The organism is Mycobacterium sp. E183, from assembly GCF_001667735.1.
Classification (GTDB): domain Bacteria; phylum Actinomycetota; class Actinomycetes; order Mycobacteriales; family Mycobacteriaceae; genus Mycobacterium.
This window is the reverse complement of record NZ_LZJN01000026.1, coordinates 1-57,028: the sequence shown is the minus strand read 5'-3', so window position 1 is coordinate 57,028 and position 57,028 is coordinate 1. Positions and strand designations below refer to the sequence as shown.

The window sequence follows — 57,028 nt, the reverse complement described above, 5'->3', positions numbered from 1 at the left end:
GCCCTGGGCACGCCGGCCAGCAGGGCGCCGGCCGCATCCTCGGTGCCGCCGCCGGCCAACAGCGCACCTGCGGCGGCCACCAGCGAGGCGTTGGCGGCTTGGTCGGCGTACTCCTCCACCGGCCCGGCCATCGATCCCTTCGCGGTGTCGATGGCGGCGTCGATGGCACCGCCCACCACCACGTGGGACGCTTCCCCCGCGGCGGCCGCCGCCGAATTATGCCGGGGCGCTTGCGATTTCGGCCCGGCCGACGATATGACGGGGACCACCGGCGCCTGCGGGCGACTGGGCGAGGCCAGCTGCGGTTCGCGTTCCCGCCAGCGCTGGCGATGCGCCGCCGCCTCGGATACCTGCAGGCTGCGTTGCGCCAGATCCAGCAACGGTGTGCCGACCGCCTGCGTCAGCCCGTTGGCCAGCGCGGTGGAGGCGCTGAGCGCGATGTCGGTGCCGACGCGACCCAGCCGCGACTCGAGCACGGCGACGACGCGCGGTTGGTGGTTCAGCAGCGCGGCGGCGGCGCGGGCACTGCGCGGCGCGACCGGGAGCCGGCCCAACCAGCCGGTCACCGCGGCGCCGACGGCCGCCACGTCCATCGCCGCGGCGCTGAACGGGACCAGGATCGCCAACGGGTTTCCCGGATCGGCGAACGGCGCGGTGCGCGGCGCGTCCTTGGACGTGACCAGCCTCAGGTCCGCCGCTACGCCGCAGACCGTGTCCCGGACCCGGTCCAGGACGGCGTCGCCGTCGGCCTCGTTGTCGAATTCGATCACCAACCGACCGAGGGCGCCCTCGACGTGGGCGGAGGCCACTCCCGGAATCCGGCGGACGGGTTCCTCCACCGCCGGCGCGTGCTCATGCCAGCCCGGGAACGGCAGCAACGGATCCAGGTCCAGATGCACCCGCCGCCCGCTCTGCCAGCGAATCGGCGGCGTGACGGCGGGACCGGAACCGTTGGTGGGACCGGTCAATCCGATTGCCCGGCCGGTCGTTTGGGCCATCGACTGCACCACCGGGACGGCCAGTTCGGCGACCGGGCTGGCCAACGTCTGCAGCGCACCCGCGGCGCCCGCCGCGGTGGACACGCCGGCTCGCACCACCTGCGCCGCCCCGTCGGTCATGCCGGCGACGACGCTGGCAACGCCCGGAATCCTCACTCGGTCACCCTTCGATTGCGTCTACCGCGCCTAATGATCCTGGGGCGCAGGGGACCTGTCCACATTTGCCATGGTGGACCCTGCGACCACACCGAGGACTCCGGGGGTTTGGGCCTTCTTTCTCCTGACCGGCGGTGCAGTCGCGTCCCTGCGGACAGGTTACCGGCTGGGCGGAAAACCAAACCTGCTGAACAGGCCGGGGTCCAGGAAGACGGTGATGGTGGCGACCCCGCTGGCGCCGGTTGTGAGGACGTGAATGGAGTGGGCACGCAACGTCCCGTCGGCGCCGCGGCGGTACTCGGCGACGGCGGGTTGCGTGTTGGCGGCCGTCGGGATCATCGCGATCTCGCCGGGCTTGGCGAACGCGCGCGCGGCGAGGAATCTCAACACCGGGTCACGGCCGGTGAACCAGACAGGGAGAGGTGGCATTTCGAGCTTCACGTCCGCTTGCAGCAGCGCGGTGAGGGCGGCCATGTCCGCGTTCTCGAATGCCGCGCAGTAGCGGTCGAGCAGCGCTCGGCGCTCCGCGTCGTCGGGTTCCGAGAGGTTCTCCTCGGTGGGGGAGAGCTCGGCGAGGTGGGCCCGCGCCCGCTGCAGCGAGCTGTTGACCGCGGCGGGTGTCGTTTCGAGGAGCTCGGCAACCTCCGCGGCGCTGAACTGCACCACGTCGCGCAGGATGAGCACCGCCCGTTGGCGGGCGGGCAGCTCTTGCAGCGCGGTCATCACGGCCAGTCGCAGGCTCTGTCGCGCGGCCACGTTGTCCTCGGGGGTGGGGAACATCAGCGAATCGGGGATGGGTTCCAGCCACTCGTGCACGCCGGTCGAGTCGAGTCCGGCGTCGGGGTCGATCGATCCGTCGCCGAGCCCGGCCGGCAGCACCCGGCGCGCGCGGTTCTGCAGCGCCCGCAGGCACGCGGTCGTCGCGATCCGGTAAAGCCAGGTCCGCAGCGCCGCGCGTTCCTCGAATGCCTGGTAGCCACGCCAGCCGTTGAGATAGGTCTCCTGGACGAGGTCCTCGGCGTCATGCACGGACCCGAGCATGCGGTAACAGTGCGCGATCAGCTCGGCGCGAAAGGGCGCCGCCTGCGCGATGAAGTCCTCCTGGGCCGGCACGGCCCCTCCTGTCTCGGCTGGGTTCGAACGCTACTCCAGTACAGAGACACCGGCCGGCTCGAATTCATCGGCGCACCGGCGATGAATTCGGGCGGCGCGCCGCATCTCAATTGGTGAATGCACCTTCCGTTGAGAGCGAGGACGAACATGAACGAGCCCCTGACATTCCCATCGGGTGGCCTGGCCGGCACCACGGCGATCGTGACCGGAGCGAGCCGCGGATTCGGCCGCGCCATCGCGGGCGCCCTGGCGGCGGCCGGCGCCGAGGTGATCGGCGTCGCGCGCGGCGTTTCCGGTCTCGAGGACGCGCGCCGCGAGCTCGGCGACGCCTTCATCCCGGTGGCCGCCGACGCCGCCGATCCCGCGACGGCGCAGCGGCTCATCGACGAATACCGGCCGCGCACACTGGTTCTCTGCGCCGGGGCCGCGCCTCACATGAGCCCGCTGCAGGAGCAGAGCTGGGACAGCTTCAGCCAGAACTGGAATGTCGATGTCGCGCAGGCGTTTCACTGGACCCGATACGCGCTGCGGCACCCGCTCGCACCCGGCAGCTCGGTGATCGTCATGTCCAGCGGCGCCGCCCTCGCCGGGTCACCACTGAGCGGAGGCTACGCGGGGGCGAAGGCGGCGGTCAGGTTCATCGCCGGCTACGCCGCCATCGAGTCGCAGTTGGCCGGCCTGGGCATCCGCTTCGTGTCCGTGCTGCCGCGGTTGACGCCGGCGACCGACCTCGGCGCCAAGGCAGTCGCGGCGTACGCCGATCGGCAAGGGGTCGACGTCGAGTCGTTCGTGCGGGCCGCCGGGCCGGCGCTCACCGCCGAGCAGGTGGGCCGCTCGGTCCTGGCCATCGCGACCGAGGACTCCGGGACGCAGGATGCGTACCTGCTCTCTTCTGCAGGCCTGTCGGCGGTGGCATGAGGGCACGAAACTTCAAGGAGGACAACGACATGCATACACCCGCTATCGTATCGGCCCGGGATTGGGCCGCGGCGCGCGAAGAGCTGCTGGCGAAAGAGAAGGAAGTGATGCGGGCCCGCGACGCCCTGGCGGCGGCGCGCCGGCGGATGCCGTGGCTGGCCGTCGAGCGGGAGTACGCGTTCGACGGACCCGACGGCCGGGTCGACCTGCTGGGCTTGTTCGCTGGACGGCGCCAGCTGATCGTGTACCGCGCGTTCTTCGAGCCGGGCGTGGACGGCTGGCCCGGCCACGCGTGCCGCGGCTGCTCGATGATCGCCGACCACGTGGGGCACCTCGCCCACCTGAACGCCCGCGACACCACCCTGGTGTTCGCTTCCCGGGCGCCACAAGTCGACATCGCGCGGCTGAAGGCCCGGATGGGATGGCAGATGCCGTGGTACACGATCACCGACGGCTTCGACGCCGACTTCGGCGTGGACGAATGGCACGGCACGAACGCGTTCATCCACGACGGGGGCCGCGTGTTCCGTACCTACTTCATCAACAACCGCGGTGATGAGGCGCTGGGCAACACCTGGAGCTACCTCGACATGACCGCGCTCGGGCGCCAGGAGAACTGGGAGGACTCGCCCCCCGGGTATCCGCAGACGGCGCCCTACGAGTGGTGGGAATGGCACGACGCCTACGGCGAGCGCGCGCCGGCGCGGTGGTTCGGCGATCCCGATCCGGACAATCCCAGCGACCCGCGTCCGGCGCGCGGCCGCTAAATGCGGCCGACCGCTATTTGCGTTTCTCGCCCGAATAAACACGAATGCGCGGTAGCCGTCCAACGGCTACTCGCGCAATATTCGGCTGGGTAAATTAGGGCTATAAGATTCGGTGGTTCGCCCTGTTGACGTGGTATCCGGCCGGGAAGGACTTCTCGATGACCTGCAGCTGGTGGTCCACCCTGGATTCAAGCTCGAGGACCACGCAGCTGTCGCCGACGGCCTTCGATTCGAGGACTATGTACCGCTGGCCGCAATCCATGATCGGATCACCTGAGTGCAATGTTTCGACGGGCACCAATTCCGGGGTTCCGTTTGATTCCACCCATCACACGGTAGGTCAAATTCGCGAGTGAGGGAATAGTTTGCTCGCCGCACGGGCGATTCACTGCGCGCCGGGCTGCTTGAAGAACACGCTGACATGAGAGATCAGCCCGTCATCGCCGCGCTCGAAGAGTAGGCATTCGGGCCACCGCTTGGCGGCGCCGTCGATGACGAACGACTCCGTCAACTCCACGTACGACAGGCGACTGTCGACATGCGAGACCCGCTGCACCTCCAGCCGATGGCCGTCCAGGTCGGTCAGCACCTTGCGCAGGTAGGCGACGTAGTGCTGCTTGCCCTCGACGACATCGCAGAACGGCCCCTCGCGGATCAGCCCCTCGTCGGCGATCGTTGCGGCGAGCCCGTCCCAGTCGTGTGCGGCCAGGCACTCCAGGTAGCGTTCGACCACTCCGGTGCTCATGTCGACTCCACGCAGAAAACATTAGGCGCAATGGGGTGGGCGGAAAACAGCTTTGCTAAAGCGCTGCGCCCGGCCCGCCGGCGCGGGCGAGAATAGGGCGATGAGCGCACCCAGCCCACCGGATTCGCCGCCCGCGGCGCCGAGTTGCTATCGGCATCCGGGACGCCCGACGTACGTCCGTTGCAACCGCTGCGAGCGCTACATCTGCGGCGACTGCATGCGCAGCGCCGCCGTCGGTCAGCAGTGCGTGGAGTGCGTCCGGGCCGGGGCGCGGACGGTCCGGCAGCCCCGCACCCGATTCGGCGGACGGCAGCGCTCGGCCCCGGTGCTCACCTATGCCCTGATCGGGATCAACGTGGCGGCCTTCGTGCTGCAGATGGCGTCGGGGAACTTGGAGAAGCAGCTCGCGCTGTGGCCGCCGGCCGTCGCCGACGGCCAGTTCTACCGCCTGGTCACATCGGCGTTCCTGCACTACGGCGCCACGCACCTGCTGTTCAACATGTGGGCGCTGTATGTGGTGGGCCCGCCGCTCGAAATGTGGCTGGGCCGACTGCGTTTCGGCGCGCTGTACGCGCTGAGCGGGCTGGGCGGCTCGGTGCTGGTCTATTTGGTGTCACCGCTCGACACGGCGACGGCGGGCGCCTCGGGTGCGATCTTCGGCCTGTTCGGCGCCACCTTCGTGGTGGGTAAGCGGTTGGCCTTCGACGTCCGCTGGGTGGTGGCGGTGATCGCGATCAACCTCGTCTTCACGTTCCTGGTGCCGTTGTTCAGCGCGCAACGCATCAGCTGGCAGGCGCACGTGGGCGGGCTGGTCACCGGTGCGCTGGTCGCCGCGGCCTACGTCTACCCGCCACGGGAGCGGCGCAACACGATTCAGGCCGCGGTCACCCTCGTCGTGCTGGTGGCATTCGCCGTGCTGATCTGGTGGCGCACGGGTCAGCTCCTCTTGGAGTTCTCCGCATGAGCTGGTGGGTTGCCCACTCCGAGCACACGCTGACGGAGGAAGTGCCCGCGCCCCCGGGCGAGGTTCGCGACTTCTATGTGGATTTGAACAACATCAAGCTGGTGCACCCGCTGATCGTGTCCGTGGAGATATTGTCGCGCAGCGAAACCCCGGCCGGGGTCGCGCTCAGCTACCGGGTGCGGGACCGGATTCCGTTGGGGCCGTTCACGATGACCATCACCTACCGGGCACGTTTGCAGGTGCCGGAGGAGGGCGACGTGCTGACCGAGGCGGACCAGTCGCCGGGGGTGCGGCTGCGCGGCCGGGTGAGTTTCGAGCCCACCGCGTCGGGCACACGCGTCACCGAGCGGATACGGATCGCCGCGCCCCGGCCGCTGGCCGCGATGACCGCCCGCGAAGCCGTGCAGGCGCATATCGCGATGCTGGCCGGTATCCGTCGCCGCTTCGAGACAGGCTGATCGGCGCGCTACTGGCCGCCCTTCTCGGGCGCGTAGCCCAAGATGCTCTTGATCTCCAGGTACTCGTGGAACCCGAACTCGCTCCACTCCCGCCCGTTCCCGCTGTGCTTGTAGCCGCCGAATGGCGCACTCATGTCGAACGCGTGGTTGATGGTCACCCAACCGGCCCGGATTCGGCGCGCCACCGCGCGGGCCTTGTCGAGATCGGCCGCCGAAACATAGCCCGCGAGGCCGTAATCGGTGTCGTTGGCGATATCGACGGCCTGGTCCAGGTCTTCGTAGCCGAGCACGCACAGCACCGGCCCGAAGATCTCCTCCCGTGCGATCGCCATGTCGTTGGTGACGTTCGCGAAGACGGTCGGCCGGACGTAGTAGCCGGTGGTCAGCCCGTCGGGTCGGCCCGGCCCGCCGGCGACGACGGTCGCGCCCCCGTCGATGCCGCTCTGGATGAGGCGTTGCACTTTGTCGAACTGCGCCTTGGATGCCACGGGCCCGATCGCGGTCTTGTCGCCGGGGTCGCCCACCTTCACCCGCCCGGCGGTCTCGCGCGCGATGCCGATGGCCTCGTCCATGCGTGAGTTCGGAACGAGCATGCGCGAGGGCGCATTACAACTCTGTCCGGAGTTCGGCATCATGTTGGCGACGCCGGCCCGCACGCTGTCGGCGAAGCCCGCGTCGTCGAGGACGATGTTCGGGCTCTTGCCGCCCAACTCCTGGGTCACCCGCTTGACCGTCGGGGCGGCGGTCTTCGCCACCTCGATCCCCGCGCGGGTCGACCCGGTGAACGACACCATGTCGATGCCCGGATGGCCCGCAATCGCCATGCCCACGCCGGGGCCGTCACCGTTCACCAGGTTGAACACCCCGGCCGGCACGCCTGCGGCATCGAGGATCTCGGCGAAGATGTAGGCCGAAAACGGCGCCACCTCAGAGGGTTTCAGGATCATGGTGCAGCCTGTCGCCAACGCCGGATATACCTTGACGGCGATCTGATTGAGCGGCCAGTTCCAGGGCGTGATCAGCCCGCAGACGCCGATCGGCTCCCTGGCGATCAGCGCCGCCCCGTGCTGTTCTTCGAAGGGGAAGTTCTTCAACACGTCGATCGCCGTGACCAAGTGACCGATCCCGAGTTGCACTTGTGGGCCCGCGGCCAACGACGGCGGCGCGCCGATTTCCTCGGTCACCGCGTCGGCGAGCTCGCCCGCGCGCCGCTGGTATTCGGCGAGGATGCCCTCCAGCAGCTCCAGCCGCTGCTCGCGGCTGCTCTGCGACCAGTCGGCGAAGGCTCGCCGGGCCGCGCTCACCGCCGCGTCCACATCCGCGGACGACCCGAGTGAGATCCTTCCACACACGTCTTCGGTCGCCGGGTTCTCGACGTCAAAGGTGTTGGGCTGGACCGGGTCGACCCAATGGCCGTCGATGTAGAACTTCAGGTAATCGCGCATGGCTCCTCCTTCGGGATCCTTGAACTATTGGGTGCCTTCGGCGTACCAGGTACGGAACTCGTCGTACTTGGGCATCTCCTCGGAGTTCGCCTTCGGGTCGATGCAGACGTGGACGACTGCGGTCTTGCCGCTCGCGTACGCTCGCTCGATCGCCGGCCCGATCTCCTCTTCCTTCTCGACGTACTCGCCGTGGCAACCGAAGCCCTCGGCGACCTTGTCGAGACGGACGTCCTTGCTCCAGTGCACCCCGGGCTGCGGCGACGGCTGGGCGAAGGTGCGCTTGTAGACGCCGACTTCGAGGCCCCACTGGTGGTCGACACCGACCACGCACACGAGTGGGAGCCGTAGCCGCGCGGCCGTTTCCAACTCCGCGATGTGGAAAAGGAACGCCGAATCGCTGGTCACCAGCATCACCGGGCGCTTGCCGCCCTCGGCGACCGAGGCCCCGACCGCGTACGGCAAACCGGTGCCGAGATGGCCGAAGTTCTGGTTCCAGATGACGTCTCGCGGTTTGGCCTGCGAGTAGGTCCAGCCGAAAATGACTGTCGCCCCGCCGTCGCGGACCATGATGCCGTCCTTCGGGAACGCCCGGGTGGCCTCGACGACGAAGCGTGCCGGGTGCACCGGCGTCCGTCCCGTCGGCGCGTTCTCCGCGAGCTGCGCCAGCTCCGCCGCGTCCTCGGCGATCCAGCGGTCGAGGTCGGCGGACGCCCTTCTCGGTGTGCCGCGAAGTGCCTCCACCAGCTGAGGCACCACGCCGCGAAGGTCGCCGACCAGGGGGACGTCGATCGGACGGTTGACCCCGATGGCCACCGGGTCCTGTTCGACCAGAACCCATTTGCGGTTTGCGTCGTTGGGCGCCCAGTGGCGGGTCCTGCCGTAATGACTCGGCTCACCGAGCTCCGTGCCGAGCGCGACGCACAGATCGGAATTCACCACCGCCTCGACGGCCGCCGGCGAGAATCCGTACGCGAACGTGCGGTCCTCGAGCCCGTCGATGAACGACGTGCCACCGGAGGTCTGGATCACCGGGCAGGCCATGAGGTCGGCCAGCTCCCGGACCGCCGCACCCGTGCGCGACGTGTGGACCCCGTGCCCCACCAACAAGATCGGGCTCTGGGCCGCCCGGATCAGCTTGGCCGCTTCGGCCACCTCGCGCTCACCCGCGGTCTGGTTGACGAGTCGATACCGGTGGGGCGGCAGTGGATCCGCCGCGTCGAGCTCGGAGAGGATGACGTGCGACGGGTACTCGATGTAGGCCGGGCCGGGCGTGCCGGACATGGCCCGGCGGATCGCCTCGTGGATGATCTCGTCGGTCTGGTCGGCGTACTCGATGGAGGCGCTGTACTTGACCGAGGGCGCGAAGAGCGGTTCCTGCCGGACGAACTGGATGCGGCCGCGCCGGACCCGGCGCTCGGTGATGCGGGCTCGCTGGCCGCCGATGAAGATCACCGGGGAGTTTTCCACCTTCGCGCACTGGATCGCCCCCGCGATGTTGGCCATGCCCGGTCCGAGCGTGCCGATGCACAGGCCGGGATTGCCCGTCATCCGCGACGCCGCCTCGGCCATGAATCCCGCGCTGAGTTCGTGATGCGGTGCGACCACCGACCAGCCACGGGCATCCGCCTCCGCGAACATGTGCACGAAGTTCGGGTCGGGGATGCCGAACAAGGTATTGACACCCTCGGCCTCGAACAGGTCCAGAATGCGCTTGTAGACGGGCACACCCATCTAGGACTCCTTTCCCTCGCGAGCAGACACAGACTCGCACTGTGGCGGGGCATCTCGTGCGATTCCGCGTCTGCTCGCGCCGATTTCGGCGAGCACTTCGGTGGTGTCGGCGCCGAGCTCGGGGGCGGGCCCCGCGACCCGCCCCGGCGTCCGTGAGAACCAGGTGGGCACGCCCGGGAAGCGCACCGGGCCGTGCGGGGTGTCCACGGTCTCGAACATGCCGACGGCGTTGAGATGCGGGTCATCGAACAGCGCGCCCGGTGTATTGAGCGGTGCGGCCGGTATCTCGAGGTCGCGGAACAAGGCCAGCCATTCCTCGGTAGAGCGCTGCTTCATCGTTTCGGCCAATAAGCCGTAGACGGCGTCGATCTGGCGGGCGCGCTGTTCCAGCGTCGAATGCGACCCATCGGCCCACGGCGGCTGCACGGCATCGATGAACGCGTTCCAGTGCTTGTCGTTGTAGATCAACGCGGCGATGTAGCCGTCGCTGGTGCGGTACGGGCGGCGGTTGGGCGCCACGGTGCGCGGATAGACCGCCGGCCCCAACGGGGGATCGAACAGTGCACCGTTGGCGTGTTCGACGAGCATGAACGAGGCCATGGTTTCGAACATCGCGACCTCGACCTCTTGTCCCTCACCGGTGCGCTCGCGGTGGAACAGCGCCATCGTCGTCGCGTAGAGCGCCGTCAGACCGGCGACCTTATCGGCCATGATGGTCCCGACGTAGTCGGCCTCGCCCGTCAGCTGTTGTTGCACCGCGGGCAGGCCGCATTCGGCCTGAATGGTGTCGTCGTATGCGGGACGGTCGCGTTCGGGTCCACGCCTGCCGTAGCCGTAGCAATTGGTGTAGATGATCCGCGGGTTGATCGCGGCGACCTCGGGGTAGCCGAACCCCAGCTTGGCGATCGCCTTGGCGCGCATCGAGTGGATGAACACGTCCGCCGTTTCGAGCAGCCCGCGCAGTGCGGCCGCGCCCGTTTCGGTTCGGAGGTCCAGCACGACGCTGCGCTTGCCGCGGTTGACGTTGACGAACACGCCACTCATGCCTGGTGCCGGGCCCACCGAGATGTAGCGGGTGTTATCCCCTTCCGGCGGTTCGACTTTGATCACGTCGGCGCCCATGTCGGCCATGATCTGCGTGCAGTACGGTCCCATCACCATGGCGGTCAGGTCGATCACTCGCACGCCGGCGAGCGGACCGGTCGCGTCAGCCATGCAGCGCTCCTTGATCGCTTGAGCGGTGCGACAATTCGAAGCTGTAGCGAATGTGCCGGTCGTGCCCGTCGGGCAGGACCGGGAAGATCAACGGCGCCTCCACGTATCGGATCGCCTCCAGGTGGCGGCCGACGTCTTCGATCGTCCAGGAGGGCCGGTAGACCCCCGGGCTTTCGGCGACGACCACCCGCGCCACCCGACCCGCCAGCGCGATGAACATCTCCCCGTTCACCGAGCAGGATTCGTGGGCGAGCCAAGCCGCGACGGGTGCAACGAGTTCCGGACCCATCGGCGGGTAGGCGGAGATGTCGATGCCGTCGGCCATCCTGGTCACCGCGGCCGGGACGATGACGTTGCACGCGACGCCGTCGGCGGCGCCTTCGAGCGCCGCGACGTTGGCCAGTCCGATGACGCCGGCCTTCGCGGCCGCGTAGTTGGCCACCCCGTGGTTGCCGTACAGGCCGCCGATCGACGACGTCAACACGATGCGCCCGTAGCCCGCCCGGCACATGAGCGGAAACGCCGGCCGCACAACGTGGAACGCACCGCGCAGGTGGACGTCGAGGACCGCGTCGAAATCCTCGTAGCTCATCTCCTTGAGCGACGCGCGACGGACGTTGCCGGCGTTGTGGATGAGGATGTCGATGCCGCCGTAACGTTCCACGGCGGTCTGGATGATCGCTTCACCGCCTTCGCGGGTCGCGACCGACGCGGTACACGCGACCGCGTCCCCGCCCGCCGCCGTGATCTCGGCTGCGACGTGCTCGGCCGGTCCGGGATCGCAACCCTCGCCGGTCAGGCCGCCGCCCGGATCGTTCACCACGACCTTCGCGCCACGCGCCGCGAGTAGCAGGGCATAGGAGCGGCCCAATCCGCGGCCGGCGCCGGTCACCACGGCGACGCGGCCGTCGAATCTCAGCTCTGTGGAAGGGGTCTCGTTCACGTGCCCAGGACCAGACCTTCCAGGTCGCCCCTGGCCCGCCAGACGCGCAGCAGGTCTTCGAAGGCGTAGAAGCCGGGGCCGTAGGGCTCACCGAGGTGGGACCGGATTCCCTCGCCGCCCCCGCCGCCTTCGTTGTTGTAGTAACCGGGCGTGCACTGAGCATCGAACGCCGAGTTGTCGACCGCCGTCTCGCGGATCGTCTGGCACCATGCGTCCTGAGCCTCCTGGCTGGGCTCGACGGTGGTCGCGCCGCGCGCCAGGGCTTCGGCGATGATGTAGGCAATGTGCTCGCCCTGCACCTCGTAATTGGCCGCGATGTTCGCGGAGATGCCGACCTGGGTGAACCCGGTATAGAACTGGTTGGGAAAATCGCGGCTGGTCATGCCGTGCAACGTCTTGTAGCCGTCGTGCCAGTAGTCGAACAGCGACAGCCCGTTGCGACCCTCGATCGTCTCGATCGAGTAGCGGCGGCTGATTTCGGTGGTGATCTCGAATCCGCTCGCGTAGATGATGCAGTCGACCTCGTACTCGACACCGTTTGCGAGAAGGCCCTTTTCGGTGGCGCGCTCGACCCCCTTGCTCGCCGACACATCGACCAGCGTGACGTTAGACCGGTTGAACGTTGCCAGGTAGTCGTCGTTGGAGCAGGGCCGCTTGCACAGGAACCGGTAGTAGGGCTTCAGCGCCTCGGCGGTCGTCTCGTCCTCGACGATGGCCGCCACGCGCCGGCGCAGCCGCTCCATGACCTTGTAGTCTTCCTCCTCCCGGATCGCGATGAACTGTTCGGGAGTCAGTGCCGCCGGATCGTCCAGGGCAAGGACCCGGGCGGCGGTGTTGCGCCCGAGCTCGGTCCAGAAGTCGCACACCAGATCCGGCTGGCCGAGCGCCATGCCCTCGAACGTCCAGGAGTGAAAGTTGCGCTGGCGTTCCTTCTGCCAGCCGGGTTTCAGGGTCTTGACCCATTCGGGATCGGTCGGCGCGTTGTTGCGCGCGTCCACGGTCGACGGGGTGCGTTGGAAGACGTACAGGTGTTGGGCGTGGCGGGCCAGGAACGGCACGATCTGGATCCCGGTGGCGCCGGTGCCGACCACGGCCACGCGCTTGTCAGCCAGCTTGTCCAGTCCGCCCTGGGCATCGCCGCCGGTGTAGGCGTAATCCCACCGTGACGAATGGAAGCTGTGTCCCCGGAAGTCTCTGATGCCGGGAATGCCGGGCAACTTGGGCCGGTGGAACGGGCCGGACGCCATCACGACGAAGCGAGCGCGAATGTCGTCGCCGCGATTGGTGCCGACGCGCCAGCGCCTGATGTCTTCGTCCCAGCGCAGATCGTGCACCTGGGTGGAGAAGACCGCCGAGTCGTAGAGACCGAAATGCTTGCCGATGTTCCGGCAGTGCCGGTAGATCTCGGCGCCGTCGGCGAATTTCTTCGACGGCATGAAGTTGAGCTCTTCGAGAAGCGGTATATAGCAGTAAGATTCGTTGTCGCACTGGATACCCGGGTAGCGGTTCCAGTACCAGACGCCGCCGAAGTCACCGCCGAGCTCGATGATCCGTACGTCGTCGACGCCCGCCTTCTTCAGATAGGCCGCCGACAGCAGGCCCCCGAAGCCGCCCCCGAGAACCGCCACGTCGATGTCCTCGTTGATCGGATCCCGAGGTGTGACGGGCGTGTACGGGTCCACCTCGTAGTAGCCGGCGAAATCGTCCTCGAGTTCGATGTACTGCTTGGAACCCTCTTTGCGCAGCCGCTTTTCACGTTCCTGCCGATACTTCTCCCGCAGCGTCTCGATGTCGGCGTCGTCCGGCGTCTGCGTCGGTCCGCAATCGTTTCCGAACATGGTCATGTGTCTTCAAGCTCCCGCGGTGCGCCGGTACCCATGTACTTCGACAGTTGGTAGTGCAGGTTGACGGTGCTGCGTTCGCGGTACGGGTTGGGCTTGGTGCCCGGAAAGCCCAGCGATTTCATGCCCTGCTGCACCGCGGCCATGTTCGAGAAATCCTGCGGCAGGACCGAACGCCACCTGGGATCGCCGACCGGCGTGTACTCCCATTCCGTCTCGGGCTCTTGGCCTTTCGGATAGAGCTCCAAGACCGACACCTCGAAGATGCACTTGTCGGGGTGGTAGCTGGGATGTGGTCGCGCGCCGTAGCACAGCGCACTGGTCAGGCCCTGCCCGATCTGGAAGTTCGGAAAGATCTGCCACGCGGTGCCGGCCTGCCCGAGGATGTCGGCGGGAATCGTCGGCCAGATCACGCCGCGGGCCGCGTCGTCGCGGCGCGCCGACGCCAGCCAGTGCTCGAGGACCTTGTCGGCCGGTGTTCCCTCGGGCAATTCGTCCACCAGCCGCTTGGCCGCGTTCACCAGGGTCTGGGTGGTGGTGGCGTTCGTTTCCTCCATCGTGTACACCTGCATCTCCGCGGTGGACACGCGAGGGTCGGCGCCGGTGCCGAGGCGGATCTTGGACTTGGTGGCCTCCATGTCGTCCGGAGCGTCATAGCCGATGCTGCTGTGTTTGCCCTGCGCCTTGGCCCAGCCCTTGAATTCGCCGAACCTGTTGAATTCGGGATGGGTGGTGTAGACGTGGTAGGTCTCGTTGAACGCCTCGAGCGCGACCTTCCAATTGCAGTCGAAGAACAGCCACTTTCGCCATTTGTAGCGCATGTTCTCGCACCCGAAGGGGTCGAGAATCTTCGCTGCGGGAAACAGGTAATCGGCCAGCGATTCGCAGTCGGGGTCCATGTTGACCCACAGCCAGCCACCCCACGTGTCGACCTTGACCGGCCGCAGGTGGGTGTTGTCGGGGGTGAGCGCCCCCTGCCAGTCCTGTTGTTCGCGGATGTGGGTGCACGCCCCGTCCAAACCGTATGTCCAGCCGTGGAATCCGCAGACGAACGATTTGCGGGCACGGCCGCGGGCGTTCTTCGCACCCTCGGGTGTGTCGATCACTCGGCGGCCGCGGTGCATGCACACGTTGTGGTGGGCGTGGAATTCGCGTGGTCCGGTGCGCACGACGATGATCGAGTCGTCAAGGATGTCGTAGGTCAGGTAGCTGCCCACCTCGGGCAGCTCTTCGACCCGGCCGACCTGCTGCCATACCTTCCGCCACAGCTTGTCGCGTTCGGCGCGCGCGTAGTCTTCGGAGATGTAGGCCTCGACGCCGATCGTGACGGGCCGCGAAAGTTCCTCGGCCGCTGCGGCGTTCACGCCCTTGGCGAGGTCGGTCATCGCATCCTCCTGATGGCCGCGCGGAAGGATTCGTCCTTGAGGAACAACGACGTGTTGTCGGCGTCGAGATGACTCCACTTGAGGTCAAGCCCGCCGTCGACGAGCAGCGTCTGGCCCGTGATGTAGCTGGAGAGTTCCGACAGCAGAAACAGGATGGCGCCCGCCTGTTCCTCGGGCCTGCCGCGCCTGCCCATCGCGATCGCCCGCCGATCCCGGTCCGGCTCGGAGTCGACATAGGTGCGCGAGGCGGCGGTCTCGGTGACGCCCGGCGCCACGGCGTTCACCCTGATGCCGGCCAGGGCAAGCTCGAGTGCCATGGTGCGCGTCATCGCGGCGATGGCGGCCTTGGCGGTGCCGTAGGCGATGTGGAAGGGCGCGGTGTTCATGCCGCTGATCGACGAGATCGACACGATCGATCCCGGCCGCTGCTGGGCCACCAGCTCGGCCGCCACGGCCTGGCTCATGAAGAACGCGGTCTCGAGGTTTGCGGCGAAAATCTCGCGCCAGTCGTGCCGCGTCACACGGGTCGACGGCATCCACGTCGATGGCGCGGCACCGCCGGCGACATTGACGAGCCCGTACAGGTTGCCCTCGGCGCGGCGCGCCTGATCGATGACCGCGGCGATGCCCTCATCGGTCGAGGCGTCGGCCGCCACCGGCACCACCGCCAGACCCTGACCGGCCAGCGGGGCGACATGCTCGTCGAGATTCTCCTTCGACCGGCTCACCGCGATCACGGTGGCGCCGGCCCGGGCGGCCATCGCCGTCACGGTGGTACCGATCCCGCCGCCCCCGGCGCCGGAGACCACCACGATGCGACCGTCGAGTCTGAGGAAGTCCTCCATGGCCTGCTTTCCCCTGCTGCGAACACCGGGCACGGGCGCAACGGGCTCTGCTGTCTACTGGTCCGGACAAAATATGGCATTCTGTCGTTCGGAGAATACTATTCCCATCGCCAGACTGGACTGTCAAGGCCGAGCAGAGCGCTGCCGATGACTATTGTCTGGACTAACCGTAATTGATAACGTCCAGCTCAAACGGCCTACGGAAGGATCCCGGCGAGGCATGTCGATTTCGAGGGCCACCGCGGCGGAGCCGTCACGGTATGCGGCGCTACATCACCCGATCGACGTGGCGGAAGGCTGGACCCTCGATCGAGTGACCGCTCCCAGCCGGCTGTTCGGCGCCAACGGTTTGCGGACCGGCCCGGACGGTCGCGTCTACATCGCGCAGGTGACCGGAAGTCAGATCAGCGCACTGGATCACCGCACCGGCCGGCTGGAAACCGTGAGCCCGAAGGGCGGCGACATCGTCGCCCCCGACGACGTCGCGTTCGACTCCCGCGGCAACCTGTACGCCACCGAGGTGATGGACGGCCGGGTCAGCGTGCTCGACACCGCCGGGCGAACCCGAGTGCTGCGCGACGATGTCCCGTCGGCGAACGGCATCACGTTTTATCGGGACCGGTTGTTCGTCGGCGAATGCCGTGAGGGCGGCCGGTTGCTGGAACTCGATCCGGCGGGCGGATCGCCGCGGGTGCTGCTGGATGGGGTGCCGTCACCGAACGCGATGGAGGTAGGCCCCGACGGCCTGTTGTATTTTCCCGTGATGGGCGCCAACGAGATCTGGCGCGTCGATCCCGACGGCGGTGAGCCAGACTGTGTCGCAGCCGATCTCGGTGTACCGGACTCGGTCAAGTTCGACAACCACGGCCGCATCGTGTCGACCCAGGTCGCCAGCGGGCAGGTCCTTCGCATAGATCCCCGCAGCGGCGAGCGGCGGGTACTGGCCCAGTTGAGCCCCGGCCTGGACAACTGCACGTTGGTCGGCGACCGGGTGCTGGCCTCGAACTTCACCGGAGAGGTCACCGAGATCGCGCGCACCGGCGAGACGCGAACGGTGTTGCCCGGCGGGCTCAACTGGCCGCTCGACCTGGCCGTGGACCACGACGGCCGGCTTTACGTCGCCGATGGCACCTACCTCTATGTCGTGCAGCCGGACGGGTCGTTGCAGACCGCGGGCATGTTGTTCAGCCCCGGCTATCCCGGGTTCCTGCGGGGGATCGCGCCGAGCGGGCCCGGCGAGTTCGTCGTGACCACCTCGGGCGGTCAGGTCGCCCGCTACCGGCCTGCGGCCGGCCAAAGTGAGGTGCTGGCCGACGGTTTCGACCAGCTCTACGGCGTTGCGGTCGGTCGCAAGGGGGTCGTCTTCGCCGAGCTGGGCACCGGGCGGGTCCTGTCGCTGGGTGCGGGCGGCGTCGAGGTGCTGGCCACCGGCCTGCGGGATCCGGTCGGCGTCGCGATCGACGCGGAGGGCGCGCCCCTGGTGGCGGAGGCCGGGCGGGTCGTCAGGGTGAGCGGACCCGGCGGCGACATCGTGGTGGCGGATCTGCAGCGCCCACAAGGCATTCTGGTGCGTGACGGTGTGCTCTACATCGTCGATGCGGGCACCAAGGAGTTGATCGCCTTCGACCTGCATGGCCAGGTCCGGCGCGTCATCGCATCGGGGCTGCCGGTCGGCCCGCCGCCGGGTGTGGCGCCCAAACCGTTGAAAGGGATGCCCCCCTTTTCCGGCCCGCAGGGCCCCTTTGCCGGCATCACGTCCGCGCCCGACGGGACCCTCTACCTCTCGGCCGACGGCGACGGCAGCGTCCTGGCTCTACGCCGGGATGGCCGCTGATGACCCAGGCCATCGCGGGCGAGCACCGCTACCTTCAGATCGCCCGCACGCTGCGCAAGGAGATCGTCGACGGCGTCTATCCGGTCGGCTCGCAGCTCCCGACGGAGCATCAGCTGTGCGAGCGATTCGCGGTCAGCCGCTACACCATTCGCGAGGCGCTGCGCCGGCTTCGCGATGACAACCTCGTTGCGTCCCGGCCGCGAGCGGGCACCCGGGTGGTTCCGCGCCCGGCCACCAGTTCCTATGCGCAGGACGCGATGTCAATCGACGACCTGCTCGTCTTCGCGGCCGGCGCGCAGCTGACGATCGAGTCGAACGCGATGGTGACCATCGACCGGGACCTTTCCGCTCGAACCGGATTGCTCGCCGGCACACAGTGGTTGAGCGTGCGCGGGTACCGCCAGGCCGACGGCGCGTCAGCGCCCCTGTGCCGAACGGAGTACTACATCAACCGCGATTTCGCGGCGGTCGGCAGGCTGCTGCAACGGCACGCCGGCCCGATCTTCCCGCTGATCGAGGACCTGTTCGGTGTCACCATCGCCGAGCTACACCAAGAGATCGCCGCGGTGGTGCTTTCGCCCGACGTGGTCGACGGCCTCGCGGTCGAGGCGGGGACTGCCGCCCTACAGATGCGGCGCACCTATACGACGTCTGACGGCGTGGTCGCCCAGGTGACGATCAACACCCATCTGTCTTCGGACTTCCGGTATGCGATGACAATGCGCCGAGTGAAAGATTAGGTTGTTGCGGTGATCGCCCCGGCCCGCCAGGACCCCGCACGCGCGGCGGACGCGTACCGGCGCGACCTGTGGGTCCATACCACGCTGGCAGATTCCCTGCTCGCGGCCGTGGCGACTTCGCCGCGCCGTATTGTGCTGGTGGACCGGGACATTCGGATCGACGTTGCCACGCTCCACACGCAGGCCATCGCGTTGGCGAACACCCTGCTGGCGCGCATGCCGGTGGGCAGCGTCGTGTCGTTCATGCTGCCCAACTGGCACGAGGCGGCGGTCATCTATCTGGCGGCGACCCTCGCCGGGATGGTGGTGAATCCGATCCTGCCTTCGCTGCGCGACCGTGAGCTGCGCTTCATCCTCGAAGACGTCGGCGCCGCCATGATCTTCGTCCCGCACCGGTTCGGCGGTCACGACTATGCCGCGATGGTCCAGGGGGTGACGGCCGCGATGGACCGGGCGCCCGAGGTGGTCGTGCTGCGCGGCTCCGAAACGGGGCGAGCCGGCCGGCACACGCCGTACCCGCAACTGCTGGAGCAGGGGCCGGTCGCGACGCGGCTGCCCAGCCTGGATCCCGACGCCGTGCGGATGGTCCTCTACACCTCCGGCACCTCGGGCCGTCCGAAAGGCGTTCTGCACAGCCACAATTCGATTCATGCGCTGATCCGCCAGATCCGGGACCACTGGGACGTCAGCCCCGGCGACGCGTTCCTGGTGCCGTCGCCGATCGCACACATCGGCGGCTCGATCTATGCGTTCGAATGTCCGCTGCTTCTGGGCACGTCCGCGATCCTGATGGATCGGTGGGATCCATCGGCGGCCGTGGCGGTGATGGACGGCCAGCGGTGCACCCATATGGCCGGGGCGACACCGTTTCTGCAACAGCTGCTCTCCGCCGCCGAGCGTGCCGGCAGCCGGCTGCCCGCCTTGAAGGTGTTCATTTGCGGTGGCGCCGCCGTCTCGCCGTCATTGATTCGCCGGGCCGGCGCCTATCTCGACCGGGCGGTGGTCACCCGGGTGTACGGCTGCACCGAAGTGCCGGTCACGACGGTCGGAGCGCTGGAGCGAGACGAGGCCGCCCACGCGGCCGAGACCGACGGACGCGTGGGCATCGCCGAGATCAAGCTCGCCCCGCACCCGGCCGCCGCGGCCGGCGAGGGCGAAATCTGTGTCCGAGGGCCGCAGATGCTATTGGGCTACCTGCACGCTGAGGATGAGGCCGAATCCTTCGACGAGGCAGGCTATTTCCGGACGGGCGACCTGGGCCGCTGGGTCGACGGCCAGTACCTCGTGGTCACCGGCCGCGCCAAGGACGTCATCATCCGCAACGGCGAGAACATCTCGGCCAAGGAGGTCGAAGACTTGCTGACCGACCATCCCGGCGTGGCCGAAATCGCCGTCGTGGGACTGCCCGACGACCGGACCGGAGAGCGCGCGTGCGCCGTGATCGTTCCCGCGGGTTCATCACGGCCGGACGTCGCGAGCCTGCTTGCCCTGCTGCAAAGCAAGGGCGTCGCCAAATTCAAAGCGCCAGAACAGGTCGTCTTCTGGGACACGCTGCCGAAGAACGATGCGGGAAAGGTGCTGAAACACCAGATCAAGCTCGCGCTGACGAAGGTAGATGGGTGATATGCAGGTCGCAATCGTGACGGGAGCAAGCAGCGGCATCGGCCTGGGATGCGCGACGAAACTCGCCGAGATGGGGATGGCGATCGTCGGCACGGGCCGGGATCAGGGCCGGCTGGCCGAGCTGGAAAGGGCCATCAACGATCCGAGCCGTGTCGCGACACTCGCGGTCGATCTGACCGAGGACGACGCGCCGGGCCGCATCGTGGACCTCGCGGTCGGCCGCTGGGGTCACGTCGACTTCCTCATCAACAACGCAGGGGTGGGCAGCCCCAAGCCGCTGCACGAGACCGACGACGAAACACTCGACTATTTCCTGAGTTTGATGCTGCGTGCACCGTTCAGGCTGGCGCGCGAAGCGTTGCCCCACATGGGACCGGGGTCGGCCATCATCAACGTCACATCGACGTTCGCCGTCGTCGGCGGCCTGCGCGGTGGCGCCTACTCGGCGGCCAAGGGAGGGCTGACCGCACTCACCACCCACATCGCCTGTCAGTACGGGGCGGCCGGCATCCGATGCAACGCTGTGGCGCCCGGAGTGACGGTCACTCCGATGGTCGAAAAGCGCTTGGAAGACGACAGGTTCCGAAAAATCAACACCGAGATGACGCCGCATCAGAGGCTGGGGACCATCGATGACATGGCCAGCACCGTTGCGTTCCTGTGTTCCCCCGGGGGCAGCTTCATCAACGGGCAGACGATCGTCGTCGATGGCGGCTGGAGTTCGACCAAGTATCTGTCGGACTTCGCCTTGAACTCGCGTTGGGTCGAGCGTTAAGCGGGCGGAGCTCAGACGTTGAGCAGCACTTTGACCGCGCGACGTTCGTCCATTGCCTTGTAGCCTTCGGCGGCGTCCTGGAGCGGCAGGTTCAGGTCGAACACCTTGCCGGGGTTGATCTCACCGTCCCAGATCAGCCTGATCAGCTCGGGGAGGAATCGCCGTACCGGGGCGAGGCCGCCGTGCAGGTGCACCATGGAGAAGAACAGCTCATCGCCGGGCAGCGCGACGTCGTGCGAGAGGCCGACGTAGCCCACGTGACCGCCCGGTCGGGTGGCGGAGATGGCTTGCATCATCGATTGCTGGGTGCCGACCGCCTCCACGACGCTGTGGGCGCCGAGGCCGTTCGTCAGGTCTTTGATCCTGGCCACACCTTCGTCGCCGCGTTCTTCGACGATGTCGGTCGCCCCGAACTCGCGGGCCAACGCTTGGCGATCGCGGTGCCGGCTCATCGCGATGACCCGCTCGGCGCCGAGTTGCCTGGCGGCCAGGACGCCGAGCAGTCCGACCGCTCCGTCGCCGACCACGGTGACGGTCTTGCCGGGACCGGCCTCGGCCGCCACCGCGGCGAACCAGCCGGTGCCCAATACGTCGGAGGCCGCCAGCAGGCTGGGGATCATCTCTGCGGGCGGCATCTCGGGTGTGGCCACCAGGGTGCCGTCGGCCAGCGGGATGCGCGCGTATTGGGCCTGGGTGCCGATGTTGCCCATGAGTTCACCGTGCACGCAGCGGCTCTGATAGCCCGCTCGGCAGATCTCGCAGGTGTTGTCCGACGTGACGAAGGAGCCGACGACGAATTGGCCGGGCGCGACGTTGCGGACGTCGCTGCCGACCTCCTCCACGATGCCCACGTATTCGTGTCCCATGGGGGCGTTGTGCACCTCGTCGGCGCCGCGGTACGGCCACAGATCCGAACCACAGATGCAGGTCGCCGACATCTTGATGATCGCGTCCGTCGGATGGATTATCTCGGGATCACCCCGGTCTTCGACTCGCACGTCCCCCGGGGCATGCATTACGACGCCGCGCATGGGTGAGCCTTCCTCTGCATCATCATTGGTCGTTGTCGACCCTAGTCGCGGCGGCCGCGAGCCGCGCGGGCACCGGCGCCGCTCACGCGCGCGCGTTCGTGTCGACGCGCCGCCGCTGCCGGCCCTCAGCCCGCGGGCTCGAACTCTCCGACGAAATCGGAAAACCGTTGCGTGTCTTCCGCGCAAGCGCCACCGGCGCCTTTAAGCTGGCTCCGATCAAGAGGAGGGGCAGCGACGTATCGGCATCAACTATGGCGCCGGGCGACAAGGTGGTCAGGGCGCGCTAACCGCGAGTGCTGAGCCGGGCGGGATCAATACCGCGCCGGCTCGCCGTGGTCGGCGGACCCGGTGGGTCGCTCCCGTGCGCAGGGTCGGTCGGCTGGCGATCTGGGACAAGCCGGAGCGGCGCAGCGGGATTCCGGCGCTCGACGGGCTGCGTGCGATCGCCGTCGCGCTGGTGCTGGTCGGCCATGGCGGCATCCCCGGGGTGGGCGGCGGATTCATCGGTGTCGACGTCTTCTTCGTGCTCAGCGGATTCCTGATCACCTCGCTGCTTCTGGACGAGCTCGGCCGCACCGGCCGTATCGAGCTGACCGGCTTCTGGATTCGCCGCGCACGTCGGCTGCTGCCGGCCCTGGTGCTGATGGTGCTCACCGTGGGCGCCGCCCGCCAACTCCTTCCCGACCGCTCCCTCACCGGCCTGCGCGACGACGCGATCGCGGCGTTCCTGTGGGTGGCGAACTGGCGGTTCGTCGCCCAGAAGACCGACTACTTCACGCAGGGTGCCCCGCCCTCGCCGCTGCAGCACACCTGGTCACTCGGGGTGGAGGAGCAGTACTACTTCGTGTGGCCGGTGCTGCTGATCGCGGTGACGCTGGTGTTGGCCGCGCGCGCGAGGCGCCGCTTCACCCGCGCGACCGTCGGCGATGTCCGATTCGCGACGTTCGTCATCGCCACCCTGGGGGCCCTGGCTTCGGCCGCGGTCGCCATGGTGATGGTGTCCGACGGCACCCGGGATCGCGTGTATTTCGGCACCGATACCCGCGCGCAGGCGTTGCTGACCGGCGCCGCGGCGGCGGCTCTGCTGGTTCGCGACTGGCCGTCGCTGAACCGCGGCTGGTGCCTGATCCGAACCCGGTGGGCGCGGCGCGTCGCCCGCGTTCTGCCGCTCGTCGGGCTGGCGGGGCTCGCGGCGGCGACCCACTACGCGACGGGCGACAGCGGCGAATTCCGCCACGGTCTGCTCATCGGGGTCGCGGTTGCGTCCGTCGTCGTGGTGGCGCCGGTGGCCTTGGAGCAGCGCGGGGTGGTCGCCCGCATCCTGGCCGCGCCCCCGCTGGTGTGGTTGGGCACCATCTCCTACGGCGTCTACCTGTGGCACTGGCCAATCTTCCTGGCACTCAACGGCGAACGCACCGGATGGAACGGGTTGCCGCTGTTCGCCGCGCGGTGCGCTGCGACGGTGGCGCTGGCCGCGGCGTCCTGGTGGCTGATCGAGCAACCGATCCGGCGTTGGCGGCCGGCGCGGGTACCGCTGCTGCCGTTGGCTGCGGCGACCGTGGCCAGCGCCGCCGCGGTGACCCTGCTGGTGGTCCCGGTGGGGACCGGTCCCGGCCTGCGCGAGGCCGGCCTGCCGCCGGGAGTCTCGGCGGTCGCCGCCGTGTCCCCGTCGCCGCCGGGCGGCGGCCGCCCCGCCGGTCCCCGCGATCCCAACCGGCCGTTCACCGTTTCGGTGTTCGGGGATTCGATCGGGTGGACGTGGATGCATTACCTGCCGCCGACGCCGGGATACGCGTTTCTCGACCACACCGTCATCGGCTGCAGCCTGGTGCGCGGCACGCCGTATCGGTACATCGGTCAAACCCTGGAGCAGAGGCCGGAGTGCGACGGTTGGCCGATCAGGTGGGCGACGCAGGTCGCCCAGGACCAACCGGATGTCGCGCTGTTGGTCATCGGCCGTTGGGAAACGGTCGACCGCGTCAACGAGGGTCAGTGGACCCACATCGGCGATCCCACGTTCGACGCGTACCTCAACGGTGAGCTGGAGCGGGCGCTGAACATCGTGGGGTCCACCGGCGTTCGCGTGGTGGTCGCCACGGTGCCCTACAGCAGGGGCGGCGAAAAGCCGGACGGGCGACTGTATCCGGAGGACCAACCGGATCGGGTCAATCTGTGGAACACCATGCTGCGCAAGACGGTGAGCCATCACCCCAACGTGCAGATCCTGGACCTGAACAAGAAGCTCTGCCCGGACGGCGTTTACACCGCCAAGGTCGACGGCATCAAGGTGCGCAGCGACGGCGTCCACCTCACGCCCGAAGGGGTGAAGTGGTTGACGCCGTGGCTCGAGGAATCGCTGCGTTAAGCCCCGGTGCGGCAGCTCAATTCCATGCTGTCGCTGTCCCGGACCGCGAAGTTGAAGCTGACGTAGCCGTTCTCGGGATCACGCACCCGGTCCAGATACGGTTGGGTGTCCGCGGCGCTGGCGTTGTCGGCGACCACCAAGGCGCCCGTCGACAGCCGCGGCTCGAGCAGCTCGATCACCGGCAGGTACAAGTCCTTCCAACCGTCGAGCAAGACGAAGTCGACCGGTCCGTCCAGGGTGGCCAGCGTGGCCAGCGCGTCCCCTTCGAGGATCGTGATCACGTCGTCGAGGCCGGTGCTGGCGAATGTCTGTCTTGCGGCGGCGATCTTGGAGTCGTTGAGCTCGGTCGTCACCACTCGGCCGGCGCCGTTGTCGCGCACCGCAGACGCCAGGTGGACGGCGGAGATGCCGAACGACATGCCGAATTCGACGACCGTCGCCGGACGGGTCGCGCGCACCAGCGCATAGAGCAACCGGCCGGCATCGGGCGTGACCGGGATGTAGAACTCGCTCATCGCGTCGGCGCGCTCCTGCGCCGTCATCGGCCGGTCGAAGTCACCAATCCGCTGACGCAACAGCGACATCTGGTTCTGCGCTTCGGTGTACATGCGGTCGAGCACGGACGCGACCTTCGGGTCTTGGAGAGTGTTGGCCATGCCGTCGAGGGTAGGCGTCGGCGGCGCGCGAGCGGCTGCGCAGCGGCGGCGGGGGCCACGACCTGCCGCAATGGCTACGCAAATGAGTTTGACGGGCACTGGGCCGCGGTGTAAAAAGGTCTTCGCAAGCACCTCGGTAGGTGAGGCGTCTGCACGGACACAGGCCACTGACCCCGAACGTCGAGAGACGCCCCGGGTCAGGACAGCTCTTCCCGGACCCAAGGGTTGAGCCCAAGTGGCTTCCGGAACGGCCATCGACGGAGTTCCGGATACGCCGTGCAGTGCCGAAGCTCCGACGAGAGGGGTGCGACGGCGGCGTGTTGCCGGCATTCGCTCCTCCCTCGTTCAGGTGACATGTGATGACACCCGCGCGTGTCATGGCCGTGAGGAGGTGAGGGCGAGATGAGTCCAGGCGATAGTCCCTATCCGAAATCCGTCTTGTCCCGATCCGGTTCCGGCATTCATTCTGCCGCTTGAGCTTTCGCGATCATCGCTGGCAATCCGGGCACGTTCAACGCGCCCGCGGCTCGCCGTCGCTGTCCGCCTGATCTGAGCCGATCGGACCTCCCCTGAAGGAGAAGATCATGGCTTTTGTTGTCACACAGCGTGTTACCGGTCGCACCGGGGGGCGCGGCCGGGCATTGCTGCGGTCGGCGCGCCTGCTGGCGACCAAGCTGCACGCGCGGAGCGCCCTGACTCCCCAGGAGCGGGCGAACCTGTACGTGTCGCGGATGCCGATCGCGGTGGTCACGGCCTCGCTGGGCGGCCACCCCTCGACCGGCGACCGCCGGTGACGCTTCGGGCGAACACACCATGACCCCCGTGTCATCCGAGGCCCTCGGCGCCGTCAGCGCGCCAACGACTCCGGCCGCGCCACCCGCCGGCGACATCGTCAGTGCGTTCGGCCGCATCGGCGCGACGGAGCCGGGGCCGCCGTACGGGCGCTCGGGGGCGGCCTGGATCCCGAGCAGGTCGACGAGCTCGACGACACCCCAACGCTCACCCGCGCGGAGCGCCGCGCGGTCCGCCGGGCGGGGCTGTTCACCCTGCGGGCTTATCTAGTCGTCGCGGTAGCCCTGGTGGTGGTCAAGATCGTGCAGGCGGGAGTCGTCGGCCCCGCCGCGTCATTGTGAATCCGTAGGCAGCAGAACGATTTTGCCGCGGGTGTGGCGCTTCTCCAATTCTTCGTAGGCGTCGGCGACCCGATCCAGCGGGTAGGTGGCGGCGACCTCGAAATCGATCGCGCCGTCGGCGACGAGGCCGGCTATCCCGGTCAACACCTCCGGCGTGGACGCCTCGGCGCTGCCTTCGGTCTTGGCGCCCACCTCGGCGGCCTTCTGGAACGAGATGATGGTGTCGATTCGCTCGGGTGCGACGCCGAGATCGACGGCAAGCTGCACGTAGTCGGGGCCGAACAAGTCGATGAACGCGTCGATCCCGGACGGTGCCGCCTCGCGCAGCCGAGTGGTCAGCCCGTCCCCATACGGGATCGGGATGGCGCCGTGGGCGCGCAGCCAGTCGGCGTTGTCGGGTCCGGCGATGCCGAGCACCCGTGCCCCGCGGAGCGCGAGAAGTTGCACGGCGATGCCCCCCACCCCGCCCGCGGCCGCCGAGACGCCGACCGTCTCACCCGGTTGCGGTGCCACGGCCCGGACGGCAGCGTACGCCGTCACGCCGACGACGTAGAGCGAACCCGCCACCTCCCAACTGAGTTGGGGCGGTTTGCGGATCAGCTGGCCCACTGGGACGGCCGTGTGGGTCGCGTGGCTGGATCGGCGGAAGCTGAACCCCAAAACCTCGTCGCCCACCGCGAATTCGGTGACCCCGGCGCCGACCTCGGTAACGACCCCGGCGAGGTCGCTGCCCTGCCCGGATGGGAAGGTCGCGGGAAACATCTCATGCATCGCGCCGCTTCGGATAGCCGCCTCACCCGGATTGATCCCCGCGGCGCGGACCTCGACCACCACCTCGCCGGGCCCGGGCCGAGGCATGTCGATGTCGGCCACGTACAACACCTCCCGGCCCCCGTACCGGTCGAACCGTACGGCGCGCGCCGCAGCAGCCGTCATGTCGTTTCCTCCCACCGCGAGCATCCCTTCCCTCAGCCAGCATAGGCACGCAAAGGCGGGTGCCCAGTGCCCGTCTGGTGGCGCGGCCGCGAAGGCACCAGCGGCGTCAGACGCGGAAGGAACGCCCATGGAGGTGCGGTCGACGTCGGACGTAAGCAAGAGGTCGCGATCATGAGGGGCTTGCCCGGCTAACCACTACACCATCCCGAGTAACCGCAAGTCGAACACGTACTTGGCGATCAAGTCGGCCGACAGGTGCGGAATGTCCTTGTCCGCACCGATCTTTGCGGCCTGGACCGCCGCACGGAAGACGTCGGTCGGGGCCGGCGCCCCGCGCAGCGGCCGCTCCGGCTGGTGGTAGGCGTCCAGCAACGGCAGCACGGATTGTTGCCGCTGCTGGTCCGGCAGGGCGCGGAGCGCCGTGCCGAACCGCCGGAGCCACTCGTGGTAATCCTCGATGCGCCGGATGTCGTGGCCGTCGGCGATCAACCAGTCCACGAACACGTCCAGGGAGATCCCGTCGTCGTGCGGGTTCATCACGTCGAAGGAGCGGAACGTCCCGGACGGCTCCGGCTCGTCGGGGGCCATCGCGAGCTGCTCGCCGAGCGCCGCCACGGCCTCGGCCACGAAGTCCGCGGGCAGGCCGTCGTAGTGGGCCCTGGCCCGGTCGCCGGTGCCGGTGGGCTCGTAGAACGACGACGGCGCGATTCCGGTGACCAGCAGGCTGAAGATCAACCGCGTGAAGGCATCTGGAACGTTCAGCTGCCCGGCGTAGCGGCTGTGGGCGAGGATCATGTCGGACCGGAAGACGGCGACCGGCAGCTCGCAGAGATCGTGCGCCTCGCGCAGCAGCACCTCTCCGGCCCACTTGCTGTTCGCGTACCCGTTTGCGTAGCCGGATCCGATCGGCCGCACCGGGCTGATCGTGCGGATGTCACCGTCTTCGGTGAACCGGGCCGGATCGACGGACATGGCCACGGCGACCGTCGACAGATAGGTCACCGGTTTGATGCGTGCGGTGAGCGCCAGGCGGATGATTTCAGCGGTGCCAACGACATTGGGCCCGAACAGCTGGTCGTACGGCAACACGTGATTGACCAGCGCCGCCGGGTGAACGATCATGTCGACGCTGCGGGCCAGCCGGTCCCACGTCGCTTGGTCCAGCCCCAGGCTCGGCTCGCCGATGTCGCCGGCGATGACCTCGAGGTGGTCGGCCGCCAATTCGCGGAACCGATCGACCAGATGCGGGTCGCCACTGCGGTAGACACCTTCGAGACGCTCGGCGGCCGCTGCCGCATCGGTGCCGCGCACGATGCAGACCAGTCTTCCGCCCGTCTCGGCGAGGCGCTCCAGCCATTCCAGGCACAGGAAGCGGCCGAGATAGCCGTTGGCGCCGGTCAACAGCACCGTGTGCGGTGTGCCGGTGGCCCGCGGCAGGGTGGGGGCGTCGGCCAGCGTCTTCGGGTCGAGGAATTTGTCCAGCCTGAGGTCGGTCGCGCGGGCCTCGGTGGCGTCCATCCCGTGCACGGACCCGAACGTCGGGCGGCGTGACCCCGAATGGCGCTCGGCCTCAACGAATTCCGCGAGCTGAGCCAGATCGGTGGCCGGACCGATGATCCTTCCCACTGGCACCTCGACGTCGAAGATGTCCTGCAGCAGGTTGGAGAAGGTCAACGCCGACAGCGAATCCCCGCCGAGTTCGATGAACAGGGCGTCGGGGTCGGGCGGACCGCCGGCGAGACCGAGGAGCGCCTCGGCGGCGCGGGACAGCGTGTCGATGACCGGCCGATCCGCCGCTCCCTCTCGCAGCGCCCGCAACTCGGAAACCCGGTTGGCGGCCAAGTCCGCGTACAGCTGCTCGAGCCGGTCGCCGTAGTGCTCCTTGAGCTTCGGCCGGAGCAGCTTGCCCACCCCGGACAGCAGACCGTTGTCCTCACTGAACGGCTCGACCTCGACGAGAAAGTCGGCGGGCACCTCGTAGGACTGCAGCTCGGCGAGGCCGGCTGCCTGGCGCAGGGATTCGTGCAGAGCGGTCTTGATCCCGTCGGCATCACCGGCGAACCTGTCCAGCGCGTCGGCGGTCGGCACGATGACGGCCAACAGATACGGGCGTTCGCTGTTGCCGTAGACGAAGATCTGCCGAATCAGCGCCGCGCTGCTGAACACGGCCTCCAGGCTGGCGACGGCGACGAATTCGCCTTGGGCGAGCTTCAATACGTTGTTGCGCCGGTCGACATAGGCGAGCCGGTTCGGCTCCAGCTCCGCCATCACATCACCGGTCCGGTAGTAGCCCTGCGCGTCGAAGGCATTGGCGGTGACGTCCGGGCGCTTGAAGTATCCGGGCGTGGCCGTCAGCGACTTGACGAGCAGCTCGCCCCGCGGAAAGGGCTTGTCGGTAAGGAAATAACCCAACTCGGGTACGTCGATGAGCTTGTAGTCCAAGACCGGCGGCGCAGCGATCCGGCCGTCCTTGGTCACCATCCCGACCTCGGTCAGCCCGTAGCCGTCGAGGACATGGACCTCCAGGCAACTCTCCACGAAGGCCCTCATCTCGGCTGCCAGGGGCGCGGTGCCGCAGAAGGCGGTGACGATGCGCCCGCCCAGCACCCGCTCGCGCAACTCGGTGCGCGCCTCGGCTTCCGCGGATTCCGCGTCGGCCCCCTGGGCGACCCGCCGGTCGACGGCACTCTGGTAGCGCTGGTACAGCATCTCCGCCACCCGGGGTACCAAACCCATTTCGGTGGGGCGCACCAGGTTCCAGTCGTCGAACAGCGTGGACAGGTCGCTCTCGGGCACGAAGTAGCTGGTGCCGCCCGCCTGGAACGCAGTCGACAGGGGGATCCGGCCGCCGAGGTGATTGAGCGGCATGAAATTGACGTTGAACACGGGTGTGTCCGCGAAGTCGGGCATCAGCTCGTTGGTCCACAGCTTGCACAGCATGCGCTCGGTGTACATGGCACCCTTGGGCAGCCCCGTGCTGCCCGAGGTGTACATGATCATGGCCAGCCGCTCGTCGGTGCCGCCGGCGTACGCCGGCTCGGGCGGCAGGGCGCGGCCGCGCTCGATCAGCTCGTCGAACGTCTCGATCGTCACCGACATGCCGGCGGCCGAAAGCTTCGCCCGCGCACGCGCCAAAGCCTCGCGCTGATCGTCGATTTGGGGGGAGTAGTCGAAGACCACCAGGCGTCTCACCGACGCGCTGCCCAGCGCCGCTTCGACGGCCAGGTCGAGGTAGCCGGCGCCCGCCGCGAGTACTCGCGGCTCGACCTCGGCGACGATGGGCCGCAACCGGGACGCCGCCGCATTGTGCTGCAGGGGCACCGCGACCAGCCCGAGATACCCGCAGACCAAATCCAGGGTCAGGTACTCGGCGCTGGCGAAACCGACTGTGGCGACGAAGTCTCCGGGCGCCACCGGGTGAGCCGTGTCGTTTCGCCATGCGGTGGCGATCGCTCCTACGTTGGCCCACAGATCGCGGTAGTTGAGGGTCTCGAACCGGGGGAGCAATTGCGCAGTGGTGCGGCCGCTTTCGGGATCGGTGACCAACGAGCGTGCCCGCCAGCCCAGCGCCGGACGATCGGCGTAACCGTCGACGAAAGTCTGCAGGATCTCGGTCAGCCGCAGTCCCGGCCGGCGGGCCGTCCGCTGGAGTGACGGGTCCGGCTTGGCGCTCCGGAACTGCTCGTCCCCCGCGTCCAGTCGGCGAATCCGGTCGGCCACCCGCTCGCGCGCCGCGCTGCTCGCACCCGCAACGTTCGATTCTTCGTGCGCCGCGTCACCGGTCATGAACAGCCTCTCGCTCGGGTCCTCGTCCTACCGGAACTCACCGTCGCGGGCCAGTCTTCCGTTCAAGCGTTGTGACGGTTGTCACAGGGGAGGGAAGGTTGGATCACGCCGCGTTTCAAAAGGGCGCGTGCGCCGCCAGGATCAGGCGACGACCTGAATCGGATCCCCCACGTTCACCTGGTTGAAGTACCACGCGGCGTTGTCGGGGCTGAGGTTGATGCAGCCATGGCTCACGTTGGCGTAGCCCTGAGAATCGACCGACCAGGGCGCGGAGTGCACGTAGACGCCGCTCCATGTGACGCGGACGGCGTATTGGGCGGTGATTTTGTATCCCTCGGGTGAACTCAGCGGGATGCCGATGGTCCGCGAATCCATCACGACCGACCGCTCCTTTTCCAGGGCGGTGAAGTTGCCGACCGGCGTGGGCCGGCTGGGCTTGCCCATCGAGGCAGGCATGGTGCGCAGCACCTCGCCGTTTCGGCTGACGGTGAAGGTGTGCCCGGAGATGCTCGCAACGCCGAGAAGCGCGTCACCGGTGTCGAATCCCGTCGTGAGGGCCTGGATACCCACCGAGACGTGGGTGTGAGGAGGCCAGTACTGGTTCGGCACCCACTGCACGACATCGTCCTTGACCCATTCGAAGTGCCCCGGTGTGTTGCTCGGCGACGTCACGTGGATGGACCGCTCGACGGCGGCGCGGTCACCGACGGGTGCCCGGAAAGTCACCACCACCGGGTGCGCGACCCCCACTACCGCGCCGTCGGCCGGCAAAACCGCGGCGATGCCGGGCATGGGTTGGGGAGCGGGAATGGCGGCGTGGCTGCGGCCGGTCGCTCCGACGAGGCTCAGCGTCGTGATCGCGACCATAACAAACAGATAACGAACACCGCGGCGCATGGCGTCCACCCTTCGGTATGGTGCGATAAACACCAGATTATTCTACTGGCTGTCCCGGCGCTGCCGCTTTCAGCAAACTCTGGCGGGTTCGCCGCTCAGCGGTAGCGATCCGATCATCGCGTAGATTCCGCCATGTTGACTGGATGCTCGGTTCATGGCGGACCCTGGCCCGGTCTGACGGGGATTACCATTTTGGGCTGGAGATAAACGACCCGCTTGCGCGGCGGTTGCCGCCGTCGGGGCGGTTTCCCACCAGCGCAGTCGCTTTCGGGGTGCGGCCGAGTTCGGCCCGCCCGCGCCGCCGCTTTCCACCGAGCTTCCTCGCCGGCCCGCTGATTGGCCGGGGCGCCGGTGACGCGTTAGCCTCAGCAAAACTCCTTCGGGCCGAGGAGGTGCGGGTGCTCTTCCGTCAGCTGGAGTATTTCGTCGCGGTCGCGCAGGAGCGCCACTTCGCCCGCGCTGCCGAGAAATGCTTCGTCTCCCAACCGGCGCTCTCTGCCGCGATCGCCAAGCTGGAACGGGAACTGAACGTCACCCTGATCAATCGCGGCCACAGCTTCGAGGGCCTCACGCCCGAAGGGGAGCGGTTGGTGGTGTGGGCCAGGCGGATTCTGGCCGAACACGACGCGTTCAAGGCCGAGGTGCATGCGGTGCGGTCCGGCATCACCGGCATGCTCCGGTTGGGGACGGTGCCCACGGCGTCGACGACGGCGTCGCTGGTGCTCTCGGCGTTCTGCTCCGAGCACCCGTTGGCGAAGGTGCACATCCTTTCCCGGCTGGCGGGCACCGAACTGTACCGTCGGCTGCGGGAATTCGAACTGGACGCCGCGATCGTGCACGCAGAGCCCGACGAGGCCCATGAGGTGAATCTGGTGCCGCTGTACCGGGAGCACTATGTGCTGTTGTCACCCGCGGACATGTTGGGGTCCGCCGCATCGACGATGACCTGGCCGGAGGCCGCCCAGCTGCCGCTGGCATTGCTCACCGCGGACATGCGGGACCGGCAGATCATCGACAAGGCATTCGCGGACCACGCCATAGAGGTGTCGCCCCAGGTCGAAACCGACTCCGTCGCTTCGCTATTCGCACAGGTCGCCGCGGGCAACTGGGCGTGCATCGTGCCGCACACCTGGTTGTGGACGTCGCCGCTGGGCCCGGAGGTCCGCGCGGTGCAGATGGTCGACCCGGTGCTCACGGCGGACATCGCCCTGGCGACCAATTCCGCAGGCCCCGGGTCGCCGATCGCCCGGGCGCTCGCCGCCTCCGCCGCGCAGCTGTCGCTGAACGAGTTCTTCGACGTGCAACTGTCGCGTATCACCCACCGGCGTTGACCGCCTTGCTGGTCGGGTTCAGGCTCGCCAGATGCCCACTTTCCACTCCCGCCGCCGGGTCGAGTTCGCAGTCGATGACCGCCGGTCCGCGAGAGCCAATCGCCTCGGACAGGGCAGAGCGTAACTCCGAAGGGGTGGTGACGTGATATCCCTTGCCGCCGAAGGCCTCCGCGATCAGCTCGTGACGTGCCCGCGCGTTGAGCACGGTCGGTGCCGGGTCGGAGCCGTTGGGTGCCTCGTCGCCGCGGTAGACGCCACCATTGTTGAGAATGACCACGGTCACCGGCAGGCGGTAGCGGCAAATGGTCTCGACTTCCATGCCGCTGAACCCGAACGCGCTGTCCCCCTCGATCGCGACCACGGGCTGCCCGGTCTCGACGGCGGCGGCGATGGCGTAGCCCATGCCGATGCCCATGACGCCCCAGGTGCCCGTGTCCAGCCGGTGGCGCGGTAGCTCCATACCGATGACGTTGCGGGCCAGGTCCAGCGCGTTGGCCCCCTCGTTGACCACGTACGCCTCCGGGTTGTCCTGCAGCACAGCGCGAATCGCGCCAAGCGCGTTGTAGAAGCGCATCGGGTGCGGATCTTCGGCCAGCCGCTCGCGCATCTTGGCATCATTGCGGGCGGTGCGCTCGGCGAGCTCCCCGGTCCATTCCGCGGGCGCGGTGACGGGACGGGCGGCCAAGCCGTCACGCAACGCCGTCATCACCGAGCCGATGTCACCGGCCAGGGGCGCCGCGATCGGCTGATTGCTGTCGAACTCCGCCGGCGCTATGTCGACCTGAATGAACTTGGCGTGCGCCGACCACTGCGGCGAATCCCCATGCCCGAGAAGCCAATTCAGACGTGCGCCGACCAACAGCACCGCGTCGGCGCGTGCGATCGCGAGCGAGCGCGCGGCCGCCGCCGACTGCGGGTGTGAATCCGGCAGCAGGCCCTTGGCCATCGACATCGGCAGAAAAGGAATGCCGCTGGCCTCCACGAACTCGCGGATCACGTTGTCCGCCTGGGCGTATGCCGCCCCCTTGCCGAGCACGATCAACGGTCGTTCCGCTCGCGCAAGCACCTGCAGCGCGCGCTCGACCGCCTCGGGTGCCGGCAGCTGCCGGGGCGCCGGGTCGACGATCCGCCAGACGGTGTCCGCGCCGGCCGCGGCGTCCATGGCTTGCCCCAGCACGTCGCCGGGGATGTCGAGGTACACGCCGCCGGGACGGCCGGAGATCGCGGAGCGCATGGCGCGCGCGACGCCGCGCCCGATGTCCTCGATCCGGTTGATCCGGTAGGTCGCCTTCACGAATGGCCGCGCGGCGTTGAGCTGGTCGATGTCCTGGTAGTCACCGCGCTGCAGATCGACCAGCGCCCGATCGCTCGATCCCGAGATCTGGATCATCGGGAAGCAGTTCGTGGTGGCGTTGGCGAGCGCCGGCAACCCGTTGAGGAAACCGGGACCGGACGTCGTGAGGCACACCCCCGGCCGGCCGGTGAGGAATCCGGCCGCGGCCGCCGCATTGCCGGCCGAACCCTCCTGCCGGAAGCCGATGTAGCGGATGCCGGACGCCTGTGTGACGCGGGCGAGGTCGGTGACCGGGATGCCGACGATCCCGTAGACGGTGTGCACGTCGTTGGCCTTGAGCGCCTCCACCACCAGGTGGAATCCGTCGATCAGCCGCGCGGACCCCTGCGCCTGGCCGGGGGATGCCGAAACTGCGGTCATGGTGGTGACTCCTCACGTCTGGTCGGAGGTGAAGCAAAGCCTGCGCCCTTACTTTGACGCCGGGGCCCGGCGGGTGTCCAAGACGGGGCCGCTATGCGCCGATACATGTCGTCTATCGGCGCTAGTCAGCCGCGGTTTCGCGGCGTCGATAGCCGTTGGTTATCGGCCGTGAGTGATTCGGTATTGGACGGGTGGGAGGCTCACCCGGCATGGTTCGAGCAGTTGCTTGTGACGGCGAAGCGTAAAGGAGCGAAGCGATGAGGTCTGAGGCGATCGTCAGCAGCGAAGCCGCGGGGTCGGCGGAGATCCCGGATGCACGCATCGTGGATCTGGTCGAGGAGGTGGCCCGCCGGTCCCCGGAGGCGCCCGCTCTCGTCGTCACCGCCGAGCGGATACCGCTCGGCTACCGCGATCTAGTCCAGCTGGTGGACGACCTGGCCGGGCAGCTCCGACAGGCCGGGCTCCGCGCGGGTGACCGTGTCGCGCTGCGCTCCGCAAGCAACGCTGAATTCGTCGTCGGACTGCTGGCGGCTTCGCGGGCCGAACTGGTTGCGGTTCCACTGGATCCGGCCCTGCCGGTCGGCGAGCAGCGCGCCCGCAGCGAGGCCGTGGGGGCCAGGGCGGTGCTGATCGACGGCGACGCGCCCGACGACCAAGGCGAACGCGACCTGCCGTGGTGGCCGTTCGCGGTCACGGCCGGTGCTACGGATAGCGCCCCGGCGGTGCGCCTGGCCGCGACTGCACCTCCGGCGCAGGGCTTTTCGACGCCCCAGGGGCTGCGCGACGACGACGCCATGATCATGTTCACCGGCGGCACCACCGGGGTGCCGAAGATGGTCCCGTGGACGCGCGCCAACATCGCCGCCTCGGTGCGGGCGATCATCGCCGGATACGGCCTCGGACCGCGCGATGCCACGGTGGCAGTGATGCCGCTTTACCACGGTCATGGGCTGCTCGCCGCGCTGCTGGCGACCCTGGTGTCCGGCGGTGCGGTGTTGTTGCCCGCGCGTGGACGGTTCTCGGCCCACACCTTCTGGGACGACGTCGACGCCGTCCGCGCCACCTGGTACACGGCGGTGCCGACGATCCATCAGATCCTCTTGGAGCGGGCAGGAGGCGACCGACCCGGCAACGCCGCGTTGCGATTCATCCGCAGCTGCAGCGCGCCACTCACGGCCGAAGCGGCACGGCAGCTGCAGGACACGTTCGGCGCCCCGGTGGTCTGCGCCTTCGGCATGACCGAGGCCACCCATCAGGTGGCGACGACCGAAATCGGCCATGACGAAAACCCCGGTGCCACAGCGGGTCTGGTCGGCCGGTCGACCGGGCCGCAGATTCGGATCGTCGGATCCGACGGCTCGCCCGTGCCGGCGGGAGAGGTCGGCGAGGTCTGGTTGCACGGGCCGACCGTCGTCCGGGGTTACCTCGGCGACCCCGCGATCACCGCGGCAAATTTCACCGACGGGTGGCTGCGCACCGGTGATCTGGGAACGCTGTCGGCGTCGGGCGAGCTGATCATCCGCGGCCGCATCAAGGAACTGATCAACCGGGGCGGGGAGAAGATCTCCCCGGAACGCGTCGAGGGCGTGCTCGGCAGCCATCCCGGCGTGCTGGAGGTCGCCGTGTTCGGGGTCCCCGACAAGCTGTACGGCGAGGCGGTGGCCGCGGTGATCGTTCCCCGGGGCCCCGTCGCACCGACCGCGGAGGAGCTCGCAGAGTTCGGGCGGGACCGGCTGGCCCCCTTCGAGGTGCCGACCAGCTTTCAGCAGGCGGCGGAGCTGCCGCATACCGCGAAGGGCTCGCTGGACCGCCGCGCCGTCGCCGGCCAGTTCGGCGCCGGGGCTTGACGACTCAGACGCTGGCCTTCACCCGGGTGGCCGCGGCCTCCGGCATGGGTTCGTAACGGGCGAAGCCGCGGGTGAACGACGCGGCCCCGTGGGCAAGCGAACGCAGGTCGATCGCGTAGCGCGTCAGCTCCACCTGGGGCACCTCGGCTTTGACCAGCGTGCGTTCGTGGCCCGCGGTGTCGGTGCCGAGGACACGGCCACGCCGGCCCGACAGGTCGCCCATCACCGCGCCGACGAAGTCGTCGGGGACCAGTACCGAGATTTCGTCGATGGGCTCGAGCAGGCTCACCTTCGTCGCCGCGGCCGCCTCCCGCAGCGCCAGGGCGCCCGCCGCCTGGAACGCGAAGTCCGACGAGTCCACGCTGTGGGCCTTGCCGTCGAGCAGGGTCACCCGGATGTCGACGACGGGATAGCCGGCGTGCACGCCCTTCTCCATCTGCGCGCGGACGCCCTTCTCCACGCTCGGGATGAATTGCCGGGGCACCGCCCCGCCGACCACCTTGTCGACGAACTCGAATCCGGACCCCTCCGGCAGCGGCTCCACTTCGATGTCGCACACCGCGTACTGGCCGTGCCCGCCCGACTGCTTGACGTGGCGACCATGCCCTTTTGCCTTGCCGCCGAAGGTTTCTCGCAGTGGTACGCGCAGTTCCACGGTGTCGACGGTGACGCCGTAGCGGTTGGCCAGCGCGTCGAGGACGACCCCGGCGTGGGCCTCGCCCATGCACCACAACACGATCTGGTGTGTCTCCTGGTTCTGCTCGATCCGCAGCGTCGGATCCTCGGCGGCCAGCCGGCCCAGTCCGACCGACAGCTTGTCCTCGTCGGTCTTGGCGTGCGCCTGGATCGCCACCGGCAGCAACGGTTCGGGCATCGTCCACGGTTTCAGGACGAGAGGCTCCGCCTTGTCCGAGAGGGTGTCGCCGGTCTCGGCCCGGCTCAACTTGCCGATGGCGCAGATGTCGCCCGCCACCACGGCGGTGGCCGGGCGCTGCTGCTTGCCGAGCGGGAACGACAGGACCCCGACCCGTTCGTCTTCGTCGTGGTCGGGGTGCGTGCTGCCGTTGCCGTTGACCGCGCCGAAGAAGGACGCAAAATGGCCCGACACATGGACCGTCGTGTCGGGCCTGATGGTCCCGGAGAACACCCGGACCAGGCTCAGCCTTCCGACGTAGGGGTCCGACGTCGTCTTCACCACCTCCGCCAGCAGGGGAGCGTCGGGGTCGCAGGTCAGCGTCGCGTGCGGCGCGCCCTGCGGCGTAAACACCTCCGGCAGTGGGTGTTCCATCGGGGACGGGAAGCCGCGCGTGGCGACCTCCAGCAATTCCAGCGTGCCGACGCCGGTGCTGCTGCACACCGGGATCACCGGGAAGAACGAACCCCGGGCGACCGCCCGCTCCAGGTCCTCGATCAGGACCGCCTCGTCGATGGACTCACCACCCAGATAGCGATCCATCAGCGATTCGTCCTCGGATTCCTCGATGATGCCCTCGATCAGGGTGCCACGCGCCTCCTCGATCCGGTCGGCGTCGGCCGGATCGGCCTGCTCTGCGGTCCGCTTTCCGCCGGAGTAGCGGTAGCGCGTCTGCGACAACAATCCGATCAGGCCCTCGCAGGACGGCAGGCCGGTCGGGAGGTAGAGCGGTAACACCTTGTCGCCGAACGCGTTCTGCGCGGCGGCCAGCGCCTCGGAGTAATTGGCCCTGGTGTGGTCGAGCTTGGTGATCACCACGGCGCGGGGCATGCCGACCTGGTCGCATTCCTGCCACAGCGATTTGGTGGGTTCGTCGACACCCTCGTTGGCCGCGATCACGAACAGCGCGCAATCCGCGGCGCGCAGGCCGGCCCGCAGCTCGCCGACGAAGTCGGCGTATCCGGGCGTGTCGACCAGGTTGATCTTGATGCCGTCGTGGGCCAGGGAGGCGACGGCAACGCCGACGGACCGCTGTTGGCGGATCTCGGCGTCGTCGTAGTCGCACACCGTGCTGCCGTCGGTGACCGAGCCCGCTCTAGTCAGCACCCCGCCGGCGACCAACAGCGCCTCGACCAGGGTGGTCTTGCCGCCACCGGACGGTCCCACCAGGACGATGTTGCGCACCTCGCCGGGACCGTTCGCGGTGGGGGCGGCCGCCGCGCCCTGGGAAGCATTCGCCTTGTCCGCCATGACGTTCCTCCAGTTCTCCCCGGCCGCGTCGCCGAGGGGTGCGCCCAGCGTGGTGTGTCCTGGCTCACAGGATCCAGAAGCAACTTTTCCCCCAACCGCGGCCCAACACAAGGCCACGGGCCGGCCACAATTGCGTCTGCCGTCAGGCGTGCCAGCCCGACCAGCGGTGCACCGCGATCGCGATCACCGGCCCGTTCAGCGAAACGGACTGATACTGAGGGTATTTGGCGCGCAGCAGCCGGTGTCCGGACTCCATCGCCGGCCCGCCGGCGTGGATGGTGGCCGTGCCGTCGGCCCGGACCCACCACAACTGCGTCCAATCGTCGGCGTAGTGGTCGACCAGCAGGCTCACGTGGGGGTTGTGTTCGATGTTGGCAAGCCGCCGCAGCCGCCGCGTCGTCTTGGGTTTCGCGTCGACGGCGGTGTACACGACGTCGGCCGGGTCGGCCACCGCGAATACCACCGGCACCAGGTGGGGGAGACCATCGGGCGTGATCGTGGCCAGCCGGGCGACCGGGGACCGCGCCAACCTGGCCTTCGGGTCGAATTCGCCCACCGTGTCAGCCTAGGCGCCGAACCCAACCTTGCCACTGCCATGAATAGCTACCTGCATTACGGTTATATACACACAGTTGTGCCGCCCAGAACCGCAAGGCCGACACAGTTTGTGTTTACCGCGAAGCAGGAAGGGTGACGGGATGAGCAAATCGCACCACCGCTCGGTCTGGTGGTCATGGCTGATCAGCGTGCTGGCTGTGGTCGGGTTGGGCCTCGGTCTGGGCACCGTGCCGGCCGCCGCATCACCGTTCACCGCCCCACAGGCCCCCCTCGACCCGGCCGCATTGGCCGGCCAGGTGGGGCCACAGGTGGTCAACATCAACACCAAGTTCGGCTACAACAACGCGGTGGGCGCCGGCACCGGCATCGTCATCGACCCCAACGGCGTCGTGCTGACCAACAATCACGTGATCTCCGGCGCGACGGACATCAGTGCCTTCGACGTCGGCAACGGGCAGACGTACGCCGTCGACGTGGTCGGCTACGACCGTAGCCAGGACGTCGCGGTGCTGCAGCTACGCGGGGCGGCCGGCCTGCCGACCGCCGCGATCGGCGGCGGGGTTTCGGTGGGCGAGCCCGTCGTCGCGATGGGCAACGCGGGTGGTCAGGGCGGAACGCCGAGCGCGGTGTCCGGCAAGGTCATCGCGCTCAACCAGTCGGTCTCGGCGACCGACACGTTGACCGGCGCGAACGAGTCACTGGGCGGCCTGATCCAGGCCGACACGCCGATTAGGCCCGGCGACTCGGGCGGGCCGATGGTGAACAACGCCGGACAGGTCGTCGGCATGAACACCGCCGCCACCGACAACTACAAGATGTCGGGCGGGCAGGGCTTTGCCATCCCGATCGGGCGGGCGATGGGGGTGGCCGGCCAGATCCGGTCCGGCGCCGGCTCCAACACCGTGCACATCGGCCCGACCGCCTTCCTCGGGCTCGGGGTGACCGACAACGGCAACGGCGCGCGCGTCGAACGGGTGGTCAACACCGGTCCCGCCGGCGCGGCCGGCATCGCCCCGGGTGACGTCATCACCGGGATCGACAGCGTCCCGATCAGCGGGGCCACCTCGATGACGGACGTGCTCGTCCCGCATCATCCCGGTGACACGATCGCGGTGCACTATCGCGCCGCGGCGGGCGGCGACCGCACCGTCAATGTGACGCTGGCCGAAGGGCCGCCGGCCTGACACCCGCGCGGACAGTACCCGACTGGCGCTCAATCCCATTGGCGCCATGGGTGTTTCGTCACATGTCAGCGAGCGTGATTCCGAATGTCGCGCCTCGGGTACCCGTGGCAGCGTGGATTTGATGAACGACGCACGAGAAGCTGTCGAGCACCATCCCGGAGGCGGAAGTCACGTCGAGGGGGGTGTCGTCGAGCATCCCGACTCCGACGACTTCGACAACGCCGCCGCGCTACCCACCGACCCGACGTGGTTCAAGCACGCCGTGTTCTACGAGGTGCTGGTCCGCGCGTTCTTCGACGCCAACGCGGACGGGTCCGGCGACCTACGCGGGCTCCTGGGACGCCTGGACTACCTGCAGTGGCTCGGCATCGACTGCATCTGGCTGCCCCCGTTCTACGACTCGCCGCTTCGCGACGGCGGGTACGACATCCGGGATTTCTACAAGGTGCTGCCCGAGTTCGGGACGGTCGAGGACTTCGTCGCACTGCTGAACGCCGCGCACGAGCGTGGCATCCGGGTGATCACCGACCTCGTGATGAACCACACATCGGATTCGCACCCCTGGTTTCAGGAGTCGCGGCATGATCCGGACGGCCCGTACGGCGACTTCTACGTGTGGAGCGACACCAGCGAGAAGTACACCGACGCCCGCATCATCTTCGTCGACACCGAGGAGTCCAACTGGACCTTCGACCCGGTGCGCAAACAGTTCTACTGGCACCGGTTCTTTTCGCACCAGCCGGACCTGAACTACGAAAACCCCGCCGTCCAGGAAGCCATGATCGACGTGCTGCGCTTCTGGCTCGGCCTGGGCATCGACGGGTTCCGGCTGGACGCCGTGCCGTACCTGTTCGAACGGGAGGGCACCAATTGCGAGAACCTGCCCGAGACGCACGCCTTCCTCAAGCGGGTCCGCAAGGTCATCGACGACGAGTTTCCGGGCCGGGTGCTGCTGGCCGAGGCCAACCAGTGGCCGGCCGACGTGGTCGAGTACTTCGGCGACACCAGCACCGGCGGCGACGAATGCCACATGGCGTTCCACTTCCCGCTGATGCCGCGCATCTTCATGGCCGTCCGCCGGGAATCGCGCATTCCGATCTCGGAGATCCTGGGGCAGACGCCGGAGATTCCCGAGATGGCGCAATGGGGCATCTTCCTGCGTAACCACGACGAGCTGACGCTCGAGATGGTCACCGACGAAGAACGCGACTACATGTACTCCGAGTACGCCAAGGACCCACGGATGAAGGCGAACGTCGGCATCCGGCGGCGCCTGGCACCCCTGCTGGACAACGACCGAAACCAGATCGAGCTGTTCACCGCCCTGCTGCTGTCGCTGCCCGGCTCACCGGTCCTGTACTACGGCGACGAGATCGGCATGGGCGACGTCATCTGGCTGGGTGACCGCGACGGGGTGCGCACCCCGATGCAGTGGACCCCGGACCGCAACGCCGGGTTCTCCAAGGCCAACCCCGGCCGGCTCTACCTGCCGGCCAGCCAGGACTCCGTCTACGGCTATCAGGCCGTCAACGTCGAGGCCCAGCGCGACACCTCGACGTCGCTGCTCAACTTCACCCGGATGATGCTCGCCGTCCGGCGCCGCCACGAGGCGTTCGCCATCGGCACATTCGAGGAGTTGGGGGGCTCCAACCCGTCGGTGCTGGCGTTCGTGCGCCAGGTGCCGGGCGGCGGCGACACGGTGTTGTGCGTCAACAACCTGTCGCGGTTCCCGCAGCCGATCGAACTGAACCTGCAGCACTGGAGCGGTTGCACGCCGGTGGAACTGACCGGGCACGTCGAATTCCCGCGGATCGGGCACCTGCCCTACCTGCTGACGCTGCCGGGACACGGCTTCTACTGGTTCCAGCTGACTGCATGTGAGGAGGACGCATGACTGATCCTGCCAAGCTGCCCTGGTCGGATTGGCTGCCCCAGCAACGGTGGTACGCCGGCCGTAACCGGGAGCTGACCTCCGCCGAGGCCGCCGTGGTCGTCCCGCTCCGCGACGACCTGGACCTGGTCTTGGTCGATGCGCAGTACGCCGACGGCTCATCCGAGCGCTACCAGGTCATGGTGCAATGGGACGCCGGTCCGGTCTCCGAGTACAGCACGGTGGCCACCATCGGCGCCGCAGGCGACCGCACGGGTTTCGACGCCCTCTATGACACCGACGCCCCCCGTTTTCTGCTGTCGCTGATCGACTCGTCGGCCGTTCTGACGGCGGCGGGCACCGAGGTCCGGTTCGTCAAGGAGCCCGACGTCGAGCTGCCGATGGAGGCGATGCCGCACGTCTCCGACGCCGAGCAGAGCAATACCAGCGTCATCTTCGACCGCGCGGCGATCTTCAAGGCGTTTCGGCGGGTCAACAGCGGCATCAACCCGGACATCGAGCTGAACCGGGTGCTGGCCCGCGCCGGCAACCCGCACGTGGCCCGGCTCCTGGGCACCTACGAGCTGGCCGGCCCGGACGAGGCGTGGCCGCTCGGCATGGTGACCGAGTTCGCGTCCAACGCCGCCGAAGGGTGGGCGATGGCCACCGCCAGCGTCCGCGACCTGTTCGCGGAGGGCGACCTGTACGCCCACGAGGTCGGGGGCGATTTCGCCGGCGAGTCCTGCCGGCTCGGCGAGGCCGTGGCGTCGGTGCATGCCACGCTGGCCGAGTCGCTGGGAACGGCGGAGTCGGCGTTCCCGGTGGACACCGTGCTGGCGCGGCTGGCTGCGACCGTCGCGAAGGTGCCCGAGCTGCGGGAGTACGCCTCGACCATCGCGGAGCGGTTCGCCAAGCTCGCCGACCAGCCGATCACCGTCCAGCGGGTGCACGGCGACCTGCACCTCGGTCAGGTGCTGCGCACCCCCGAGAGCTGGCTGCTGATCGACTTCGAGGGCGAACCGGGGCAGCCGCTCGACGAGCGCCGCGCGCCGGATTCACCGTTGCGCGACGTGGCCGGCGTGCTGCGGTCCTTCGAATACGCCGCGTACGGGCCGTTGGTCGACCAGGCGGCCGACAAACAACTGGCCGCCCGCGCCCGCGAATGGGTCGAACGCAACAGGACCGCGTTCTGCGAGGGCTACGCCGCCGCGTCGGGAAGCGACCCGCGGGATGCGGCTGACGTGCTGGCCGCCTACGAGCTCGACAAGGCCGTGTACGAGGCCGGCTACGAGGCGCGGCACCGGCCCGGCTGGTTGCCGATTCCGCTGCGTTCCATCGCCAGGCTCACCGCCTCATAGCAAACTCTGATCTGCGAGTAGCGCGGGCATCTGAAACCATGTCCGTGTGACAAAGGAGATCTTCGACAGCGAGGCGCGGCTGTCCTGGGTGCTGGCGGCGCTGGCGGGTGTGCTGGGGGCAACGGCTTTCACGCACTCCGCCGGTTACTTCGTGACCTTCATGACCGGCAACGCGCAGCGCGCCGCGCTCGGCTACTTCCGGGGCGATGTCTTGCTCTCCGTGAGCGCGGGCCTGCTGATCGTGTGCTTCGTCGGTGGCGTTGTCGTCGCGTCGGTGTGCCGGCGGCATTTCTGGGTGGCGCACCCGCACGGGCCCACCGTGCTGACGACCTTCAGCCTGTTCGCCGCCACCGCCTTGGACGTTGTCGACGAGGGGTGGGAGGAAAACTTCCTCGATTTCGCGCCGATCACGTTGGTGGCGTTCGGCATTGGCGCATTGAACACGTCATTCGTCAAAGACGGCGAGGTGTCGGTTCCGCTGAGCTACGTGACCGGAACGCTGGTCAAGATGGGGCAGGGCATCGAGCGCCACATCGCCGGTGGAACGCTGGCCGACTGGCTCGGCTACTTTCTGCTGTTCGCCAGCTTCGTCTTCGGTGCCACGGTCGGCGGCTTGATCAGCCTGGTGGTCAATGGCACGTGGATGCTGGTGGTCGCTTCGTCCGTGTGCGCGTTGACAACTGGATACACGTACTTTCACCAGGATCGCCGCGCCTTGCTCGACTGAACCCAAAAAGCATCGGCAGTAGCGCTGACCGGTGCGCTACTGCCGATGCTGGTTCGGAGGGTTTCAGGCGGCCGGCGGCGCCGGCTGTGCGGGCTGCGCCGGCTCCGCCGGTTGGGCCGTGGTGTTGCCGGCCAGCAGCACCTGCTGGATGTCGGGCTTCATCGCGACCAACTGCTGGTTCCAGTAGGGCCACGAGTGCGTGCCGTTGGCCGGGAAGTTGAACGTCCCGTTGCGTCCGCCGGCGGCCACGTAGCTGTTCTGGAATTGCTGGTTGGTGCGCAGCGTGAGGCCTTCCAGGAACTTGGCCGGCATGTTGTCGCCGCCCAGGTCGCTCGGCGTTCCGTTGCCGCAGTACACCCAGATTCGGGTGTTGTTGGCGACCAGTCGCGGGATCTGGACCATCGGGTCGTTACGCTTCCACGCCGGGTCGGTCGACGGGCCCCACATGCTGTTGGCGTTGTAGCCACCCGAGTCGTTCATCGCCAGCCCGATCAGCGTCGGCCACCAACCCTCGGAGGGGTTGAGGAAGCCCGAAAGTGAAGCGGCGTAGGGGAATTGCTGCGGGTAGTAGGCGGCCAGGATCAGGGCGGAACCGCCGGACATTGACAGCCCCACCGCGGCGTTGCCCGCCGGGGAGATCTGCTTGTTGGCCTGCAGCCACAGCGGCATCTCCTGGGTCAGGAACGTCTCCCACTTGTAGGTGTAGTTCTGACCGTTGCCCGACGACGGCTGGTACCAGTTGCTGTAGAAGCTGGACTGCCCGCCGACCGGCATCACCACCGACAGGCCGGACTGGTAGAACTCCTCGAAGGCCGGGGTGTTGATGTCCCAGCCGTTGTAGTCGTCCTGCGCGCGCAAGCCGTCGAGCAGGTAGACGGCGTGCGGTCCGCCGCCCTCGAACTGGACCTTGATGTTGCGGCCCATCGACGGCGATGGCACCTCCAGGTATTCCACCGGCAGGCCCGGCTTCGAGAACGCCCCCGCGGTAGCCGAGCCGCCGACGGCGGTGACGAGGCCGGACATCAGGGCAGCCCCCACAGCCGCGACCGCGAGCTGGCGCGGCATGGCTGCCGCGGCGCCACGCAACTTCCGCAACTCAGAAAAGAACTTCATAGCTCTCTACCCATCCCAACTTTCGTCTGCCGCGTGCCGCGGTCGAATCCCTTCGCTGGGCAGTGAAACACGGGGAGAGGGGTCGAATCGCCTGTCAGGGCCGAAGCTTCAGATCGCGGTTGGCTAACGATTGGGAGTCGGCCGGGAAACGTTGGATTCGGGTCACAATCGGTCATCGATAGCGCGCGCCGCACATCCCGGCGGTGTGCGCTATGCCACGAGGCGGCGCAATAGCGTTGAGGCCGCGCCGATTCCGAGCACCGCGGCAACCAGCAAGACAATGACGTCCACCGGGTTGAACGGCGTACCGATGAGCAGGCCGCGCAGGGCGTCGACCTCGTAGCTGAGGGGGTTGACTCGGCTCAGCACGTGCAGCCACGTCGGCATGACGTTGACCGGGTACAAAGCGTTGGAGGCGAAGAACAATGGCATCGTGATGGCCTGGCCGATTCCCATCAGGCGATCACGGTTGCGCACCAGGCCGGCCAGCGTCATCGACAGGCACGCGAAGAACGCGGCACCCAGCATGACGACGGCCATCGCCGCCGCGATTCGCAGCGGGTTGACCGTCAGCCCGACATTCATCAGATATGCCAACGCCATCACGCCGACCACCTGGGCGACCGAGCGCACGCCGGCCGCGAACGCCTTGCCGGTGATCAAGGCCGACGCCGGCGCGGGCGTCACCATCAGCTTGGCCAGGACCCCGGCGTCCCGGTCCCAAATGATCTGTATCCCATAGAAAATGGAGATGAACAGCGCGGACTGGGCGATGATGCCCGGCGCCAGGAACGCCAGGTACGACACCGATCCGGTTTGGATGACGTGCAGGTGGCTGAAGGTGGTTCCGAAGATCAGCAGCCACAGCGCCGGTTGCACCATCCGGGTGACGAGTTCGGTCCTGTCGTGCTGCAACTTCTGCATCTCGACGATCGCGAACGCGCCGATACGGCTGAACACGGCGCCCACGCGCTGCCACCCGCGCGGGGCGCGGACCAGGGTCCCTGGCCTGGCGCTATCAACCGACACGGCGCGCAACCTTTCTGGCGGAACGGATTTCGCGGAATGAGCCTTCCGACTCGGAGGTGTCGCCGTCCACCAAGTCGGATGCCGCGTAGTGGCGGAACACGTCCTCCAGGGTTGCGTGTGGCGACACCGTCGACTTCAACTTGGCCGGCGTGCCCACCGCCTGCAGCTCACCGCGGTGCATCAGGGCGACGCGATCGCACAGCGCGTCGGCCTCCTCCATGTAGTGGGTGGTCAGCAGCACGGTCATCCCGAACTGCGCCTGCATCTTCTGCACCTGCGCCCAGACGCCGTCGCGCGCGATCGGATCGAGCCCGACGGTCGGCTCGTCGAGAACCAGCAGCGACGGGCGGTTGACGAGCGCCTGCGCCACCTCGAGACGGCGGACCATGCCGCCGGAATAGGCCGCGGCAAGCCGGTCGGCCACGTCGAGTAGATCCATCGCCGCCAGCGCCTGCTCCGCGCGGTCGGAACGCTCGGACCGGGGCACACCGTAGAGGCGCGCGAACCACTCGACATTCTGCCGGCCGGTCAATGCGGGCTCGATCGAGAGTTGTTGCGGCACATAGCCGATATTGCTGCGAATGTCGGTGGTTTGGTGGCGGGCGTCGAGCCCGAAGATGCGTAATTCGCCCTGCTGCACCGGGGCCAGCGTGGTGAGCATCCGGACCATGGATGTCTTCCCGGCGCCGTTGGGGCCGAGCAGGCCCATGGTCTCGCCCGGCCGCACCTGCAACGTGACGTCGTTGACCGCGGTGAACTGGCCATACCGGTAGGTCAGGTGCCTGGCGTCGACCGCCATCGGCAGTGAACCGCTCATCGTCGCTCCTGCAGTGTCTGGGTCATCATCTCGATGACCTCCAATCCCCTTGTCAAAGATTCGATCTGGTCGTCGTCGAGTTCGGCGAGCACCTCGGCTAGCGCCCCTCGCCGCGCGGCGCGAGACGCGTCGACGATCTCCTGGGCCGGTTCGGCCAGGTGTAACCGGCCGACCCTGCGGTCCGGGTCGCCGACGGTCCGGACGAGCAGTCCGCCGGAGACCAACTTCGAAACCAGGGTCGACGCGGTGTTGGGGGCCAGCCCGAGCTCGGCGGCGGCCGCGTTGACCGAGATGCCGGGTTGCCGGGCCACCAGCCACAACAGCTCGGACTGCGACTCGGTCAGCGTCGACGCGTCGAAGCCACGCCCGGCCGTGCGCCGCAACTGCCGGCGGAACCTGCCGACAACGCGAAACACGTCGGTGACCACATCCGTCGTTGACTGCACCTTTTCCATAATACCTCTGTAGGCGAGCTATTTATGTGGGGAAGCTGTGCAGAACGTATGTACCCGTTACTTAGGGAGGCGATGCAGGACCACGTCGATCAGGGCCCCGTCATCGACGCGGGCCGTCATGTAGGTGCAGAAGGGCTGCCTGCGCCGATCGGTCGGCGAACCGGGATTGAGCAGGCGCAACCCGGTGTCGGTGCGCGTGTCCCACGGGATGTGGCTGTGCCCGAACACCAGGACCTCGGTGTCGGGATACAGCCGCGACATCCGCGCTTCCCGCCCGGCCGCCGCGCCGGTCTCGTGCACCACGGTGAACCGCACACCCGCCAGGGTCGCGTCCGCCCGCTCGGGCAGCCGACACCGCAGCTCGGGACCGTCGTTGTTGCCCCAGCACGCCACCAGCCGCGCCGACCCGCGTTCGAGTTCGTCGAGCAGGTCGGGCGTCACCCAGTCACCGGCGTGCACGACGACGTCGGCCGCGTCCACCTCGGCCCAAATCCGCGCGGGCAGGTCGCGGGCGCGTTTCGGGACATGGGTGTCGGAAATCAGCAGCAGCCGCACAGCCCCATCTTGCGCCAGCGGCTTTCACCCGGCCGTCGACGCCATGGCCTTTTCAGGCTTGGTCGCGGGCGCGTCGCCGGGCTCGCCCAACAAGAGCGAACGAACGAGGCTCCGCGGACCGAACGGTCGCAGCATCTCACTGGCGGGGCGGGGCCGCACGCGGATCGGCCACCAGAACCACCGCCCCAGCAGCGCGGCGATCGACGGCGTCATCAGCGAGCGCACGATCAGGGTGTCGAACAGCAGGCCGAGCCCAATCGTGCTGCCGGCCTGGCCGATCGAGCGCAGGTCGCTGGCGACCATCGACATCATGGTGAAGGCGAAGACCAGTCCCGCGGTGGTGACGACGCCCCCGGTCTCGCCCATCGATCGGATGATGCCGGTCTTCAGCCCGGCGCCGATCTCCTCCTGGAAGCGTGACACCAGCAACAGGTTGTAGTCGGAGCCCACGGCGAGCAGGATGATCAGCCCGAATACCGGTGCGATCCAGTTCAACTCGAGACCCAAGAGGTGTTGCCACACGAGAACCGAGAGCCCGAAGGCGGCGCCGAGCGACAGCAGGACCGTGCCGACGATTACCAGGGAGGCCACCAGCGCGCGCGTGATGATCACCATGACGACGAAGATCAGGGTGAGCGCCGCCAGCCCCACGATCAGCAGGTCGTAATGCGAGCCCGACTGGATGTCGCGATAGATGGCCGCCGTGCCCGCCAGGTAGAACTTGGCGCCGGTCAGCGTCGTTCCCTTGACCGCCTGGTGCGCGGCGGCCAGTTCCGGCACGACGGCGGAAATGCCTGCCGGCGTTGCCGGGTCTGCGTCGTGGGTGATGATGAACCGCGCGGCCTTTCCGTCTGGGGAAAGGAAGAGCTTGAGCCCGCGCTGAAAGTCGGGATTCTGGAAGGCTTCCGGGGGCAGATAGAAGTAGTCACCGCTGCGGGAGGCGTCGAACGCCTGCCCCATCGCGCTGGCCGTGTCGGTCATCTGCGCCATCTGGGTGACCAGGTTGGAGAAGCTGCTGTGCATCGTGAGCAGCGTTCCCTGCATCGATTTGGCGACGGCGATCATTGGCGGGAACTGCGCAAGCATCTGCGGAATGATCGCGTCGACGTTGTTGACGTCCTTGATCAGCGTGCTCATGTTCTCGCTGAACTTGTCGACACCGTCGATCGCCTCGAACACCGACCTCGTCGCCCAGCAGACGGGGATGTTATAGCAGTGCTGTTCCCAATAGAGGTAGCTGCGGAGCGGCCGGGCGAAGTCGTCGAAATCCGCCAGATGGTCTCGCATCTCGTCCAGCGTGGCCTGCATCTCGTGCATATCGCCGACCATGCGGTGGGTGGCGTCGCTCATCTGCCCGAGCAGGCCCTGCATGCGCTGCATCGAGACGATCATGGCGCCGAGGTCGTCGCTCATCTTGAGCATGTCGTTCGTGCGGTCCCGCATGAACTGAAGGTTCTGCTGGATCGGGATAGATTGCGCGCTGATCTGGAACGGGATGGAGGTGTGCTCGATCGGGCCGCCCAACGGGCGGGTGATGCTCTGCACCATCGCGATCCCCGGCGAACGGAAGATGTCCTTGGCGATCCTGTCCAGGATGATCATGTCGCCGCTGTTCCGCATGTCGTGGTCGCTCTCGATCATGAGGATGTCGGGATTCATGGTGGCGGCGCTGAAGTGGCGCTCCGCGGCCGCGTACCCGACGTTCGCGGGCACGTTGGCGGGTGTGTAGAACCGATCGTTGTAGCTGACCTTCATGCTCGGCATGATCAGGATGCCGACGATCGCGATGACCAGGGAGGCTGCGAAGACGGGGCCGGGCCACCGCACCGTGGCGGTGCCGATCCGCCGCCATCCGCGCGTCTTGATCATCCTTCTCGGGTCGAGCAGGCCGAACCGGGTGGCCACCGCGACCACCGCGGGCGCCGCGGTCATCGCTCCCGCGACGACGACCAGCAGGCCCAACGCGGACGGAATGCCGAGTGCCTTGAAGTACGACAGGCGCGCCAGGTGAAGGCAGAACGTCGCCCCGGCGATGGTCAACCCCGAGCCCAAAATGATGTGCGAGGTCCCGCGGAACATCGTGTAGTACGCGGTTTCTCGGTCCTGGCCGGCCTGGCGAGCCTCCTGGTAGCGCCCGATGAGGAAGATCGCGTAGTCCGTCCCCGCCGCGATGGCCAACGAGGAGAGCATCGCAACGACGAACGTCGAGAACCCCAACAGTTCGTAATTCCCCAGGAGCGCGACAAGCCCTCGGGCAGTACCCATCTCGAAGCCGACCATGACGAGGACCAGTAGCACCGTGCTGACCGATCGATAGGCGATGAACAGCATGATCATGATGACCACGCCCGTGACGCCCATCATTTTGAACATGCTCTTGTCGGCGGCTTCGTTCATGTCGGTGGTCAGCGCGGCGGGGCCGGTGACGTAGACCTTGAGGCCCTTGGGGGGCTCCGACTTGTCGACGATCTTCCGCACCGTGTCGACGGACTGGTTCCCCAGCGTGCTGCCCTGGTTGCCCGCCAGATTGAGCTGGACGTAGGCGGCCTTGCCGTCGCGGCTCTGGACGCCGGCGGCGGTGAGCGGATCACCCCAGACGTTCTGGACATGCTGGACGTGCTTCGGATCGGCCTGCAGCTTCTGGACCAGGCCGTCGTAGTAGCGCCGCGCCTCGTCACCGAGTTGCTTGTCGCTCTCGAGAACGATCATCGCGATGCTGTCGGAATCCGATTCATGGAAGGTGGCCCCGATGCGCTTGGCGGCGATCATCGCCGGGGCGTCCTGCGGCGACATCGTCACCGCGTGATTTCGGGCAACCGATTCGATCGGCGGCACAAGCACATTCAGGGCGACGGTGAGCAGTAGCCAGCCGATGATGATGGGCCACGCGAAGGTGCGGACGAACCGCATGAACCTCGGCCGGGCGTCGTTGCCGGCGTTCATCCGGCTTTCACCAGACAGGAAGTTTGCGCGTGCCGCCCGGCCGAGGATCGCTCGTCCTCGACTTTGCCGTTGACGCTGATGCGGCAGCCGATGTCATCGCTGTCGCCTTGTGCCACCACGCTGGCGATGACTGCCGGCACCGTCGTGGTGATCGTGAAGGTCCATGGCAGCGTGCTGAAGTCGGCCTGTTCGGGCTGTGCGTTCTTGTTCAGGTAGCTCACGCTCCCGGTCGTGTCGCTGGGTCCGTAAACCTCGTAGGTGACCCGCTTGATGTGCGAGGCAACGAGCGGTTCGGCGCTGCTGCCCGTCGCGGTGAAGATCGCGTCCGAGCCGAAAACGCCGCGGAGTCGGTCGACGGCCACGCCGCCGAGGGCGACCGCAACCACGACGACGAGCGGCACCCAGGCCCGTCTGAGAAACGTGGACACTGCCGTTCCCTTTCGCTCGGTCTCTTCGGTACGGATTACGCCCGCCTCGCCGGACCTGATAGGGCCATTCGGCCCGCATTTGAGAATCGGCAGGCACTCGTGGCACGCCATCGCGTGACCGGACACCGCGAGCCGCGACTAATCCGCTGTCTGTTATACCATACCCCCCGGGGTATCAGCCAGGGCCGTGCATATACCCCGCGGGGTATGGTATGAAGGAGTCATGGCAAACGAAGTCAGGGGCAGCGCGTCGCCCAGGCCCGATGTCGTCGGGCATGACCCGGGCGACATGGACGCCGTCCTCGCCCGGTTGCGCCGCGCCCAAGGTCAGCTCGGCGGCGTCATCGCGATGATCGAGCAGGGGCGCAGTTGCAGAGACGTCGTCACGCAATTGGCCGCGGTGTCGCGGGCGCTGGATCGCGCCGGTTTCAAAATCATCGCGTCCGGCCTGCGCGACTGCATCACCCGGCCGGAGGGCAGTCCCACTGACGGGCCGGCCGTGTCGATCGACGAGCTGGAGAAACTGTTCCTCAGCCTGGCCTGACGGCCGGCGTCTACGAAAGGCGAAGAGCGATGAACCCCGCCGATGATGGTCGAGCCGGACCCGAAGTCACGTTGTGGTTGGACCCGGTGTGCCCGTTCTCCTGGAATACCGCGCGTTGGCTGCGCGCCGTCGCCGAGAAGACCGGCGTGGCTGTCGATTGGCAGCTGATGAGCCTGGCGGTGCTCAACGAGGGACGGGAACTTCCACCCCCTCAGCAGGCCCGCATGCGTGACTCGCGGCAAGTCGGCCGGCTGATGGCCGCCATCGCGCGGGAGCGGGGCGTAGCCGGTTGGACCGCCGCATATTTCGCGTTCGGTGAGCGCTACTTCGATCGCTCCGAACCCCTCGACGAAGGCCTCGTCGGCCGCCTGCTGTCCGCGGCGGGGGCGCGCGACACCACCGCCGCCGTCATCGCCGACGAGTCGTTGGACGAACAGGTGCGGCGCGGGCACCAGGCGGCGCAGGACGCGCTCGGCGAAACCGGGGGCAGCCCGATTCTGCGTATCGACGGGCATGCCTTCTTCGGCCCGGTTCTGACCGCTTTACCCGAGGCGCAGGAGACGGTCGCAGTGTTCGACGCGGTCGCCACCTTGGCCGCGGTTCCCCAATTCGCCCAGTTGCAACGTCCGCGCTCCGCGGCCTAGTGCTTCCGCAAGTTCGACACGGGAAAGAGGAGAAGAAATGACAGCCGGATTGAGCACCACTTTGCACACCTCGTTCGACGACGCGGTGAAACGAACGACCGAAGCCCTGGCCGAGCAGGGTTTCGGCGTGTTGACCACCATCGACGTCAAAGCCACGCTGAAGCAGAAGCTCGGCGAGGACATGGAGGACTACCTCATCCTGGGGGCGTGCAACCCGACCCTGGCGCATCGCGCCCTGGGCATTCACCGTCAGATCGGCCAATTGTTGCCGTGCAACGTGGTGGTGCGGACCGACCCCGCCAAACGCGATGCGGTTCTCGTCGAGGCGATGGACCCGCAACTCATGGTCAAAGTGACGGGCGAGCCAGGGGCGTTGCAGGAGGTGGCCGACCAGGCGACCGCCAAGCTGCAGGCCGCGATCGGTGCGCTCGGCTAGCGAGCACCCGCCGCTCGAATTAGCTTGTGGCGCGGCGCATCAGCCTTGCTGGCTCCGCGCTTCAGCACCCGTTTCCCCGGCGTCGAAGGAGTCATCGGAACCGGCCGCTCCGACATACGAGCCGTCGGCTTCTCCGGCCGCGTCGCGCGACCGAGACTCGTGGGTTTCTGGTTCCACGTCCGACTCGGCTTTGTGGCCCTTGTTCTCAGCCATTCGTTTCCTTCCGGTGGGGCGGCTAACCCCTGACGGGTTCCCGCCTCATGCGCCGCCAAACGTAGAAGAGGCCCAGCTGCGACGTTCACCATCTCCGCCGCACATCGCGCCAGTGCAGGAATGGAGTCGGACGGTTCGCCGCAACGAATCCAAATCGCCTGTGCCCGTGCAGTTGCGGTACCCGGCATCCGACCGATCGGGAACGGGTCACGCCTCGCTCAATGCGTCGCCGAACCCGCGCACCACGCGGCTGTGTTGACTTTCGGCCAGCGCCTGTCCGGCTCCCAGCAACAGCACCATAGGCCAATCGAGGATTTGGATCGCCGCCAGTGCGGCCAGCCCACCGTAGAACGCGAGGCGGTCGGGGCGGGGGATCCGCACCCGCCCGAGTAGCGGAACATCAAGGCGCATGCTCTCGGCATCGCGGATACGCTCCGACGGTCGCCGGGGCGCCGGACCGTATTTGTCGAGCCCATGCGCTACCGATCCAGGCTTGGGGCCGGTGCGTTCTGGCATGCCGTCCTCCCTTCGTGCGGTTCTGCGTACTCGCGCAGGGCTTCCCCCGTCGGCCGCACCGAAACGTGTGCCGGCCCGTGATGTCGGGTGGCGGCGGCGCTATTGTTACCACCCGAAGTCAAGGAGGACTCAATGCGCACCTTCGAATCAGTGGCCGATCTCTCGGCCGCGACCGGTGAAACGATCGGGCACAGCGATTGGGTGACCATCACCCAGGAGGACGTCAACCTGTTCGCCGACGCGACCGGCGATCACCAGTGGATCCACGTGGATCCGGAGCGCGCGGCCGCCGGGCCCTTCGGGGGGACGATCGCCCACGGTTTCATGACGCTGGCGCTGTTACCCCGCCTCCAGCACCAGATCTACACCGTCAACGGCATCAAGCTCGCAATCAACTACGGCCTCAACAAGGTTCGCTTTCCCGCCCCCGTGCCGGTCGGTTCCCGGGTGCGCGCGCAAACATCGCTGGTCAGCGTCGACGACGTCGGAAACGGCGCCGTGCAGGCGACCATGTCGACGACCGTCGAGATCGAGGGCGCACCCAAGCCGGCGTGCGTTGCCGAAAGCATCGTCCGCTACATCACCTGACGGCCCCCGTGACGCCATGCCGCGAGGCATAAACCACGGCGACGTTTGACGGCGTGTCGCCGCCAAGGTTTATGTGTCGTGGGGAGCCGGGTCAGAACTCGGCGATCGAATGCTCGAGCCGCTCGGCCAGCCGGGCCTGGGCCTCGGCGCGGCGGGTGGGGATGTGGGCCGATGGGAATGGCGTTGGCACGGGCTGATATTCGCGCAAAGTCCGGCGCGCCACCGTCATCTTGTGTAGTTCGGTGGCGCCGTCGGCGATGCCCAGCGACTCGGCGGCGACCAACATCTTGACGAACGGCATCTCGTCGGACACCCCGAGCGCACCGTGCAGGTGCATGGCCCGCTGTACGACGTCATGCAGCACCTGGGGCATGGCGACTTTCACCGCGGCGATGTCCCTGCGCACCTTCTGATAGTCGTGATGCTTGTCGATCAGCCACGCGGTGCGCAGCACGAGCAGCCGGAACTGTTCGATCTGGATCCAGCTGTCGGCGATCTTCTCCTGGGTCATCTGAAAGTCGGACAGCCGCCCGTGCCGCGTCTTGCGCGATACCGCCCGCTCGCACATCATGTCAAACGCACTGCGCGCCAACGCGATTGTGCGCATCGCGTGGTGGATGCGCCCGCCGCCGAGCCGCGTTTGCGCGATCATGAACGCCTGGCCCTCGCCGCCCAGCACGTGATCGGCCGGGACGCGGACATCGGTGTAGCGGACGTAGCCGTGGCTGGCGCGCGCCGAGGACTCGGCGCCGACTCCGACGTTGCGCACGATCTCGATGCCCGGTGTCTCAGCCGGAACGATGAACAGCGACATCTTGTCGTAGGTGCGCGCTTCGGCGTTGGTGACGGCCATGACGATGAAGAACGACGCGTGCTTGGCGTTGGTGGAGAACCACTTCTCGCCGTTGAGCACCCAATAGTCGCCGTCGCGGGTCGCGGCGGTGACGAACTGTCCCGGATCCGAACCACCCTGCGGCTCGGTCATCGAATAGCACGAGGTGATCTCGCCGTCGAGCAGCGGTTGCAGGTAGCGGGCCTTCTGTTCCTCGGTGCCGAACATGGCCAGGATCTCCGCGTTGCCGGAGTCCGGTGCCTGACAACCGAACACCGACGGCGCCCAGCGGGAGCGGCCCAGGATCTCGTTGAGCAGGGCGAGCTTCACCTGGCCGAAGCCCTGACCGCCCAGCTCCGGCCGCAGGTGTGCGGCCCAGAGCCCCTGGTCCTTCACCTGCTGCTGCAGCGGCCGCAGGATGGCCATCATCTCGGCGTTGTTCTTGTCATAGGGGTCGAGGGCGACCAGGTCGAGCGGTTCGAGCTCGTCGGCCATGAACTTCTCGACCCAGTCGAGCTTGGCCTGATAATCCGGGTCCGTTTCGAAATCCCACACGGTGACCACCCGTTCCCCGGCGCGGCGTCGCGCCGGACTCGTCGATGAAGCCACCTCATCGTAAATGGCGGCTTTGGAAGATCAGTCCTCGCGGCGGGTGTCGATGACGCGCTGAGCGATGTCGACGAGCTTGACCTGACTCTCCTGGGACAGGCGGCGCAGCAGGTCGAACGCGCGAAGTTCGTCGACGCCGTAGCGCTCCATGATGATGCCCTTGGCCTGGCCGATCCGGTCCCGCGTCGACAGGGCCGATTGCATCTGCTGTCCGTGCCGCCCGGCGATGATCGCAGAGGCGGCGTGCGCGGCGAATACGGTGCCGATGGTTTCGGCTTCGGTGTCCCACGCGTTGGCCTCGAAGCTGAACAGGTTCAGTGCGCCGGCGGTACGTTCCGCGGTGTACAGCTTGAAAGACAGGCTGCTCAGCACACCGCGTTCCACGGCGGCCGGTGCGTATCGGGGCCAGCGCGGCTCCTCGCGCAGGTCGTCGGTCCGCACGATCGTTTGCTTCAAAGCGGCGTCGTGGCAGGGGCCCTCGTGGAAGTCCTGTTGTAGCTTGTCGAGCTCCGCGGCCAGGCTGTCGGTGTCGGCCACCGATTCGAAGTCTCCGCCGGCTTTGATCAGCAGCACCCCGGCGACGTCCGCCGCGGGAATGAGCTCCACCGCGGCGGCGGTCACGTCGGTGAGCACCTGCTCGAGCGAGCGCGGCGCGGCGATGTCGCGGGAGAGCTCAGCCATCCGCCTCGCCAGCTCATGCCGGGAACTCGGGTCCGATAGGTCCATAAGCGGGATTGTCCATGATGGACCCCCGTTCGTCACACGGGCACCCGTTCGCAGCGCCCGCAGGCGGTTCAGGAGTTGCTGTCACGGTCGTTTGGTCGCGGAGGCCGCGGGTACCCGGCGACACCATGACCTTCTCGGCAAGCCAAGGGAGAACCAGTGTTCGTTCATAACAAAGATCTTCAATTCGAGGTCCGCGTCGACCGGCCCGACCCCCGGTTCGCGACGTTGCTGATGGACCAATTCGGTGGCGCCAATGGGGAACTCACCGCCGCATTGCAGTACTTCACCCAGGCCTTCGTGCTTCGGCAGAAGAACCCGAAGATGTACGACCTGTTCATGGACATCGCCACCGAGGAGCTCAGTCACCTCGAGATGGTCGGCTCGATGATCACGATGCTGCTCGACGGCCTCAACGACAACCTGAAGATCGCCCACGAGAAATGTGACTGGATGCCGGCGGTGGCCAGCGGCGACGGACGCGACAGCATCATCCACTCGGTATCGGTCAACCCCCTGTTCCTGGTTCT

At 67.7% G+C, this 57,028-nt stretch carries 51 protein-coding genes, 1 pseudogene and 1 riboswitch (1 of these 53 cut by a window edge); of the genes and pseudogenes, 22 read left to right on the top strand and 30 right to left on the bottom strand.

The genetic code is table 11. From position 1 onward, the window contains the following. Both A5691_RS02385 and A5691_RS02380 read right to left on the bottom strand, forming a co-directional pair. Window positions 1-1,154 carry the 5' end (the start) of a cation-translocating P-type ATPase gene (locus A5691_RS02385; protein WP_068017662.1) on the bottom strand. The gene continues 3,670 nt to the left of window position 1, outside the view, so the window shows 1,154 of its 4,824 coding nt (coding positions 1-1,154); it begins with the start codon at window positions 1,152-1,154; its stop codon lies off the left edge, out of view. A 159-nt stretch (window positions 1,155-1,313) separates the two neighbouring features. Then, window positions 1,314-2,267 carry a sigma-70 family RNA polymerase sigma factor gene (locus tag A5691_RS02380; RefSeq protein ID WP_067889529.1) on the bottom strand — a complete coding sequence of 318 codons (954 nt, stop codon included), beginning with the start codon at window positions 2,265-2,267 and terminating at the stop codon, window positions 1,314-1,316. A 147-nt stretch (window positions 2,268-2,414) separates the two neighbouring features. Between A5691_RS02380 and A5691_RS02375 the strand changes: the two genes are divergently transcribed. Then, complete coding sequence (locus A5691_RS02375; RefSeq protein WP_068017659.1) at window positions 2,415-3,185, top strand: SDR family oxidoreductase; 771 nt, start codon at window positions 2,415-2,417, stop codon at window positions 3,183-3,185. Between the two features lie 29 nt (window positions 3,186-3,214). Beyond that, window positions 3,215-3,952, top strand: a complete 738-nt coding sequence (locus A5691_RS02370; RefSeq protein ID WP_068017673.1) for a DUF899 domain-containing protein — start codon at window positions 3,215-3,217, stop codon at window positions 3,950-3,952. A 100-nt stretch (window positions 3,953-4,052) separates the two neighbouring features. On the opposite strand, the gene A5691_RS02365 is transcribed toward A5691_RS02370, so the two are convergent. Then, window positions 4,053-4,277, bottom strand: coding sequence for a hypothetical protein (locus A5691_RS02365; protein WP_055404709.1), 225 nt, complete (start codon window positions 4,275-4,277; stop codon window positions 4,053-4,055). Window positions 4,278-4,337: 60 nt separating this feature from the next. After that, a complete protein-coding gene (locus A5691_RS02360; protein ID WP_068017656.1) occupies window positions 4,338-4,697 on the bottom strand; it encodes a nuclear transport factor 2 family protein in 360 nt (119 codons plus the stop codon). A gap of 100 nt (window positions 4,698-4,797) precedes the next feature. Here A5691_RS02360 and A5691_RS02355 point away from each other — a divergent pair, with 100 nt between their 5' ends. Continuing rightward, window positions 4,798-5,661 (top strand): rhomboid family intramembrane serine protease, encoded by an 864-nt coding sequence (locus A5691_RS02355; protein WP_082950097.1) that lies wholly within the window; start codon window positions 4,798-4,800, stop codon window positions 5,659-5,661. After that, entirely contained in the window at window positions 5,658-6,119 is a 462-nt protein-coding gene (locus A5691_RS02350) for an SRPBCC family protein (RefSeq protein WP_067749465.1), read from the top strand. The genes A5691_RS02355 and A5691_RS02350 overlap by 4 nt, the downstream gene beginning before the upstream one ends. 8 nt (window positions 6,120-6,127) lie before the next feature. On the opposite strand, the gene A5691_RS02345 is transcribed toward A5691_RS02350, so the two are convergent. Genes A5691_RS02345 through A5691_RS02315 form a run of 7 tightly spaced genes read right to left on the bottom strand, consistent with a single transcriptional unit; the run spans window position 6,128 to window position 15,524 of the window. Next, complete coding sequence (locus tag A5691_RS02345) at window positions 6,128-7,564, bottom strand: aldehyde dehydrogenase family protein (RefSeq protein WP_068017654.1); 1,437 nt, start codon at window positions 7,562-7,564, stop codon at window positions 6,128-6,130. 24 nt (window positions 7,565-7,588) lie between these two features. Continuing rightward, a complete protein-coding gene (locus A5691_RS02340; RefSeq protein WP_067749462.1) occupies window positions 7,589-9,295 on the bottom strand; it encodes a thiamine pyrophosphate-binding protein in 1,707 nt (568 codons plus the stop codon). Continuing rightward, window positions 9,296-10,510, bottom strand: coding sequence for a CaiB/BaiF CoA-transferase family protein (locus tag A5691_RS02335; RefSeq protein ID WP_068017650.1), 1,215 nt, complete (start codon window positions 10,508-10,510; stop codon window positions 9,296-9,298). Next, window positions 10,503-11,453, bottom strand: coding sequence for an SDR family NAD(P)-dependent oxidoreductase (locus A5691_RS02330; RefSeq protein WP_067749458.1), 951 nt, complete (start codon window positions 11,451-11,453; stop codon window positions 10,503-10,505). The genes A5691_RS02335 and A5691_RS02330 overlap by 8 nt, the downstream gene beginning before the upstream one ends. Then, entirely contained in the window at window positions 11,450-13,297 is a 1,848-nt protein-coding gene (locus A5691_RS02325) for an NAD(P)/FAD-dependent oxidoreductase (protein WP_068017647.1), read from the bottom strand. Before A5691_RS02325 ends, A5691_RS02330 begins: the two co-directional genes overlap by 4 nt. Further along, window positions 13,294-14,679 (bottom strand): SRPBCC family protein, encoded by a 1,386-nt coding sequence (locus tag A5691_RS02320; RefSeq protein ID WP_068017644.1) that lies wholly within the window; start codon window positions 14,677-14,679, stop codon window positions 13,294-13,296. Before A5691_RS02320 ends, A5691_RS02325 begins: the two co-directional genes overlap by 4 nt. Beyond that, window positions 14,676-15,524: an SDR family NAD(P)-dependent oxidoreductase gene (locus A5691_RS02315; protein WP_068017640.1), complete on the bottom strand. Its 849-nt coding sequence runs from the start codon at window positions 15,522-15,524 to the stop codon at window positions 14,676-14,678. Before A5691_RS02315 ends, A5691_RS02320 begins: the two co-directional genes overlap by 4 nt. 220 nt (window positions 15,525-15,744) lie before the next feature. On the opposite strand from A5691_RS02315, the gene A5691_RS02310 reads away from it, so the two are divergent. Genes A5691_RS02310 through A5691_RS02295 form a run of 4 tightly spaced genes read left to right on the top strand, consistent with a single transcriptional unit; the run spans window position 15,745 to window position 20,496 of the window. Beyond that, on the top strand, window positions 15,745-17,358 hold the full coding sequence (locus A5691_RS02310; protein ID WP_068017637.1) for an SMP-30/gluconolactonase/LRE family protein: 1,614 nt from the start codon (window positions 15,745-15,747) through the stop codon (window positions 17,356-17,358). Next, entirely contained in the window at window positions 17,358-18,098 is a 741-nt protein-coding gene (locus A5691_RS02305) for a GntR family transcriptional regulator (protein ID WP_068017634.1), read from the top strand. Before A5691_RS02310 ends, A5691_RS02305 begins: the two co-directional genes overlap by 1 nt. 9 nt (window positions 18,099-18,107) lie before the next feature. After that, window positions 18,108-19,721 carry an AMP-binding protein gene (locus A5691_RS02300; protein WP_068017630.1) on the top strand — a complete coding sequence of 538 codons (1,614 nt, stop codon included), beginning with the start codon at window positions 18,108-18,110 and terminating at the stop codon, window positions 19,719-19,721. Continuing rightward, window positions 19,714-20,496 carry an SDR family NAD(P)-dependent oxidoreductase gene (locus tag A5691_RS02295; protein WP_067749431.1) on the top strand — a complete coding sequence of 261 codons (783 nt, stop codon included), beginning with the start codon at window positions 19,714-19,716 and terminating at the stop codon, window positions 20,494-20,496. The genes A5691_RS02300 and A5691_RS02295 overlap by 8 nt, the downstream gene beginning before the upstream one ends. Before the next feature lie 11 nt (window positions 20,497-20,507). On the opposite strand, the gene A5691_RS02290 is transcribed toward A5691_RS02295, so the two are convergent. Beyond that, window positions 20,508-21,527, bottom strand: coding sequence for a zinc-dependent alcohol dehydrogenase family protein (locus A5691_RS02290; protein WP_068017627.1), 1,020 nt, complete (start codon window positions 21,525-21,527; stop codon window positions 20,508-20,510). A gap of 310 nt (window positions 21,528-21,837) precedes the next feature. On the opposite strand from A5691_RS02290, the gene A5691_RS02285 reads away from it, so the two are divergent. Next, window positions 21,838-23,892: an acyltransferase family protein gene (locus A5691_RS02285; protein ID WP_197498987.1), complete on the top strand. Its 2,055-nt coding sequence runs from the start codon at window positions 21,838-21,840 to the stop codon at window positions 23,890-23,892. Here the strand turns inward: A5691_RS02285 and A5691_RS02280 are convergent. Next, window positions 23,889-24,548, bottom strand: coding sequence for an O-methyltransferase (locus A5691_RS02280; protein WP_067889986.1), 660 nt, complete (start codon window positions 24,546-24,548; stop codon window positions 23,889-23,891). The two genes, A5691_RS02285 and A5691_RS02280, sit on opposite strands and share 4 nt — an antisense overlap. A gap of 125 nt (window positions 24,549-24,673) precedes the next feature. Further along, window positions 24,674-24,859: riboswitch (M-box (ykoK) riboswitch) on the top strand. 273 nt (window positions 24,860-25,132) lie between these two features. On the opposite strand from A5691_RS02280, the gene A5691_RS27800 reads away from it, so the two are divergent. Both A5691_RS27800 and A5691_RS28495 read left to right on the top strand, forming a co-directional pair. Next, window positions 25,133-25,342 carry a hypothetical protein gene (locus tag A5691_RS27800; protein WP_156669942.1) on the top strand — a complete coding sequence of 70 codons (210 nt, stop codon included), beginning with the start codon at window positions 25,133-25,135 and terminating at the stop codon, window positions 25,340-25,342. 129 nt (window positions 25,343-25,471) lie between these two features. Continuing rightward, window positions 25,472-25,681, top strand: a pseudogene (locus A5691_RS28495) (manganese transporter); the annotation flags it as partial. Here A5691_RS28495 and A5691_RS02275 read toward each other — a convergent pair. From A5691_RS02275 to A5691_RS02265, 3 genes are all read right to left on the bottom strand, one after another. Beyond that, entirely contained in the window at window positions 25,673-26,617 is a 945-nt protein-coding gene (locus A5691_RS02275) for an NADP-dependent oxidoreductase (RefSeq protein ID WP_067749831.1), read from the bottom strand. The pseudogene A5691_RS28495 and the gene A5691_RS02275 sit on opposite strands and share 9 nt — an antisense overlap. Window positions 26,618-26,812: 195 nt before the next feature. Then, window positions 26,813-30,403, bottom strand: a complete 3,591-nt coding sequence (gene car, locus A5691_RS02270) for a carboxylic acid reductase (protein WP_068017625.1) — start codon at window positions 30,401-30,403, stop codon at window positions 26,813-26,815. Between the two features lie 141 nt (window positions 30,404-30,544). Next, a complete protein-coding gene (locus A5691_RS02265) occupies window positions 30,545-31,300 on the bottom strand; it encodes a L,D-transpeptidase family protein (RefSeq protein ID WP_067749835.1) in 756 nt (251 codons plus the stop codon). A 398-nt stretch (window positions 31,301-31,698) separates the two neighbouring features. Here A5691_RS02265 and A5691_RS02260 point away from each other — a divergent pair, with 398 nt between their 5' ends. Further along, window positions 31,699-32,631, top strand: coding sequence for a LysR family transcriptional regulator (locus tag A5691_RS02260; protein ID WP_067749837.1), 933 nt, complete (start codon window positions 31,699-31,701; stop codon window positions 32,629-32,631). Here the strand turns inward: A5691_RS02260 and oxc are convergent. Beyond that, window positions 32,615-34,345: an oxalyl-CoA decarboxylase gene (gene oxc, locus A5691_RS02255; protein ID WP_068017622.1), complete on the bottom strand. Its 1,731-nt coding sequence runs from the start codon at window positions 34,343-34,345 to the stop codon at window positions 32,615-32,617. The two genes, A5691_RS02260 and oxc, sit on opposite strands and share 17 nt — an antisense overlap. A gap of 257 nt (window positions 34,346-34,602) precedes the next feature. On the opposite strand from oxc, the gene A5691_RS02250 reads away from it, so the two are divergent. Continuing rightward, window positions 34,603-36,192 (top strand): FadD7 family fatty acid--CoA ligase, encoded by a 1,590-nt coding sequence (locus A5691_RS02250; protein ID WP_068017619.1) that lies wholly within the window; start codon window positions 34,603-34,605, stop codon window positions 36,190-36,192. A 4-nt stretch (window positions 36,193-36,196) separates the two neighbouring features. Here A5691_RS02250 and A5691_RS02245 read toward each other — a convergent pair whose 3' ends face one another. Together A5691_RS02245 and A5691_RS02240 are read right to left on the bottom strand one after the other, a co-directional pair. Continuing rightward, complete coding sequence (locus tag A5691_RS02245) at window positions 36,197-38,356, bottom strand: elongation factor G-like protein EF-G2 (protein ID WP_067780893.1); 2,160 nt, start codon at window positions 38,354-38,356, stop codon at window positions 36,197-36,199. Between the two features lie 142 nt (window positions 38,357-38,498). Next, window positions 38,499-38,912, bottom strand: coding sequence for a TIGR03668 family PPOX class F420-dependent oxidoreductase (locus A5691_RS02240; protein ID WP_067780896.1), 414 nt, complete (start codon window positions 38,910-38,912; stop codon window positions 38,499-38,501). 142 nt (window positions 38,913-39,054) lie between these two features. Here A5691_RS02240 and A5691_RS02235 point away from each other — a divergent pair, with 142 nt between their 5' ends. From A5691_RS02235 to A5691_RS02220, 4 genes are all read left to right on the top strand, one after another. After that, window positions 39,055-40,098 carry a S1C family serine protease gene (locus A5691_RS02235; protein WP_067749804.1) on the top strand — a complete coding sequence of 348 codons (1,044 nt, stop codon included), beginning with the start codon at window positions 39,055-39,057 and terminating at the stop codon, window positions 40,096-40,098. Window positions 40,099-40,219: 121 nt separating this feature from the next. Then, window positions 40,220-41,992 carry a maltose alpha-D-glucosyltransferase gene (treS, locus tag A5691_RS02230; RefSeq protein WP_067749840.1) on the top strand — a complete coding sequence of 591 codons (1,773 nt, stop codon included), beginning with the start codon at window positions 40,220-40,222 and terminating at the stop codon, window positions 41,990-41,992. Beyond that, window positions 41,989-43,326 carry a phosphotransferase gene (locus A5691_RS02225; protein ID WP_068017615.1) on the top strand — a complete coding sequence of 446 codons (1,338 nt, stop codon included), beginning with the start codon at window positions 41,989-41,991 and terminating at the stop codon, window positions 43,324-43,326. Before treS ends, A5691_RS02225 begins: the two co-directional genes overlap by 4 nt. Before the next feature lie 46 nt (window positions 43,327-43,372). Then, window positions 43,373-44,053 carry a YoaK family protein gene (locus A5691_RS02220; protein ID WP_068017612.1) on the top strand — a complete coding sequence of 227 codons (681 nt, stop codon included), beginning with the start codon at window positions 43,373-43,375 and terminating at the stop codon, window positions 44,051-44,053. Window positions 44,054-44,116: 63 nt separating this feature from the next. On the opposite strand, the gene ag85C is transcribed toward A5691_RS02220, so the two are convergent. From ag85C to A5691_RS02185, 7 genes are all read right to left on the bottom strand, one after another. After that, a complete protein-coding gene (gene ag85C / locus A5691_RS02215) occupies window positions 44,117-45,166 on the bottom strand; it encodes a diacylglycerol acyltransferase/mycolyltransferase Ag85C (protein ID WP_067749810.1) in 1,050 nt (349 codons plus the stop codon). A gap of 210 nt (window positions 45,167-45,376) precedes the next feature. Next, window positions 45,377-46,195 carry an ABC transporter permease gene (locus A5691_RS02210; RefSeq protein ID WP_067780905.1) on the bottom strand — a complete coding sequence of 273 codons (819 nt, stop codon included), beginning with the start codon at window positions 46,193-46,195 and terminating at the stop codon, window positions 45,377-45,379. After that, complete coding sequence (locus A5691_RS02205; RefSeq protein WP_067749812.1) at window positions 46,185-47,012, bottom strand: ATP-binding cassette domain-containing protein; 828 nt, start codon at window positions 47,010-47,012, stop codon at window positions 46,185-46,187. The genes A5691_RS02210 and A5691_RS02205 overlap by 11 nt, the downstream gene beginning before the upstream one ends. After that, window positions 47,009-47,467, bottom strand: a complete 459-nt coding sequence (locus A5691_RS02200; protein WP_067780912.1) for a MarR family winged helix-turn-helix transcriptional regulator — start codon at window positions 47,465-47,467, stop codon at window positions 47,009-47,011. The genes A5691_RS02205 and A5691_RS02200 overlap by 4 nt, the downstream gene beginning before the upstream one ends. Before the next feature lie 57 nt (window positions 47,468-47,524). Further along, on the bottom strand, window positions 47,525-48,022 hold the full coding sequence (locus A5691_RS02195) for a metallophosphoesterase (protein WP_068017610.1): 498 nt from the start codon (window positions 48,020-48,022) through the stop codon (window positions 47,525-47,527). A 24-nt stretch (window positions 48,023-48,046) separates the two neighbouring features. Continuing rightward, window positions 48,047-50,965: an RND family transporter gene (locus tag A5691_RS02190; RefSeq protein WP_068017608.1), complete on the bottom strand. Its 2,919-nt coding sequence runs from the start codon at window positions 50,963-50,965 to the stop codon at window positions 48,047-48,049. Beyond that, window positions 50,962-51,393: an MmpS family transport accessory protein gene (locus A5691_RS02185; protein ID WP_067749820.1), complete on the bottom strand. Its 432-nt coding sequence runs from the start codon at window positions 51,391-51,393 to the stop codon at window positions 50,962-50,964. The genes A5691_RS02190 and A5691_RS02185 overlap by 4 nt, the downstream gene beginning before the upstream one ends. A 223-nt stretch (window positions 51,394-51,616) precedes the next feature. Here A5691_RS02185 and A5691_RS02180 point away from each other — a divergent pair, with 223 nt between their 5' ends. From A5691_RS02180 to A5691_RS02170, 3 genes are read left to right on the top strand one after another with little or no spacing between them, the layout of a single operon-like run. Next, a complete protein-coding gene (locus A5691_RS02180; protein ID WP_068017605.1) occupies window positions 51,617-51,937 on the top strand; it encodes a metal-sensitive transcriptional regulator in 321 nt (106 codons plus the stop codon). A 29-nt stretch (window positions 51,938-51,966) separates the two neighbouring features. Next, window positions 51,967-52,581 (top strand): DsbA family protein, encoded by a 615-nt coding sequence (locus A5691_RS02175; RefSeq protein ID WP_068017603.1) that lies wholly within the window; start codon window positions 51,967-51,969, stop codon window positions 52,579-52,581. Window positions 52,582-52,618: 37 nt separating this feature from the next. Beyond that, the gene (locus tag A5691_RS02170) at window positions 52,619-53,017 is read left to right on the top strand and encodes a DUF302 domain-containing protein (RefSeq protein WP_068017600.1); all 399 of its coding nucleotides are present in this window, start codon (window positions 52,619-52,621) and stop codon (window positions 53,015-53,017) included. 39 nt (window positions 53,018-53,056) lie between these two features. Here the strand turns inward: A5691_RS02170 and A5691_RS28245 are convergent, their stop codons facing one another. Together A5691_RS28245 and A5691_RS02165 are read right to left on the bottom strand one after the other, a co-directional pair. Beyond that, the gene (locus A5691_RS28245) at window positions 53,057-53,230 is read right to left on the bottom strand and encodes a hypothetical protein (RefSeq protein ID WP_197504925.1); all 174 of its coding nucleotides are present in this window, start codon (window positions 53,228-53,230) and stop codon (window positions 53,057-53,059) included. 207 nt (window positions 53,231-53,437) lie between these two features. Continuing rightward, a complete protein-coding gene (locus A5691_RS02165; protein ID WP_082950096.1) occupies window positions 53,438-53,746 on the bottom strand; it encodes a hypothetical protein in 309 nt (102 codons plus the stop codon). A gap of 132 nt (window positions 53,747-53,878) precedes the next feature. Here A5691_RS02165 and A5691_RS02160 point away from each other — a divergent pair, with 132 nt between their 5' ends. After that, window positions 53,879-54,334, top strand: coding sequence for a MaoC family dehydratase (locus tag A5691_RS02160; RefSeq protein ID WP_067749828.1), 456 nt, complete (start codon window positions 53,879-53,881; stop codon window positions 54,332-54,334). Between the two features lie 91 nt (window positions 54,335-54,425). Here the strand turns inward: A5691_RS02160 and A5691_RS02155 are convergent, their stop codons facing one another. Beyond that, window positions 54,426-55,721 carry an acyl-CoA dehydrogenase family protein gene (locus A5691_RS02155; RefSeq protein WP_067749843.1) on the bottom strand — a complete coding sequence of 432 codons (1,296 nt, stop codon included), beginning with the start codon at window positions 55,719-55,721 and terminating at the stop codon, window positions 54,426-54,428. Window positions 55,722-55,802: 81 nt separating this feature from the next. Continuing rightward, window positions 55,803-56,501, bottom strand: a complete 699-nt coding sequence (locus tag A5691_RS02150) for a GAF and ANTAR domain-containing protein (RefSeq protein WP_068017598.1) — start codon at window positions 56,499-56,501, stop codon at window positions 55,803-55,805. Window positions 56,502-56,657: 156 nt separating this feature from the next. Here A5691_RS02150 and A5691_RS02145 point away from each other — a divergent pair. Continuing rightward, window positions 56,658-57,028, top strand: a 371-nt coding sequence (locus A5691_RS02145; RefSeq protein WP_197696177.1) for a manganese catalase family protein, incomplete at its 3' end; no start/stop codon positions are given.

Coding starts and splice junctions, on each gene's coding strand:
- A5691_RS02305 (WP_068017634.1), top strand. CDS start 17,358: ATGACCCAGGCCATCGCGGGCGAGCACCGCTACCTTCAGATCGCCCGC.
- A5691_RS02275 (WP_067749831.1), bottom strand. CDS start 26,617: ATGACGGCTGCTGCGGCGCGCGCCGTACGGTTCGACCGGTACGGGGGC.
- A5691_RS02375 (WP_068017659.1), top strand. CDS start 2,415: ATGAACGAGCCCCTGACATTCCCATCGGGTGGCCTGGCCGGCACCACG.
- A5691_RS02190 (WP_068017608.1), bottom strand. CDS start 50,965: ATGAACGCCGGCAACGACGCCCGGCCGAGGTTCATGCGGTTCGTCCGC.
- A5691_RS02345 (WP_068017654.1), bottom strand. CDS start 7,564: ATGCGCGATTACCTGAAGTTCTACATCGACGGCCATTGGGTCGACCCG.
- A5691_RS02335 (WP_068017650.1), bottom strand. CDS start 10,510: ATGGCTGACGCGACCGGTCCGCTCGCCGGCGTGCGAGTGATCGACCTG.
- A5691_RS02290 (WP_068017627.1), bottom strand. CDS start 21,527: ATGCGCGGCGTCGTAATGCATGCCCCGGGGGACGTGCGAGTCGAAGAC.
- A5691_RS02250 (WP_068017619.1), top strand. CDS start 34,603: ATGAGGTCTGAGGCGATCGTCAGCAGCGAAGCCGCGGGGTCGGCGGAG.
- A5691_RS02160 (WP_067749828.1), top strand. CDS start 53,879: ATGCGCACCTTCGAATCAGTGGCCGATCTCTCGGCCGCGACCGGTGAA.
- A5691_RS02320 (WP_068017644.1), bottom strand. CDS start 14,679: ATGACCGACCTCGCCAAGGGCGTGAACGCCGCAGCGGCCGAGGAACTT.
- A5691_RS28245 (WP_197504925.1), bottom strand. CDS start 53,230: ATGGCTGAGAACAAGGGCCACAAAGCCGAGTCGGACGTGGAACCAGAA.
- A5691_RS02370 (WP_068017673.1), top strand. CDS start 3,215: ATGCATACACCCGCTATCGTATCGGCCCGGGATTGGGCCGCGGCGCGC.
- A5691_RS02175 (WP_068017603.1), top strand. CDS start 51,967: ATGAACCCCGCCGATGATGGTCGAGCCGGACCCGAAGTCACGTTGTGG.
- A5691_RS02150 (WP_068017598.1), bottom strand. CDS start 56,501: ATGGACCTATCGGACCCGAGTTCCCGGCATGAGCTGGCGAGGCGGATG.
- A5691_RS02180 (WP_068017605.1), top strand. CDS start 51,617: ATGGCAAACGAAGTCAGGGGCAGCGCGTCGCCCAGGCCCGATGTCGTC.
- A5691_RS02295 (WP_067749431.1), top strand. CDS start 19,714: ATGGGTGATATGCAGGTCGCAATCGTGACGGGAGCAAGCAGCGGCATC.
- A5691_RS02280 (WP_067889986.1), bottom strand. CDS start 24,548: ATGGCCAACACTCTCCAAGACCCGAAGGTCGCGTCCGTGCTCGACCGC.
- A5691_RS02205 (WP_067749812.1), bottom strand. CDS start 47,012: ATGAGCGGTTCACTGCCGATGGCGGTCGACGCCAGGCACCTGACCTAC.
- A5691_RS02235 (WP_067749804.1), top strand. CDS start 39,055: ATGAGCAAATCGCACCACCGCTCGGTCTGGTGGTCATGGCTGATCAGC.
- A5691_RS02170 (WP_068017600.1), top strand. CDS start 52,619: ATGACAGCCGGATTGAGCACCACTTTGCACACCTCGTTCGACGACGCG.
- A5691_RS02265 (WP_067749835.1), bottom strand. CDS start 31,300: ATGCGCCGCGGTGTTCGTTATCTGTTTGTTATGGTCGCGATCACGACG.
- A5691_RS02355 (WP_082950097.1), top strand. CDS start 4,798: ATGAGCGCACCCAGCCCACCGGATTCGCCGCCCGCGGCGCCGAGTTGC.
- A5691_RS02325 (WP_068017647.1), bottom strand. CDS start 13,297: ATGACCATGTTCGGAAACGATTGCGGACCGACGCAGACGCCGGACGAC.
- A5691_RS02225 (WP_068017615.1), top strand. CDS start 41,989: ATGACTGATCCTGCCAAGCTGCCCTGGTCGGATTGGCTGCCCCAGCAA.
- treS (WP_067749840.1), top strand. CDS start 40,220: ATGAACGACGCACGAGAAGCTGTCGAGCACCATCCCGGAGGCGGAAGT.
- A5691_RS02165 (WP_082950096.1), bottom strand. CDS start 53,746: ATGCCAGAACGCACCGGCCCCAAGCCTGGATCGGTAGCGCATGGGCTC.
- ag85C (WP_067749810.1), bottom strand. CDS start 45,166: ATGAAGTTCTTTTCTGAGTTGCGGAAGTTGCGTGGCGCCGCGGCAGCC.
- A5691_RS02360 (WP_068017656.1), bottom strand. CDS start 4,697: ATGAGCACCGGAGTGGTCGAACGCTACCTGGAGTGCCTGGCCGCACAC.
- A5691_RS02200 (WP_067780912.1), bottom strand. CDS start 47,467: ATGGAAAAGGTGCAGTCAACGACGGATGTGGTCACCGACGTGTTTCGC.
- A5691_RS02350 (WP_067749465.1), top strand. CDS start 5,658: ATGAGCTGGTGGGTTGCCCACTCCGAGCACACGCTGACGGAGGAAGTG.
- A5691_RS02310 (WP_068017637.1), top strand. CDS start 15,745: ATGTCGATTTCGAGGGCCACCGCGGCGGAGCCGTCACGGTATGCGGCG.
- A5691_RS02340 (WP_067749462.1), bottom strand. CDS start 9,295: ATGGGTGTGCCCGTCTACAAGCGCATTCTGGACCTGTTCGAGGCCGAG.
- A5691_RS27800 (WP_156669942.1), top strand. CDS start 25,133: ATGGCTTTTGTTGTCACACAGCGTGTTACCGGTCGCACCGGGGGGCGC.
- car (WP_068017625.1), bottom strand. CDS start 30,403: ATGACCGGTGACGCGGCGCACGAAGAATCGAACGTTGCGGGTGCGAGC.
- A5691_RS02315 (WP_068017640.1), bottom strand. CDS start 15,524: ATGGAGGACTTCCTCAGACTCGACGGTCGCATCGTGGTGGTCTCCGGC.
- A5691_RS02245 (WP_067780893.1), bottom strand. CDS start 38,356: ATGGCGGACAAGGCGAATGCTTCCCAGGGCGCGGCGGCCGCCCCCACC.
- oxc (WP_068017622.1), bottom strand. CDS start 34,345: ATGACCGCAGTTTCGGCATCCCCCGGCCAGGCGCAGGGGTCCGCGCGG.